47 protein-coding genes are annotated in these 48,082 nt (G+C 58.5%); 23 read left to right on the forward strand and 24 right to left on the reverse strand.

Annotation, left to right across the window (positions count from 1 at the left end):
- From RM533_RS12375 to RM533_RS12390, 4 genes are all read left to right on the forward strand, one after another.
- Positions 1–375 (forward strand): hypothetical protein (locus tag RM533_RS12375; RefSeq protein ID WP_311341538.1); only part of this gene is annotated, 375 nt, incomplete at its 5' end.
- Between the two features lie 24 nt (positions 376–399).
- Positions 400–2,001, forward strand: a complete 1,602-nt coding sequence (locus tag RM533_RS12380) for a hypothetical protein (protein ID WP_311341539.1) — start codon at positions 400–402, stop codon at positions 1,999–2,001.
- Positions 2,002–2,181: 180 nt separating this feature from the next.
- Positions 2,182–3,258, forward strand: coding sequence for a cell wall hydrolase (locus tag RM533_RS12385; protein WP_311341540.1), 1,077 nt, complete (start codon positions 2,182–2,184; stop codon positions 3,256–3,258).
- Positions 3,255–3,836 (forward strand): hypothetical protein, encoded by a 582-nt coding sequence (locus RM533_RS12390; protein ID WP_311341541.1) that lies wholly within the window; start codon positions 3,255–3,257, stop codon positions 3,834–3,836. The genes RM533_RS12385 and RM533_RS12390 overlap by 4 nt, the downstream gene beginning before the upstream one ends.
- 61 nt (positions 3,837–3,897) lie before the next feature.
- Here RM533_RS12390 and RM533_RS12395 read toward each other — a convergent pair whose 3' ends face one another.
- The 14 genes from RM533_RS12395 to RM533_RS12460 all read right to left on the reverse strand — a co-directional run bounded on the left by RM533_RS12395 (position 3,898) and on the right by RM533_RS12460 (position 18,408).
- Entirely contained in the window at positions 3,898–5,319 is a 1,422-nt protein-coding gene (locus RM533_RS12395; RefSeq protein ID WP_311341542.1) for a class I adenylate-forming enzyme family protein, read from the reverse strand.
- Complete coding sequence (locus RM533_RS12400) at positions 5,316–5,876, reverse strand: acyltransferase (protein WP_311341543.1); 561 nt, start codon at positions 5,874–5,876, stop codon at positions 5,316–5,318. Before RM533_RS12400 ends, RM533_RS12395 begins: the two co-directional genes overlap by 4 nt.
- Positions 5,876–6,124 carry a phosphopantetheine-binding protein gene (locus RM533_RS12405; RefSeq protein ID WP_311341544.1) on the reverse strand — a complete coding sequence of 83 codons (249 nt, stop codon included), beginning with the start codon at positions 6,122–6,124 and terminating at the stop codon, positions 5,876–5,878. The genes RM533_RS12400 and RM533_RS12405 overlap by 1 nt, the downstream gene beginning before the upstream one ends.
- 98 nt (positions 6,125–6,222) lie before the next feature.
- On the reverse strand, positions 6,223–7,452 hold the full coding sequence (locus RM533_RS12410) for a polysaccharide biosynthesis protein (protein ID WP_311341545.1): 1,230 nt from the start codon (positions 7,450–7,452) through the stop codon (positions 6,223–6,225).
- Entirely contained in the window at positions 7,449–8,261 is an 813-nt protein-coding gene (locus tag RM533_RS12415) for a class I SAM-dependent methyltransferase (RefSeq protein ID WP_311341546.1), read from the reverse strand. Before RM533_RS12415 ends, RM533_RS12410 begins: the two co-directional genes overlap by 4 nt.
- Positions 8,261–9,256: an NAD-dependent epimerase/dehydratase family protein gene (locus tag RM533_RS12420; protein ID WP_311341547.1), complete on the reverse strand. Its 996-nt coding sequence runs from the start codon at positions 9,254–9,256 to the stop codon at positions 8,261–8,263. The genes RM533_RS12415 and RM533_RS12420 overlap by 1 nt, the downstream gene beginning before the upstream one ends.
- Positions 9,253–10,404 carry an NAD(P)/FAD-dependent oxidoreductase gene (locus RM533_RS12425; protein ID WP_311341548.1) on the reverse strand — a complete coding sequence of 384 codons (1,152 nt, stop codon included), beginning with the start codon at positions 10,402–10,404 and terminating at the stop codon, positions 9,253–9,255. Before RM533_RS12425 ends, RM533_RS12420 begins: the two co-directional genes overlap by 4 nt.
- A complete protein-coding gene (locus tag RM533_RS12430) occupies positions 10,401–11,399 on the reverse strand; it encodes a glycosyltransferase family 2 protein (RefSeq protein WP_311341549.1) in 999 nt (332 codons plus the stop codon). The genes RM533_RS12425 and RM533_RS12430 overlap by 4 nt, the downstream gene beginning before the upstream one ends.
- On the reverse strand, positions 11,396–12,319 hold the full coding sequence (locus RM533_RS12435; protein ID WP_432265076.1) for a glycosyltransferase family 2 protein: 924 nt from the start codon (positions 12,317–12,319) through the stop codon (positions 11,396–11,398). The genes RM533_RS12430 and RM533_RS12435 overlap by 4 nt, the downstream gene beginning before the upstream one ends.
- Positions 12,320–12,437: 118 nt before the next feature.
- Positions 12,438–13,604 carry a glycosyltransferase family 4 protein gene (locus RM533_RS12440; protein WP_311341551.1) on the reverse strand — a complete coding sequence of 389 codons (1,167 nt, stop codon included), beginning with the start codon at positions 13,602–13,604 and terminating at the stop codon, positions 12,438–12,440.
- On the reverse strand, positions 13,601–14,386 hold the full coding sequence (locus RM533_RS12445; RefSeq protein ID WP_311341552.1) for a hypothetical protein: 786 nt from the start codon (positions 14,384–14,386) through the stop codon (positions 13,601–13,603). Before RM533_RS12445 ends, RM533_RS12440 begins: the two co-directional genes overlap by 4 nt.
- Complete coding sequence (locus RM533_RS12450; protein WP_311341553.1) at positions 14,383–15,975, reverse strand: glycosyltransferase family 39 protein; 1,593 nt, start codon at positions 15,973–15,975, stop codon at positions 14,383–14,385. Before RM533_RS12450 ends, RM533_RS12445 begins: the two co-directional genes overlap by 4 nt.
- 166 nt (positions 15,976–16,141) lie before the next feature.
- Positions 16,142–17,356 (reverse strand): polysaccharide pyruvyl transferase family protein, encoded by a 1,215-nt coding sequence (locus RM533_RS12455; RefSeq protein WP_311341554.1) that lies wholly within the window; start codon positions 17,354–17,356, stop codon positions 16,142–16,144.
- On the reverse strand, positions 17,353–18,408 hold the full coding sequence (locus RM533_RS12460; RefSeq protein ID WP_311341555.1) for a glycosyltransferase family protein: 1,056 nt from the start codon (positions 18,406–18,408) through the stop codon (positions 17,353–17,355). Before RM533_RS12460 ends, RM533_RS12455 begins: the two co-directional genes overlap by 4 nt.
- Positions 18,409–18,620: 212 nt before the next feature.
- On the opposite strand from RM533_RS12460, the gene RM533_RS12465 reads away from it, so the two are divergent.
- Positions 18,621–19,397 carry a CsgG/HfaB family protein gene (locus RM533_RS12465; RefSeq protein WP_311341556.1) on the forward strand — a complete coding sequence of 259 codons (777 nt, stop codon included), beginning with the start codon at positions 18,621–18,623 and terminating at the stop codon, positions 19,395–19,397.
- Between the two features lie 51 nt (positions 19,398–19,448).
- Here the strand turns inward: RM533_RS12465 and RM533_RS12470 are convergent, their stop codons facing one another.
- Complete coding sequence (locus RM533_RS12470; RefSeq protein ID WP_311341557.1) at positions 19,449–20,498, reverse strand: M48 family metalloprotease; 1,050 nt, start codon at positions 20,496–20,498, stop codon at positions 19,449–19,451.
- A 158-nt stretch (positions 20,499–20,656) separates the two neighbouring features.
- Between RM533_RS12470 and RM533_RS12475 the strand changes: the two genes are divergently transcribed.
- Complete coding sequence (locus RM533_RS12475) at positions 20,657–21,196, forward strand: hypothetical protein (protein ID WP_311341558.1); 540 nt, start codon at positions 20,657–20,659, stop codon at positions 21,194–21,196.
- A 612-nt stretch (positions 21,197–21,808) separates the two neighbouring features.
- Here the strand turns inward: RM533_RS12475 and RM533_RS12480 are convergent.
- Complete coding sequence (locus RM533_RS12480) at positions 21,809–22,861, reverse strand: acyltransferase family protein (RefSeq protein WP_311341559.1); 1,053 nt, start codon at positions 22,859–22,861, stop codon at positions 21,809–21,811.
- A 609-nt stretch (positions 22,862–23,470) separates the two neighbouring features.
- On the opposite strand from RM533_RS12480, the gene RM533_RS12485 reads away from it, so the two are divergent.
- From RM533_RS12485 to RM533_RS12510, 6 genes are all read left to right on the forward strand, one after another.
- Complete coding sequence (locus RM533_RS12485; RefSeq protein ID WP_311341560.1) at positions 23,471–24,100, forward strand: recombinase family protein; 630 nt, start codon at positions 23,471–23,473, stop codon at positions 24,098–24,100.
- Positions 24,101–24,209: 109 nt separating this feature from the next.
- The gene (locus RM533_RS12490; protein WP_311341561.1) at positions 24,210–24,623 is read left to right on the forward strand and encodes an MbcA/ParS/Xre antitoxin family protein; all 414 of its coding nucleotides are present in this window, start codon (positions 24,210–24,212) and stop codon (positions 24,621–24,623) included.
- Positions 24,620–25,363: an RES family NAD+ phosphorylase gene (locus RM533_RS12495; protein ID WP_311341562.1), complete on the forward strand. Its 744-nt coding sequence runs from the start codon at positions 24,620–24,622 to the stop codon at positions 25,361–25,363. Before RM533_RS12490 ends, RM533_RS12495 begins: the two co-directional genes overlap by 4 nt.
- 510 nt (positions 25,364–25,873) lie before the next feature.
- Positions 25,874–26,746 carry an OmpA family protein gene (locus RM533_RS12500; RefSeq protein WP_311341563.1) on the forward strand — a complete coding sequence of 291 codons (873 nt, stop codon included), beginning with the start codon at positions 25,874–25,876 and terminating at the stop codon, positions 26,744–26,746.
- 283 nt (positions 26,747–27,029) lie between these two features.
- On the forward strand, positions 27,030–27,629 hold the full coding sequence (locus RM533_RS12505; protein ID WP_311341564.1) for an opacity protein: 600 nt from the start codon (positions 27,030–27,032) through the stop codon (positions 27,627–27,629).
- Between the two features lie 169 nt (positions 27,630–27,798).
- A complete protein-coding gene (locus RM533_RS12510; RefSeq protein ID WP_311341565.1) occupies positions 27,799–28,080 on the forward strand; it encodes a WGR domain-containing protein in 282 nt (93 codons plus the stop codon).
- A 41-nt stretch (positions 28,081–28,121) separates the two neighbouring features.
- Here RM533_RS12510 and RM533_RS12515 read toward each other — a convergent pair whose 3' ends face one another.
- Both RM533_RS12515 and RM533_RS12520 read right to left on the reverse strand, forming a co-directional pair.
- The gene (locus RM533_RS12515; RefSeq protein WP_311341566.1) at positions 28,122–29,018 is read right to left on the reverse strand and encodes an MOSC domain-containing protein; all 897 of its coding nucleotides are present in this window, start codon (positions 29,016–29,018) and stop codon (positions 28,122–28,124) included.
- 83 nt (positions 29,019–29,101) lie between these two features.
- Positions 29,102–29,854 (reverse strand): DUF8692 domain-containing protein, encoded by a 753-nt coding sequence (locus RM533_RS12520; protein WP_311341567.1) that lies wholly within the window; start codon positions 29,852–29,854, stop codon positions 29,102–29,104.
- Positions 29,855–30,136: 282 nt separating this feature from the next.
- Between RM533_RS12520 and RM533_RS12525 the strand changes: the two genes are divergently transcribed.
- Positions 30,137–30,295: a hypothetical protein gene (locus tag RM533_RS12525; RefSeq protein WP_311341568.1), complete on the forward strand. Its 159-nt coding sequence runs from the start codon at positions 30,137–30,139 to the stop codon at positions 30,293–30,295.
- A 6-nt stretch (positions 30,296–30,301) separates the two neighbouring features.
- Here the strand turns inward: RM533_RS12525 and RM533_RS12530 are convergent, their stop codons facing one another.
- The 3 genes from RM533_RS12530 to RM533_RS12540 all read right to left on the reverse strand — a co-directional run bounded on the left by RM533_RS12530 (position 30,302) and on the right by RM533_RS12540 (position 34,153).
- Positions 30,302–31,342 (reverse strand): polysaccharide pyruvyl transferase family protein, encoded by a 1,041-nt coding sequence (locus RM533_RS12530; RefSeq protein ID WP_311341569.1) that lies wholly within the window; start codon positions 31,340–31,342, stop codon positions 30,302–30,304.
- 4 nt (positions 31,343–31,346) lie between these two features.
- Positions 31,347–32,855: a lipopolysaccharide biosynthesis protein gene (locus tag RM533_RS12535; RefSeq protein ID WP_311341570.1), complete on the reverse strand. Its 1,509-nt coding sequence runs from the start codon at positions 32,853–32,855 to the stop codon at positions 31,347–31,349.
- 617 nt (positions 32,856–33,472) lie between these two features.
- A complete protein-coding gene (locus RM533_RS12540; protein ID WP_311341571.1) occupies positions 33,473–34,153 on the reverse strand; it encodes a hypothetical protein in 681 nt (226 codons plus the stop codon).
- 401 nt (positions 34,154–34,554) lie between these two features.
- Between RM533_RS12540 and RM533_RS12545 the strand changes: the two genes are divergently transcribed.
- Together RM533_RS12545 and RM533_RS12550 are read left to right on the forward strand one after the other, a co-directional pair.
- Positions 34,555–35,529, forward strand: coding sequence for a glycosyltransferase family 2 protein (locus tag RM533_RS12545; protein WP_311341572.1), 975 nt, complete (start codon positions 34,555–34,557; stop codon positions 35,527–35,529).
- Between the two features lie 565 nt (positions 35,530–36,094).
- Positions 36,095–36,826 carry a Crp/Fnr family transcriptional regulator gene (locus RM533_RS12550; RefSeq protein ID WP_311341573.1) on the forward strand — a complete coding sequence of 244 codons (732 nt, stop codon included), beginning with the start codon at positions 36,095–36,097 and terminating at the stop codon, positions 36,824–36,826.
- 74 nt (positions 36,827–36,900) lie between these two features.
- On the opposite strand, the gene RM533_RS12555 is transcribed toward RM533_RS12550, so the two are convergent.
- The gene (locus RM533_RS12555) at positions 36,901–37,821 is read right to left on the reverse strand and encodes a copper resistance protein B (protein ID WP_311341574.1); all 921 of its coding nucleotides are present in this window, start codon (positions 37,819–37,821) and stop codon (positions 36,901–36,903) included.
- Entirely contained in the window at positions 37,818–39,701 is a 1,884-nt protein-coding gene (locus RM533_RS12560) for a copper resistance system multicopper oxidase (protein WP_311341575.1), read from the reverse strand. Before RM533_RS12560 ends, RM533_RS12555 begins: the two co-directional genes overlap by 4 nt.
- A gap of 71 nt (positions 39,702–39,772) precedes the next feature.
- Here RM533_RS12560 and RM533_RS12565 point away from each other — a divergent pair, with 71 nt between their 5' ends.
- The 8 genes from RM533_RS12565 (at position 39,773) to RM533_RS12600 (ending at position 47,667) form a co-directional block, all read left to right on the forward strand.
- Entirely contained in the window at positions 39,773–40,045 is a 273-nt protein-coding gene (locus tag RM533_RS12565; protein WP_311341576.1) for a metal-sensitive transcriptional regulator, read from the forward strand.
- Positions 40,042–40,812, forward strand: coding sequence for a glutaredoxin (locus RM533_RS12570; protein ID WP_311341577.1), 771 nt, complete (start codon positions 40,042–40,044; stop codon positions 40,810–40,812). Before RM533_RS12565 ends, RM533_RS12570 begins: the two co-directional genes overlap by 4 nt.
- A 67-nt stretch (positions 40,813–40,879) precedes the next feature.
- Complete coding sequence (locus RM533_RS12575) at positions 40,880–41,407, forward strand: DUF305 domain-containing protein (RefSeq protein ID WP_311341583.1); 528 nt, start codon at positions 40,880–40,882, stop codon at positions 41,405–41,407.
- Positions 41,404–41,895: a DUF6692 family protein gene (locus RM533_RS12580; RefSeq protein WP_311341578.1), complete on the forward strand. Its 492-nt coding sequence runs from the start codon at positions 41,404–41,406 to the stop codon at positions 41,893–41,895. Before RM533_RS12575 ends, RM533_RS12580 begins: the two co-directional genes overlap by 4 nt.
- Positions 41,896–42,228: 333 nt before the next feature.
- The gene (locus RM533_RS13725; protein ID WP_432265077.1) at positions 42,229–42,615 is read left to right on the forward strand and encodes a TFIIB-type zinc ribbon-containing protein; all 387 of its coding nucleotides are present in this window, start codon (positions 42,229–42,231) and stop codon (positions 42,613–42,615) included.
- Positions 42,616–42,711: 96 nt separating this feature from the next.
- Complete coding sequence (locus tag RM533_RS12590; RefSeq protein ID WP_311341579.1) at positions 42,712–43,659, forward strand: calcium/sodium antiporter; 948 nt, start codon at positions 42,712–42,714, stop codon at positions 43,657–43,659.
- A gap of 134 nt (positions 43,660–43,793) precedes the next feature.
- Complete coding sequence (locus RM533_RS12595) at positions 43,794–45,272, forward strand: ATPase domain-containing protein (protein ID WP_311341580.1); 1,479 nt, start codon at positions 43,794–43,796, stop codon at positions 45,270–45,272.
- A gap of 7 nt (positions 45,273–45,279) precedes the next feature.
- On the forward strand, positions 45,280–47,667 hold the full coding sequence (locus RM533_RS12600; RefSeq protein WP_311341581.1) for a PAS domain-containing protein: 2,388 nt from the start codon (positions 45,280–45,282) through the stop codon (positions 47,665–47,667).
- A 231-nt stretch (positions 47,668–47,898) separates the two neighbouring features.
- Here the strand turns inward: RM533_RS12600 and RM533_RS12605 are convergent.
- Positions 47,899–48,082: hypothetical protein (locus tag RM533_RS12605; RefSeq protein WP_311341582.1), on the reverse strand; the 184-nt coding region annotated here is incomplete at its 5' end.

Below are 48,082 nucleotides of genomic sequence, written 5' to 3' on the forward strand. Positions count from 1 at the left end.
CGCACCACTGTCGACCTTGACGGTTCGGATGATGACAACAATGCCAACACCCCCGTCACCATCGACGCGGATGATGGCGATTTCCTCTTCACCGATGATGCGGGCACTGCCAGCTATACGATCATCCAGAATTTCGAGGAAGGCGATGCCATTCAGGTTTCGGACGACTTCGAAGCAACCTTCACCACGGCCGCTGGCGATCCCAACAGCTTGGAAATCACGTTCAACAACGATGGTGTGGTCAGTCAGATCATTCTTGAAGATGTGGTCGGTGATGATGCAGGCTTCATATTTGACGAAGCAACCGCGGAAGCAGCGGTTGGCTTTGACTTCTTCTCCAACGCAATGGCTGCAGCTGATCAGTCCGTCGCGTAACCAGTTTCAAGAGGGGTATTTTAAATGGCACGAGTAATTCTCGAAGAAGAGGGTGAAGACATCACCGTCGGCGGCAATGACATCAATGTCATTGGCACCAATGGCGATGATGAGGTGATCACGGTCCTTAGCGGCAATGTCACACTTGATTCGTCTTTTGCAGCCGGTGGCGACACCGTTGAACTGGCCGGCGAAGCCGAAACCTATTCGGCCCGCATTTCCGGCTCGCGCGTCATCCTGACGAGCAGCACTGGCACCACGATCAGCATTCCCGTCAGCCCGAACGGCATCACTGTCGATTTCGGCGGTGACGATTCCCGGGTGCTGAAGGTGGATACGGACACCAACACTGTTGTGTTTGGTGACCAGACGCTCACCAGCGGTCAGGACAATGATCTTGACGCCGGCAATGATGATGCCGGCACGCTGATCACGGCACTGAACGCTCTTGCCGGGGCAGAAGACGCGCGTCAGGAGTTCCTTGACGAGAACGAGTTTGCCGATGGCGCTGCTGTTACAACAAACCTGGAGGATGCGCAGACTGCTCTCCAGAATGATGTTGTTGCCGACGGCGGCAAGTCGCTGGAACGTCTCCAGGCCGATGTGCAGGCTGAACAGGCCGACGTCGATGCGCTGAACACCCAGATCAATGGTGTTGATGGCCTTCGTGGCGCGATCAACGATCTGGAACGTGCCGAGGCCAGTGTCGAGGCAGCAGAAGCTGTGCAGACACAGGCAGCAGCCGAACTGGCTGCGGCCGTTGCGCGTTATGAAACGCTCAACAAGAAGGACATCGCTGTCAACAATGATGGCACCGTTGATCTTCTCGACACGGATGGCAACGTCCAGAGCAATCTGATCATTCGTACTCCTGAGGATCAGCTGGTTTACGCTCCCGGCGTCAATCCTGCCGACGCGGGTAATCAGGGTCTTGCCACGCTTCTCAACGAGACGCGGGACAACCAAGTCGCTGACAATAATCTCAATGACGCCAATAGCGATGTTAATGACGCCAATAACGCCATCAACGCCATTGCTGGCGGACGGGTTCTCTACGAAGATCTGCAGGATGCGCAGGACGAGGTCGATGCCGCGCAGGCACAGGTCGACAATCGCCTTGAGCTGCAGCAGAATGTCGAAGACGCTCGGGATCTTGTCGATGAGTACAACGATCTCGACACCGATGTGACGGATGCGCAGGCCACGTTGACCGGACTTGGCTACCAGCAGCCCGTACGGCTTGACGACGGCGATGATGAGACGGCCACGAATGGCAATGACGTTTACATCTTCAATCCCGAAGACGGCACCGATGTCACCATCGACGATTTCGGCAATGAGGGCGACGATGTGATCTTCGTCAACGGCGAAAGCTACACCGTCGTGCAGCTTGCTGCTGATGCCGATCTGAACAACACCAGCCAGGGCGATCGCAACACGCTCGAAGTGTTCGTGCAGCAGGACGGCGACAACACCGTTCTCTACTTCGAAGACGAGACATTTGCCGGCAACACCACCAACAACAGCTTCCAGGGCTCATCCCTGACGCTGGAAGATGTTGATGCAGGCAGTGTGAGCCTCGACACGAACGGTCTGATCACCGTTGACGATGTCAACATGGCATAATGCAAACAGGAGCAAGGGTGCCATGCGCCTCTGCTGCTTGAAATTGCCCCCGGTCCTTTACAGGATCGGGGGTTTTTCATTGCCCGTCATCCATCGCCTGCCGTAATCGCGAGGGCGTGGTTTCAATTGACTTGAACCGGCCACAGCAGGCATAGCGCAGGCGTGCCAGGCACCCGATCCATGACCCATCCTGCAATGCAGCGGGCGCTCGCATGGGTGCTGCGGCCCCATGTCGCACTTGCCTTCATCCTTGCGCTTTGCTGCCTCACCGGCGCGGCCGGGCTGCTGCTGCAACAATCGATTGCTTACCCGGCCACGCCGGATATCCTGCCGGGATCTGCCAACCCTTCCGGCACGCTGGCGACCGGCGTGCCTTCGGTCGATGAACTTGCACCCGACCATGTGCGCACGCTGTCGCCACAGACCGCGCGGACGATCAATCTGCAACAGCCAGTCACCGCAATCGACAATCCGCCAGCAGCCTCCTTTCGCCTCGCCTTTGCCGCACCTGCTGAACGCAGCCGCTCGCTCGACTGCCTGTCGTCTGCAGTCTATTACGAAGCAGGCATGGAAAGCGATGCAGGGCAGCGCGCCGTGGCGCAGGTCGTGCTCAATCGCGTGCGTCACCCGGCTTACCCCAACAGCGTGTGTGCAGTCGTCTATCAAGGGGCCGAGCGCGCCACCGGCTGCCAGTTTACCTTCACCTGCGACGGATCGCTGGCACGGGCACCATCGCCTGCGGGGTGGAGCCGTGCCCGCCAAATTGCGGAACAGGTGCTGGCGGGTGCGGTCTATGCACCCGTTGGCTATTCAACGAACTATCATGCCGATTACGTGGTGCCATACTGGAGCGGGAGCCTGCTCAAGACTGCCACGATTGGCGCGCATATCTTTTACCGTGCGCCCGGCCGCTCCGGCCGACCCGGCGCTTTTGCCGCGCAATATGCCGGAATTGAGCCTGCCATCGGGGCTGTTATCGCACCCGTCAGCGAACAGGAAGGACCGCACACGATGCTGACTGCCGTCGCCCCGCCCGATACGCTGGCGCTGCCACCTGCGCCGCGGGACGTTGCAGAGGACCAGGCACGCGCGCTGGATCGCTTTGCGGTGCTGGATTACAAGGCCCGGCACGATGCGGCTCTTCCGGCGGCCCGGACGCGGCATGATGTGCAGGTAGACGCGGCAGTAGGGCTGGCGCTGCAGCAGGGCCGCAGACAGGCGCGATCTGCCGCCAGCACCGAAATTGGCTTGCCATGAAACTGCGCCTTGTCTTTGCCGCAGGTTTCGCGCTCGCGCTGGGTGCCTGCAAGACACCGCAGATGCCTGCTTATTACGTCTCGCGGGATTCCTTGTATTATCTGCAGCAAATGCCGCCGGCAGCTGTGTCGCTGGCTCCGTTCAGCGGCGGTGCGGCCACGCTGGGCGCATCGACCGGCACCGACATCCTCTCCGCCTGCTCCCTGGCGGCAAGGGATCAGTCAAACATGCCGCTTGCCCCTGCCTCTTACATACAGACTGCTCTGGCCGAAGAGCTTATTGCAGCAGGGCGTTATGCACCGGATGCAGGCGATGTGCGCCTTGCAGGACAGGTGCAGACCCTGTCGTTAAGCAGGGGTGTGTCTTTTGGAGGCGAATGGACAATCGGTTTGCGGCTGACATCCTCCAACGGAGCGCAGATGCAGGTGGAGGAAGAATATCGCTTTGACATCGGCGCATTTGCCGGCCCCACGGTATGCAATCGCGCCATCCGTCATTTTGAGCCAGCAGTGCGCAGCATGCTGGAAAAAGCGATCCGTTCACCTGAATTCACGCAGCTGCTGGCAGCGCGTGAATAACTGAAGGCCACATGCAGGATCGTGTCAGTTCCTGCTGCACCTGAAAGACAAACAAAGATAATCAGCGCAGCTTGTTGCGCTGAAGCTTGCCCGAAGCGGTGCGGGGCAGGGCAACAAGCGCGGTCACATCGTGTGGCACGGCGTAGGCAGGCACCTGCCCGGCGATGTGGCTTAAAATATCGTCCGGCATGGTATCACCGGTCAGCACGACGAACAGGCGCGGCACTTCGCCAAGCACCGGATCGTACATGCCGATACAGGCAGCCTCCGTCACCTGTGCATGCGTTTGAGCTGCTGTTTCGACCATGACGGGAGAAAGTTTTTCGCCGCCGACATTGATTTGATCGTCAGCCCGTCCGGTCAGGTAAAGGTAGCTATCGGCATCAACCCAGCCTTCATCGCGGGTATCGAGCCAGCCTTGCGCATCAATGCGATTGGCGGTGAGTGCGCCATCGTTCCAATAGCCGGAAGCGACATGCGGGCCGCGCAGATGGACGATGCCGCCTGCACCTGTGCGGGCAGGGGTGCCATCCTCCTGCCGCACGACCAGTTCGACCCCTGGGCTGATGCGCCCGACGCTCTCCAGCGGATCGCTGCTGTCCAACCGCAGGAAAGTGCTGCGCGATGCTTCTGTCAGGCCGTAATGCATCCACAGGCGCACGCCGGGCAAGGCATCGCACAAGGCTCGCTTTGCTGCTGCGGACATGGGCGCGCTGCCCAGTTCCAGATAGCGGAGCGCTGGTGCATAGGCCGCCAGATCTCCTTGTGCCGCAGTCTGCAGCAGGGCAAGTCCGACCGGCACGCAGGACAGTCCTGTTGCGCCCGCCTGCAGCGCCGCCAGCGCTGCGCCGGGAAAATGCAACCCCGGCATAAGCTGCAGCGCGCCACCTGCAATCAGCACGGATCGTATGCGCCCAAGCCCGAAGGAATGGGTTAGCGGCACCGTTACCACTTCGCGGTCATTCGGTCCGTTGCCGATTACGCCAGCGATCATTGCGGCAGATGCGGCGATATTGGCATGGGTCAGCATGACCCCCTTGGGCTCGCCGGTGGTGCCGCTTGAGAACACCAGTTCGGCAAGCGCATCAGCCTTGGCCAGCGGGGCGGCCGGACCAGGCGGCAAATCCATGAAAAGCACAGCGTCGATGTCGGGCACCTGCCTGCCACCGGTGCGCAGCGTCAGTTGTGTCAATGCCGCTGCCGATTGAGCAGGATCATAGGGTACAGCAACGCCGCCTGCCCAAAGCGTGCCCAGATATGCAATGACAGCGGCATGGTCGCCGGCAGCCATGGGCAGCATTATCCGGTCTGCGCCCGCAATGCCCTGTTCCAGCAGATGGCCTGCAAACCCGCGTATCAGCTTCAGGAGCGCACCATAAGACACGCTGTTTGCGCCCATTTTGTCAGCAATCAGGAGCGCTGGTGCGGCGGGGTTTTGCTCGGCCTGTCTGCGGATTGCCTCAAGGATGGTTGTGCCGCTCATCGGCGGGCAAAGATCTGCTTTGCAGGAGCGCCGAAAATGATTGCATAGGGCTCGACCTTGCCGGTCACCACGCTGCCGACGCCGATTACCGCGCCCTTGCCGATCACGCACCCGTCCACCAGCACCGAATGCGCGCCGATCAGGACATCGCTGCCGATGGTAATGCCCTTGTCCTTGTAGCCCTGCTTGTGGATCAGTCGATCACGCTGGCCATATTCACGTGTGGTGCCAATGATCGCGACATGCGATCCGGTGCGGACATCATTGCCGACAATGACATCGGCATTGCCTGCCGCAATGTGGTTGAAGCTGCTGATCCGGCAGTTGTGGCCGAACATCACTTTGCCGCCACTGGTCTGGATGATGGTGTAGGGCTTGACCACTGCTCCTTTGCCAAAAGTGATATCGCCGCCCAGCTGCACTCTGGAAGATCGGCTGACCAGCGCGCCATGACGCATATACCACCACACAGAGGCGAAGATGCGTGGCACCATGTAACGCGCGGCAGTCCGCCGCCAGGCGGGCAGGCGAGCGTCAGGGCCACCAGCTGCTGCCATCAGCTTTCGTTCTGCTTTTGCCCGATAAAATGCGCCATTGCGTCAAGTGTATCGAAGTTTTCCGGGCTGAGCTCCATGGGTTTCACTGCGATATGGAACTTTTCCTCGATGGCCGGGACCAGCTCCATCATTGCCATGGAATCGAGCACGCCTGCATCAAACAGGGATGCATCCTTGGCAACGTCCTCCTGCTTTTCAGCGGGGCGAAGATCTGCAAGAATATCTCGCAAGTCGGTAAGCGTGCTCATCTTCCTGTCTCCTTAAGCTGCGTTACCCCCATTGATTGTCCTCAATTTATCAGCCCCAAGCCACAAAGCTCAAGTCACAAAGCTCGGGCCACAAAAGCTCAGGCCAGCAACGTCTTTCGCGCCAGCACCCACAACGGCAGCACGGTCAAAAGCCCCCCTGCCGCCACTCCAAGCAGCAGCCCTGTCAGACCGAATGTCGCACCTGTCGCCCCGCCAAGAGTAGCCAACAGGATCCACAACAGCCCCAGACCGTTCAACCGCCCGATCTGTGCCCGCGTTCCACATGCCGTCACGACCGAGCGGGTGACGGCGTAAAGCAGTTTCACCATGCCATTGGCGCAGCCGGCCAGCACCAGCGGGCCAGTGATGCGATAGGCATCCGAAGTGATCCACCCCACGATCGGCGGTGCAAGCGCCACCGCACATCCCGCTGCCACGGCTGCCAGTGCAGTCACGATCAGGGCTTCTTTGTGCACCAGTGCGCGCCGGCGTTGCGGGTCGGGTTCGTTCGCCAGCAATGGGGTGAGCGCAAAACCCGCCGCCTGATTCAGCAAGCGGAAGGGAAACATCACGGTGGACGACAGCACTGCAAACAAAGCCAGATCGGTCAGATCGAGCACGATGGGAATCAGCAGTCGCTCCATCTGCAGCATTGCTGTGCCCACTGTGGCAATGCCGACCAGGGCTGCAGCCTGCGGCCAGTCGACAGGTGCTCCTGTATGCTCCGGCTGCCGTTCGCGCAGCAGCATCCGCCAACCGATCAGTGCCCGCAGCAGATTGCCGGCGGCAAACAGCGCCAATGGCGCCAGAGCGGATGAGAAAGGAACGACCAGCCCCACAAGACCGATGGCAAGGATGATCCAGTTGGCACCGGTGGTGTAAGGCACCGCGCTTGCCGTTCGTCCGCTTGCGCGCAGCACGCCGGCCACCATCACGCTCATCCCGCCGGCAGCGATCGCGGCCATGGTCATTGCAGCTTCTGCGGCCAGCAGCCCCCCGCTCCAGAAGGTTACAACCGCCACGAGCGAACCAAGCGCCACCCCGGATGCAGCGATCAACCCCGCTAACCGCCAGCCAACCGCCAGACGCATCCGCAGCACCAGCTGGTCCAGCCCGGCAGGGGCGACCAGCGAGAACAGGTTGAACAGCGCCACTCCCAACGCAAAGCGGCCAAATGCCTCGATCGGCATGGTGCGGGCAAGCAGCAGCGTGCCGATCGCGAATAGCGCGCCCGACGCTGCAAACATGCCGGCGGACAGTACCATCGGGGCACGGGCAGCCTGCCTGATCCGGACAAGCCGGTTGGGAAAGAAGGAAAAATCGCTCAAGCTGCATGATCTGCCGAGCAGGAGGCAACGCCCCGCGTCGTTGCCGCCGTTTTGGCCGGCCGGCGGTCCGCGCGCATGATGACAGGATTGCCGAAGCGGCGGGTCAGCCCAATGTTTTTGCCGACAGCCTCCACCCATCGCAAGGGCCATGCGCCATGGCCAATACGGTGCAGCGCCATGGGCAGGAGCCATTCGCCGCAATATGCGGTCTGATCAAATGCGCAGCGGCCAAAGGCGCCGGCGATCTCGCGTTTGCGAAAGCGGCGAAACGGGCGGGCATCCCGTTCTACCATCTGTTTCAGCGGCAGCAGGGCAGATACAGCAACGGTGCTTTCCAAGGCAGGGAAATCGACAATGACGGAATTTGCCGCCACCCGGCACAGTTCGCTGATGAACTTTTGCCAGTCATGGACATGGGCAAGCATCCGCACCGCAATGACAGTATCAAACGCTTTATCGGGAAACGGCAGGTTCACAAGCGAGCCCTGAACAAAATGCGCCTTGCCGATCTTGTGCGGTTCGTCGAGCGGCGCGCTGCCCAGAACCGTGACTGTGTGGCCTGCAAGCTGCAGCCAGGGCGCAAGCTGTCCATGGCCACCGCCGACATCGAGGATGGTGATTGCGCGCTTGTCCGCCAGTGCTGTACCAACCAGCGCGTTCTGCCGCGCCAGAAACCGTTCGCCGGCCTGCCCGGCAAAGCGGCGCGCATAATCCCGGCTTGAACTGACCAAATCGGGGCGGTCGTCAGGTGTTTTGCCAGATATTGGACCGGATGCAGGATCGGGCAGTGAAGTTGCGTGCTGCGTCATCACAGCAGCCCGGCAGCACGATAGCCTGCAACCATCCGGCCCAGCCCTTCCTCCAGCCCGACACGCGGTTCGTAGCCGAGCCGCTGGCGTGCATGCGCGTTTGAAAAGGCACGGTTGTGCTTGAAGAATGTGAGGCGGCGGCGATGCAGAATTGGCTCCACCCCTAACCATCCGCTGACTGTCTCGCTCACTTTGGCCAGCCATTCCACCGGTCTGTAGGGCACCTGGATCATCGGCGGCGGGACATCGATCATGGCAGCAGCCGCGGCGATATAGCGGTGCAGCGGCAGATATTCCGGTCCGGCAAGGATAAAGGTTTGGCCATCGATGTCCGGTGTTGTCAGGGCGCGGGTGAACCCATCTGTAAGATCATCGATAAACACTGGATGAAAATTGGCGTTCCCTGCACCGATCTGCACAAAGACGCGGCGCTTGAGCATCCGGAACAGCTTGAGCATGCGCAGGTCGCCCACGCCATAGATGGCTGCAGGCCGGATCACGACCACTTCCATGCCGCCCTGTCCCGCCTGCGACCGGGCCAGCTGTTCGCCCATCAGCTTGGTGCGCTGGTAATTGTCACGCGGATCGAAAGGCGCATCCTCGTCCGCAGGCGTATCGGCAACAGAACCGTGCACCCCGGTGGTGGAGCAATGGACAAAACGACCGACGTCCGCTGCACGCGAGGCATCAAGCAGCCGTTCGGTGCCACCGACATTGATATTGACGAATTCTTCCCAGGAACCCTCGTTGCGGAACATGGCCGCAATATGGACAACGCCATCAGCGCCGGTCACGAGCCGCGCCAATGCATCCCTGTCGGCAAGATCTCCATGCACCACGGTAAAATCCGGCACATTGTTCCACTGTGCCATCGGCTGACGAAGGAGGCCGCGCACGCGATAACTATTGGCAAGCAGGCTGCGGCAAAGCGCTGCTCCCAGCGCGCTGGTCACGCCGGTCACTGCAATTGTGCCACCAGGTTCAAGCGCACTCATGTCTGGTCTTTCAATGGCCTGCCCCAAAGCCAGCTGGCAGCATCGCTGGCGAGCAGCGGCGCAGTCGACAGTTTCGTCGCCGACAAGGTCAGCACACCGGGCGTGCCGCCACAGGCACCATGATCGATCAGCAGGTCGGCCTGACGCAGCGTGCCGGGCGTGCCATTGTCCGGCAATTGCCCGGCGCGGACTTCCAGAATGGCGGCATCGGCCAGCGCGGGATAAGCCTTGATGACATCGCTGCAGAACAGGTCGAGATCAGCTGCGGCAGGCTGCACCGGTCTATCGCCTGCCTCACATGCCGCATAACCGGTGCCAGCCAGGGTGCGGCCGCCTTCCTCACGCAGGAACAGGCTGCGTCCGCGCCCGGCCACCGGCGAGACGGCCAGCATTTTGTTGGCTGCCAGAGTATCTGTGGGCATGGATCGATCGAACAGCACGTTCCAGCCAAGGGTACAGGATGAAGGGACCTGCACGCCAGGATCGATCCGTCGGGCGAGTGTCTGACCGGCGCTGCCGGCGCATAACAGCATGGCAGTCGCCTCCACGACATCGCCATCGGCCAGTTGCACTGCGGCCATACGTCCGTTGTGGCGCGTGATGGCGCAGGTGTCCACGCCTTCGCGCATGCTGCCGCCTTGTGCCCGGATTGTATCAGCCAGCTCCTGCATGAGCGCGGTGGGATCGGCGATGCTCCATTCCCGCCATTCGGCCGCCCCGGTCAGCCCGGCCGCCGCGACATCCCAGCGGTCCAGCACTTCGGCCCGCGAGCGCAGGCGCCCCTCAAGCGCGATCGACCCTGGTTCAAGCTGCGTCAATGCTCTATCCAGCGCAAACGCGGCGCGCATTGCCGTGCGTGACCGCAGGCTGCGCGTGTAAAGCGGCATGGTGCATACCAAGGGCCGCACATGGCGCGGATGATGCCTTGCCCACCATCCCTGCGCCCGACGCGCACGGCGCCAGCCTTGCAGATCCAGCGATTGCAACGAACGCAGACCGCCATGCACGACATTGAGGCTGGCACAGCTTGCACCCCTGCCGATCGCTCCACGCTCCAGCACGATCGGGCGGCGGCCGTATTCAAGTGCCCGGATCGCCATCAGCAGTCCCACTATCCCGCCGCCAAGGATTGCAACATCTTCATTCACCTGACCCCCTCGGCGCTGGACAGCTTGCGCGTCTGTGGCGCCTCGTCCGCAACAGCATCGCGCCTGGTTTGCGGTTGGCTATGGATGTGTTTCACCCGGTAAGTGGAACCCTTGGGCAAGCGCGTGAACAGCACGATTTCGGCAATCAGGCCAACAGAAGCAATCTGCAGGCCCAGCACGATCAGCAGCACGGCCAGCAGCAGCGCGGGGCGATCAGCGAGTCCGACACCGGCAAACCGCTGGACCACCAGCACCACGGCCATCAACAGTCCGGCCAGTATCAGCGCCGCGCCGACTGCACCAAACAGCCGGAATGGCTTGGTCAGGAACCGCACGAGAAAGCTGACCGACAGCGCGTCGAGCACGCCTTCGAAATAGCGGCGCGGGCCATGCGCGGGCCGGTCGTGATCTGCCCGCGTGCGTGGCAGTTCGACTTGGAGCACGGTAAAGCCGGCAAACTCTGCCAGCGTGCCAAGATAATTGACCTGGTTGTCCTGCAGCGTCACGGTTTCGAGCACTTCGCGTCGTCCGGCCCTTACCAGGCAGCCAAAATCATCGAATTGGGAGCCTGCCAGACGGCCCAACCCCCGAAATCCGGCTGAGCGCAAGCGGTTAATCCAGCGATCCCCCGCCTTGGTGCGTGCGCACACGGCAAGATCAGCAGTATCAAGAGCGGCCACGACATCAGGCAGACTGGCCGGCTCGATCTGGTGGTAGCTTGGCAGCAACAGCAAAAGATCGTGCTGCGCCATCCGCACGCCTTCGCGCAGCCGCGCTGCATCGCCGAACCGCGCCGGCAGATCGAGGACGCGCACATCCATTTGCTCCAGCAGATCAAGCTCATCAGAGGTATCACGGTTGTCTGAGGAAATGACGATGATGATCTCATGTCTGCGATCGGCAAATCCGCGCCGTATATCGCGCACCAGCTGCGGCAGCGGATCACACCGGCTTCCCACGGTCACGACCACGCTCAGCGGCGGCGCAGTGTTCATGCCGCACCTGCCTGCTTACGGCGCGCATTGCTGTGCGGGCGTGCACCAATGGCGGAAAAGCTGGTCACACGCGGCTCACCGGCGGCAAACAGGAAGCCTGCCAGTGACCATATGGTAAGGAACCCCGCCATGGAAAACAGCAGCACGGCAATCGACCATGGCACTGTCGGCTCTGCCTCGCCAAAGCCCACGGCGATCGCCACGGACCCCAGCAACAGGCAAAGCCCGATAGATGGCAGAAGCCAGGTCAACGGCCGCCGGGCGTAACGCAGCAGGAAATGGATGGAAAGGATGTCGAAAGCCACCTTGTGGATGCGCCCAAAACCATATTTGGATTGGCCAAATCGGCGCGGATGATGACGCACTTCTACCTGTGCGATGCGCGCACCTGCCAGCTGCGACAGCGCAGGAATGAAACGGTGCATTTCGCCATGCAGCGGCAGTGACTGGATAAGATCGCGGCGATAGGCTTTCAGCGAGCAACCTGAATCGCGGACCTGCACGCCAAGGACCAGATTGATGATGCGATTGGCAATCCGGCTGACCCAGACCCGCTTGCCTTCATCCTGCCGCTGCCGCCGCCATCCTGCGACAATGTCATGATCATCTTCAAGCACCGTCAGCAGCTGCGGAATATCGCGCGGATCGTTTTGCAAATCGCCGTCCATGGTGACGATCTTGTGCCCCCGTGCGTGATCAATACCCGCTGCCATGGCTGCTGTCTGGCCAAAATTGCGGGATAATTCCACGATCCGGACACGGGCGTCACGAGTGGTGAGCTGCACAAGCCGGGCAAGCGTATCATCGGCGCTGCCATCGTCCACGAATATGAATTCGAAGGTGCAGGGATCGTCATCAAGTGCTTCACAAAGCGCCTGGTACAAAGGCACGACGTTATCGGCTTCGTTGTAAAGGGGCACAACTACCGAAATTTCGGATTGATCCGGTATCCGCCTTGCTGTTGCCTGCGCCCGATGCCCCATACTCGACTCCAATAGGCTCAGCATACCACCATTGCTTGATTTCAATAAGTATCGATTAATATCTGTTTGGTTCCAGTAATTTATAGGCATCCAGCAATCTTCGGGCAAAAGCTGCGGCACTGAACTGCGTTTCCGCTTTTGTTCGCGCCGCCCTGCCAAGCAGAGCGGCTTGGGCAGGATCGTGCTGGAGCCTGACCAGCGCCGATGCCAGGTCAGAGGCACCGGGTGGAACAAGTACTGCCATGCTGTTGTCGAGCACCTGATCGTGAGAGCGGATCGCCGTTGCAACAATGGGTCGCCCGGATGCCATGTAAGCATAGATCTTCATGGGTGTGTTCACTCCACTGCGGCGTGGTGACAGCAGGATGTCTGCCTGTGCCAGAAGATGAGGAAGATGTTCTAATGGCATCGGCCCTGCCAGCGTCACCCGGTCAGCGATGCCGGCAGCTGTGGCGCGGCTCTGCGCCTGTGTTCGATGCACATCGGTTCCCCCGACCACCACCAGCTGCACGCGGCTGTCGTCTGGTAGCAGCGCCATGGCAGCGATGGCATCGTCCACGCCTTGATAGGGTTCCAGATTGCCGACATAGAGGGCAAGCACTGCCCGGTCCGGCAATGCTGCCCGCAAATTGGCCACATGCGTCGGGCGCGGGCCCGATGGCGCCGGCACGGCAATGTCAGGCAGGACGTGGATCGGCTTGCCCGGCGCCATTCTGGCAGCAGCCTCTGCAATCGCCGGACAGACAGGCAGCAGCAAGTCTGCGCCGCGCGCCGCCATCTGTTCCAGAGGGCGGAGCCAGGCTGCGGCGTTGCCTTTCCATCCGCCTGCCTCCATCATCTGGTCGACCAGCAAGGAATCCATGTCCCAGACAAGCCGGAACCGGGAAAACCGCCGTGCGGCAAGTGCCGGGAAAACCGCTTCTTCCACTGCATGCACCACATCATACCGCTTGCGGTTAATCAGCCGCCAGGCAGCCCAGCTCAGCTGAACGTCGCAGGCCAGCTTGGCGAGGGAAAAGCCGACCGGTACCGGTCCGATCCCCGGCGGTCGCGCACTGCGGATGATGTGAACACCGGGAATTGCAATGTCAGCCCCTTCGTGCAGCACCAGCAGATCCACATCGTGCCCCGCTGCGCCCAGCACGGTTGCTGCGGCCCGCACGGCGATGGGTGTGCCGCGTTCGGTAAAGAAGGGCTGTGGCGCGATCATCAGGATTTTCACAGAACCGCGTTTCCTGAGCGGGAGTGCCATTGAAAGCGCCCCTGAACATGCAGGGATTTCAGCGTATTCATCCGGCGACCGTATGGCCGGCTGTTGTCCGGCTGTTGCAGCGCGCGCAGGACAGCAGTGGCCGTTCCGTGAACAGATGGCTCCACCTCCACGATCTGACCAAAGCTGCCGATGCGGGTTGCATCGCCGGGCAGCGGCAGCGCATCGGTGCCGCGCAGCACGCAGCGGCCGGCAGCGGCAGCGGCGCGCAGCAACGGCTCTGGCCACAGGCGGGGCCGGGTGGGCACGTCGCCTACGGGCAGGTGGGGGTGGTCATCCAGCAGACGTGCAATCTGGCGGCGGCGTATGCCTGTCCATTTGCCAAAGCCCCAGGGTAGCACGGCCAGCACTCCCTGGTCCTGTGCCCAGCGCAGCACCTCTGCAACATCGGTGCCGTCGGCCGGCGCATCAAGCGTGCCGTGCAGCAGCACTTCCAGGCGCTGCGATGTCACCACCTGCCGCCCGGCAATCACGATGAGGTCAAGGCAGGAGGTGGTAATGCACAAGGCGTGTGCGCCGTCCAGCTGACGTACCTGCGACCCATCCGACATCAACGCCTGCGTCGCGCAGAACCCGTGCGGGCTGCCGATTTCCGTCAGCAGCAGCGCGCCTGCATCGACCGGCTCGCCTGCCGTCGTCAGCATCTGGCGGGCAATGGCTTCCCAATCCGGCATGGCGTTTCCATGCAGATGGACATGAGCATCCACAGCCAGGGTTTGCTTGCGCTGCATCATTTGCCAAGCGCCTGCGTCACTGTTGCACAGCCCGGCATGCGGGCAGGCGCATGGCTCCAGCGGTAAAGGCGAAATCCGGGCGGGGCGGGCAGGCGCATGGTCAACCGCTCCACCGTCTGTGCAGCAGCGTCGCTAACGGCAAAAGTGCGCCATTTGCTTTGCGGCACCAATATTGCGCCATGACGGGTGCAGCGGATCAGCAGCTCCAGACTGTCGGGCCGGCCGACGCGCGGCAAGCCTGTGCGCTGATCCACGGGGAAGAAGCTGCCGGGTGGGTCGCCGTCACTTCTGAAGGACAGCTGCGGTGCGCGCAGATGCCGGGCCGTTCGCATGACATCTGCCGACACCAGCAGGGCATCGTGTGGCACGGTCGCGCGCAGGGCATCGCTGCCTGTTGACCAAGGTGGATCATCGGGTTCGGCAAGCAGGATGGCAGGATTGTGAAGGACAGGGCCAACGCTGCGCAATGTTGCAGCAAGTGTGGTGGCAAGCGCCGGATTGGGCAGGAGAATGGCCATCGCGGATATGGCGAGACCGGATATGAAGAGACCGGATATGACAAAACCGGCCATGGTGAAGGGCGCTGTTGCCACATCTTGTGTGCCGCGTTCGGCGTGGATCCGTTCTGCCATTATGCGCAAGGCGGCAGCCAGCGCTCTTAATGCCACAACGCTGCCCATGGCCCACAAGGCAAACAGGAATGGCAGGACATGCAACAGATAGCGCGCGGTTTTCATGCTGCCCAGCGACTGCACCACAAAGGTGGTGGCAAACAGCAGCACGCATAAAATGGTCACGCGGGGCCAGCACCACAACGCTGCCAGCGTCAGGAACCCGGTCAATGGCCACAGCACTGGCCAGCTGGCCAGCAGTGCATCGAAATAGAAGCGCAGATTGGACCGGTTTGCCTCGGCCCAGCCATCGCTTGTCTGCAGCATCGGCCACAGTGCAACAACACTCGCCAGCCCCACAACCAGCATGAGTATCAGCGCTGTTACGACCCACCAGCGGCGTTGTTTCTGCCAGAGCCATGCCCGCACAGAGGGTCTGAGCAGCACCTCGCCCATGACAAAGCCAGCGAACGCCGCCACGACAACGACTGATGTAACCTGAAAATGAATGGCCAGGATCGCCAGCACCAATGCGCCCAACCCTCTTGGCACAGCCTGCCGCAAAGGGCGGTGCAGTGCGTCATGCCCCACCAGCACCATGCCCAGCACGCACAGCTGTTGCGCTGTATAGAAGCGGGCAAACTGGCTGTATTCCACTGACAATGCATCGAGAGTGAGCAGCGCTGCGGCGATAATGGCAGCGGCCCTGCCGGCAGTGCGGTCGACCAGCAGGAACAGCAGTGCCGGGCAGACAGCACCAGCCAGCAGCGCCGGCAAACGGGCCAACGCCACGCTGCCCATGCCATTCATGCCATCCATGCGGTACAATCCGGCAACTGCGGCGGTGTAAAGCCAGCCCCGGTCATAATGGCCATCGATCAGCGCCGTCCCGCGGCCTTGCGCCATCGCCTGGCCGGCCAGAACGTGAAACAGCTCATCGGTAAAAACAGGCGCGAGATGGCTGGTAAAAACACGCACGCAAAGCGCCACGCCGGCAAGGATCAAGACCCAGTGCCAACGTGACAAACGATGGTTGTGACCAGAAATGTGCATCGACATATTCCCCCCACCCACAATGCTCATTAGCATTTGTCAGGTATCATGCCCGTGCGCGGCTTCCCTGCTGCCAAGGCAGGCAGCGCCGTCATGAGGCAAAATTATCATCGGCAAGTGCCCGCGCCTTGGCAACGCCCGCAGCAATTATCCTGTCGGACTGATGGGCATCGGCAATGAGCGCGCAGATGCGGTCAGTGGTGGCAACAGAATCATGCACAAGTTCGGCAGGATCAAGCAGCCATCCGGTGTTTTCCAGGCCCAGCAGGCGATACAATCCTTCGAATTTGCCCTGATAGACAAAGCTGATGGCTGCGGTTCCTGTACTCAGCGCCAGGATCGCTGCGTGCATCCGGCTTGTGACAATGGCATCCAGCCTGCCCAGCACGGCCTTGGTCGCGCAAGGCGGCGAAGGCGGCAGCATGGCCACATGCTCGCGTTGGGCAGGGGTCAGATGGGCAATCGCCATGTCGAGCAATGATGCATCGGTTGTCTTGCCCCGGTTGTCGTGCGGCACCAGCAGCAGCGCATGCTCGCTCGCCAGCAGGCGGTCGACAAGGCGGCGATGCGCCGCGGCAAAGCCGGGATGTGCCGCCTCGATCAGAAAATTGATATTGAGGCCGATGGTTCGGCGCCCGGTTTTTGCCTGCCGTTCGATAAACGCCAGCGCCACACGCGCGGCATCATGGCCAAGGTCGGACTTGATCAGAAAGGCAAGATCGGCCGTCTGGCGGATCGGCCGTCCGGTGGCTGTGGCAAGCCTGTTGTATGACACAGGGTCGCGCGCGCAGATGACGATATCGCGGTGCAAGGACCGCAGCCGTTCAACCGCGACAGGGTCGGGGTGCAGGCCGAAGCTTGACCCCAGCACAGTCGTTTCGCCGCCGATGCCGGCATGTTCGTGCAGCAAGGTGAGGCGGCGCGTGATTGATCCAGGATTGTACACACCATCGATGCAATCGGCCCCGATCAGCACGCTTCTGGAAAATGCCCCCAACCGGCGCACGCCGCGTGCCAATACCCGCCGGCTCTGACCAAAGAACCAGGCGTTGAGGTCCAGCCATTCGTCAATGTCCGACAGCGCCTCCCAGCCACCGGGCGAGGCAAGCGCTATATGCGCAAATCCGCGCTCGCGCAGCGCTGCGCATGTGGCGTTGATCATGGCTGCATCCCCGACACTGCCGGCAGCGGCAGGCGGGATGATCAGCGCAGCTTTTGCCCCCTTGCCGTTGCGCAGGTCACGGGCAGCGTGCAGCCGCGCCCATACCAGGGCACCGCCAATCAGACGTTCACGCATATCGGTCATGACACATGCTCTGTCCTGGCCCGTTGTTTTTCCGGTCTGGTCACAATGCCCAGATCCGCAAAACAGCGGGCCAGATCGTCTGTTACGCGTGTCCAGGAAAACGCAGCCATGTCGACACGCGCGCATGGGGCTGCCTGCCGCAGGCGGTCTGCAAACCGGTCAATGTCCGCAGTTTCAATCGCGTTGCTGAACAAATGCACCCATGGCGACCCCAGCGCGGTTCTGAGTTCCGGCATGGCTCCCTGGTCCGGCACCAGCACGGGTCGGTTGCGCGACAAGGCATGAATGGCCGCGCCGCTGTTCAGGATCTTGCGATAGGGAAGGACAATGCCATGCGCGCGGTCAATGGCGGCTTCCAGTTCCTTGTCATCGATCGCCTCTTCCCGAAGGTCGAGTGTAATGCAGGCAGACTCTGATGCAGCCCGGGCAAGCGCTTGCGCATAGGAAAGATCGCGAATTTTCCCCAGCACTGTCAGATGGAGTTTGCCGGAGGCAGCTTTTGCCGCCTCAATCAGCAGGTCCAGCCCCTTGTAGGGCCTCACAAGCCCGAATGTCAGCAGGCGGCACGGCTCTTCGGGAGCAAGAGGCGGGATGGCCGATACAGCTACGAAACCCTGGTAGGAGCCATGCACCGTCACCATTTCGTGGGTCCGGCCAGCAACCGGGTTTTCCTGCCGGACCATGCTTCTTGATGTTTGCGACAGATAGACAATGCCATCAAGCAAACGAAAGAACATCCATCGGAGCAACCGGTTGCCGCGCCCTTCATGCGGCACGGCATTATGCGCCACCCAGATGATCTTGAGGCCGTAAAGTCGCTTGGCAAGCGCAAGGTGGAGCAATGCCTTGAACGCATGACCCTTGTTGCAATGCGCGTTGAGAAAATATGGCCAGTGAAAGATCACTCCATCAAAATCCCTCAACTCTGTGAAGTGGTGGGGAATAATTGCCGTTGTTGCGCCGGTGGCCCGGACTGCTGCGGCAAAGGAGTTGATGAAAGCATTGAACTGGCTTGAACAGACATCAAGACCAATTCTGGGCTGGAGTGACATAGTCGTGCTCAGATCCAACTTCGTTCGGCGCGGAAGCATGCGCTGCCATAGCTGCCGCCGAATGGCTGGTCGAGACACGTATTGTAGGCAGGTTAAACAAGTGTAACGCAAGGCCGCTGATGCTGGCAATATTATATCACGGATGCTGGACAATGCTGACAATAAGGTGCAGCAATTCTGCCAATTGCAGTGCACGATTTGGGGGTAATGAAATGCGCAGAACGATCGCCATGGCTCTTGCTTCCACGCTGGCGCTGGTCAGCCTTCCGCAGCTTGCCGCTGCACAGGGCCGGTCTTCGGCAAGACAGCAGCAGGATCGCGGCCAGGCTGAAATCCCGCGATGCCAGCGCAATCTGGGCACTGTCGCCATCATCGAGCCTGACAACAAATGGTGGCGCGAGTTCCAGTTGGGCAGTCCCGAAGCGATCCTGAAGATCTTTGTGCAGAAATCAGGCTGTTTCTCGTTGGTCAATCGTGGCCGTTCGCTCGACAACCGGGCGCTGGAACGCGCGCTGGCCGAAAATGGCGAATTGCAGGCCGGGTCCAATGTGGGCGGCGGCCAGGTGCGCACCGCAGATTACTTCCTGCAGCCTGATATTGTGTCGTCGAACAACAATTCAGGCGGCGGCGGGATTGGCGGAATGCTTGGCGGACTGGTCGGCGGTACGGTCGGCAGGCTGGCCAGCGGCCTCAATGTCCGGAAGAAGGAAGCCAACGTCACGCTGTCGGCAGTGAATGCCCGCACCACCGTGGAAGAAGCGCTGACCGAAGGCTATGCCCGCAAACAGGATCTGTCGTTCGGCGGCAGCGGTTTTGCCGGAGGGTTGTTCAGCGGTTATGGCGGGGCGGAGGTGTCCGGATACCAGAACACCGACATTGGACAGGTGATCGTGCTGGCCTATCTTGATGCATACATAAGGCTGGTCAATGATCTTGGCGGCTTGCCGACCAATGCTTCTGCCGCCGCGCTGCAGGCCACCACGCCCTGATGGCCTGACCATCCGATAGCCTGACCACCTGCCGGTTAGGTCTGCCAGTAATCAGGGCACAGCGCCGCCTGGTTGCTGGGCAAGTCGGGCAATTTCATCAGTGATGATGGCAATTCTGCGCCGCCAGTCGGGATGGTCGTGGCTTGGGAACAGCTTGCGGTTTCTGGGGCCGACATGGCTCCACAGGCGAACCGCCGCTGCAGGATCGAAGCCGGCACGATAAAGCAGATGCACGCTTAACCGATCCGCCTCGATTTCAGTCTGCCGGACCTGCTTGCCGGACCGGCCGATGGCATCAAGGCGGGCAGGGTGGCCAAGGATATTATGGGCAAGCTCATGGGCGAGCACGGCGGCAAGTTCACTGTCATCCCTGACAATTGTGGAAATGGCTGTAGTGACAATGATGTTGCTGCCATCAGCGTAGGCGTTGAGCTTGGCTGAAGGATTCAGATATACACGACTGGAACACCCTGCCTGCGCCATGACAGGAATGGTCAGGACTGCATCGCCTCGTGCAATGGTCATGCTGACCTCGCCATCTGCAAAAGCGGTGTCGAGGCGGCCTTCCATCTCCTCGACCAACTCTGCCGAACCGATGGCTTCAGACTGACTGTCGGATGCGAAAGGCAGGAGGGATTGTCCGTCCACAGCCAGCACACGGTCGCCCGAACGCAAGCCGGCCCGCTGCGCCGAACTGTCCGCTGCCACGCTGAGCACGACGGGATCTGCGGCAAGGCCGAATAACTGCTGGGCAGCAGCGCGATATTTGCCGCGGTATTGCGAAAGATGATGGATGGCAAAGCCGGGCAGAAAAGTCCGGGTGCTGCAAGAGGCCGAGCTGCCCGTTGCCAGACGGTAGGCCAAGGTGGCGATCCGCTGGTCCAGCATGGCAATCCCCTGCAACGCCTGCTGCTCGCGATTTGTTGCAATATCGGGCGTGGTCAAGATGGGACTGGCAGATGCGGGAGCAACAAGCAGTGGCACCATCAGCAGCATGGGTGCCAGAATAGCCAGCGCCAGCCCAAGCTTGCGCCAATAATCACGATGGTGCTGACGATATTGTTTTGAGAGATATTGTTTCGGACGAAGAGCCGGTGTCATTCTTGGCCTGCTGCTGCTGCCGCAACACCATAGCAGCAGCAGACCGCTTGCCTACACCCGGATGCTGTTCCTTTTCGCCGCCACTCGCGCCGCGTCTACCGCACAATGCATGCCCAGCCACACAGATCATTTGCAATTGCGATTGGTTATCATTAGCGGTGGGTGAGGAGATCAACATGCATCAGGCAATTTCCGCATCAACAGTTTTCATCAAGATGTTTCGCCGGTGGTCGGCCGCAGACGACTTGGAAACGTGCCGGACCACGGCGATGAGAGCGGTTTGCCAGGATCTGGGTTGCACAGGCATCGGGTGTGCCGATATTGCGGCAGTCGCTTGTGCCAGCCTGTTTGAACTGGTCGAGGCGCATATCGGCAGAAGATTGACGCCGGAGTGTTGTTGTAGCCTGGCATGTTCTACTGATGAAGCAGCTTTGCTGATGCTCCTGCATTATGCGCAGAACCCGCATGATCGATCGGCGGGACAAGCCAAATCGCATGATTTGTCCGCTGCCATAGGCTGGGCGGCTTGGGCCGTCCGCCGGGAGTTGGGCATCGGCATGGATAGAAGCAGGGACATCTGGCCGGCCGCCGAATTGAACTACGCGGAACGGAGCAAGCAACTCATGGTCGGCCCATTTCGTGCAAACCGCGGGCACTACCCTGCACAACACATGAGCGCAGTGGCCAATGCAAAATGAGCGTTTTGATATCTCTGAAGCAGGAAGCCTGCAAAAACATGGTTTTTCGGCGGCAGAAGATATGTTTCTTCGGGATGCGCAGCAGCGGAATGGTGTGCTTTGAAGAACTGCCTCCGATCGAGACAATGAAACGGCATTCTGGCCGCCCGCCTGAAGCAAGCGACCTGTCATCAACATAGCCGCTTAAACTATGAGCTATCGGCGGGTTCCGGCGCTGGAGCTATGCCAAAAATCTGGGACGCAGTGTCGGTCACACTATCCGCCAGGCTTCCGGCGGACAGCGGCCACTTCGGCATCGCCAACGTTCGTTCCGCAGCGGGCGGAAAAAGAAGCCTTGTTGAAAGGCTCCTGTCCGATGGCTTTCTAAACCCGGCCCATACTGCCGCCGCCAGATATCCAGCTCAAATTTACCCACGCCGGTTAGCTTTCTTGTGACGAAAAGTTACCAATCCAAGCGCTCGATCACGCCTGGACCAACCTGCCGATAAAGAAATGCCACTCCGGCACGATAGCCTTCGGATTAAAAGCGACATGGCGAAAAGACCCGGTTTGCTGCCTTTAACGTGCTGCACGGCACCACCATCATCGGAAATTCATCCGCTTGCCCAAACGCTAGTTTGGCGCAATTTTCTCCGCTTTGGCGAGTGAGGATAGCCAATGAGGTAGTGCATAAAGCCAGTAAACACCCAAATGATCAGAGATCCTTTTTATGGCTAAGGCACCCATGATCGCGATGATACAAACAAGGGGCAGTATCCAAAGGTCTGCCATTTTCAAGTTGCTGATAACAGCCCAATCAAGAACTGAAGACAAAGATAGAATAATGATGGAATGAATAAGGTAAATCTCTAGCGTTCTCTTTCCTAGGGATTTTAGTAATTCAGAAGCAGGTTTTATATAAACTATTTGATGTGAGATAGCAGCTCCAACGAACAATCCAAGAATATTCAAAATTGGTTGAGTAACAGGACCAATTATATTGGAATACATTCCATAGAAAAGGGTAGAATACATAGCTAATAATATAACTAATCTTTTCCAGCCTACTATCATCAGTTTATAGATAAATTCTGAAAACCAGATGCAACTGAGAAAATATGGTAAATAAACTACTGATTTGAAAAAGGGCGGATAATTTACTAGCAGCATTTCGGCGTGAACTAATGTCGCTATTCCTAATGAGGCTATAATAACAGGAAATCTTAAATGAACGCTTACAAGCTTGGCAATGAGAAAATATATTCCCAGCGCCCATATAAACCAAAGTACCTGATGCGGAAATAACAAACTTGATAATAGATCAGTAAGAGATAATTCTTTATTTTGTGACAGACCAAATATCCAGTGAACGGCAGTCCACAATGTATAAAGATACCATAGCATTGCCGTCTTACGCAAGAGTACTGCTTTGAGATCTAACTGCAATAATCTTACGCCTAAAAGGCCTGAAATTCCAAAAAAAAGTGGCATTCTTATAGCTGCAAATAGATTATTTATCTTCCAATATATGGGGTTGATAACTCCATGACTATCTAGATAAATAGATGCGTGAAAAACTACCACAAGCAGGATTGAAGCACCACGTGCTATGTCAAGCCACGCAATCCGCTCTTTACCTGCTGATGAATTATCACTTGGGATTTTATGAAGCGAACTTACGGACATAGATATCTACTTGCTATTAAAAGTGTCTGTCATTAACAAATCTGCATTTATATTATTTTGCTTATTTAAGGCTTTTCATCCATCGAAGGTTCAAGCAGCCTTCCTGACGCGGCGCAGAGCCGCGATGAGGCGGAACAGTGCCATGAGCGTCAGGCGGAGGATGCCCGAACTCCGGCAGGCGATAAGGTTCTCTCGTTGGTTCTGCTGCCAACAATCTTCTGAAAATTGTTAAATGTTCGACGGTAATCAGATCTCGATTATAAAAACATGTCAGCTTCTTGCAGATTGCAAACTGTCTCGAACAGCGCATCTGACTGCGTTTACGCGCATATCTGACTCTCCTTGAGATCCCCTTGCTCATTTCACAACATGTGAGGCTGATTTGTGCGCAGACGTCATGTCCAATTGTCAGACGAGCTGAAACATATCCATTATTAATGTTAAATCACTCGAGGCAAATTTTTCCAACAAACCCCGGTTTGCTGGAAAGGTCGTGTAGTGTGGCTAAACACTGCCAGAACCTGCTCTATCCCTACATCAAGCCGTTCATGAACCTATGGCCGGTAAACCTCCCTTTTGCTAGTTTCTGCATAAAAGGAGCGCGCAGGGATGCAGATTGGATATATGCGGGTATCGACAGCTGAGCAGAGCCTGAATCTGCAGCGCGATGCTTTGGAGCAGGCGGGGTGCGATCGCATTCTCGAAGATGTGTGTTCGGGTCGGTTGTCAGAGCGTCCCGGGCTTGAGCGCGTGCTCGACATCATCCGCGCTGGTGACACGCTGATCGTCTGGAAGCTTGACCGCATCGGCCGTTCACTGCCGCATATCGTCGGGCTGGTCGGTGATCTGCAGAACCGCGGTGTCGGGCTGAAAGTGCTGTCCGGCGATATCGATACCACGACCGCCGCGGGCCGTCTGGTGTTTGGCATCTTTGCCACATTGGCCGAGTTCGAACGCGACCTGATTCACGAACGCACCATGGCAGGATTGGCCGCGGCCCGTGCCCGGGGGCGGGCCGGCGGGCGTCCACGTGTCATGACCCGCCAAAAGCTGAAAGCTGCGATGGCGCTGATGGCGGACCGGGACAATGCCGCGCGCGAGGTGGCGCAGCAGCTCGGCGTGTCGGTTTCCACGCTCTATGCCTATGTTGATGCCAAGGGGCAGCCACGCAAAGCGGCAATGGAACTGCTCGGCAAGCCACGATCCACAATCGCCCCGGGATCAGAAGCAACAAGCTGAGGCAGATCAGCGCACGACCATCTGCATCGCAGCATCACCTGTATCAGTTCCTATGCATGACATTGCCAAATGGCATCATAATTGCTAATAATGCCAAAAGGAGATCAGGATGCTGTCACTACAGGCTGTTGAAACTGCTCCTAGCCCATTAAGCCATCGCCCCCTTTCTCAGGAAGAGGGCGCGGCCATGTTCCGGGCGGCGAGGATATTGTTCGGCAAATGGAAGCTGACCGATGAACAAGCAGCAATGCTGCTGGATGTGCCGGTGCGGTCCTACAGGCGCTGGAAAGCCGAAGGGGTTGGACGGCTGTCGCGCGATGGTCGTGCCCGGCTGTCCAATCTGATGGGTATTCACAAGGCGCTGCGGATCATCTTTAGCGAACCGCAGCGCGCCTATGCCTGGATCAGGGCGCAAAATGCCGCTTTTGGCGGGGCAAGCGCGCTCGATATCATGCTGGGCGGCGAATTGACTGACCTCATGCGCGTACGCCGCTATCTTGATGCAGAGCGTGGTGGCTGGTGACAAGCGGCAGGGACGTTACTGCCAGTGATATTCCGGTCAGCACCGTGCGCTGGACCGGCGCTGTCAGGATCATCAGAAGCAGCTTCCCGCCTATCGATATTTTCGAAGACATTGCCGATCCTGCTGATTGGCCGTTGCTGATTTCGGCTGAGCAGAAGACCAATCCCAGAATCATGTCCATGATCGGCAATCTTGATGCAATACCGCCTGACCGCCGCGCCGGCGGCAATGGCGCTTCTTATCTGATGGCGCCGTTCACCCACGCTAGCATGGACCGGCCAAGCCGGTTTTCCGATGGCTCCTATGGCGTGCTTTACGTGGCAGGATCGTTCCGGACTGCCCTGTTTGAAACGATCCATCACCATGCCCGCTTCATGGCAGAAACGGCCGAGGAGCCGGGGTGGACCTCGCAATTTCGCGAGATAATCCTTAACGTAGATGCCGATCTGCACGATCTGAGGGCAGGCGCCAGCGCCAGCGATCCGTTCCTGGATCCGGATATTTACCTGCCGGCCCAGCAGCTTGGCGCCCGGCTGAAAGCACAAGCTTCAGATGGCCTGGCATATTGCAGCGTACGTCATGCCGGAGGTGAATGCGTCGGCCTGTTCTATCCTGACTGTGCTTCAAAACCGGTGCAGGGCAGGCATCTCGATTATCACTGGAACGGCAAACGGGTGGACCTGGTGCGCGATGCAGGTGCCGGCAATGTGTTCCGGGTAATCGATGTGCCGGCGCTGTAATGGATAGGGTTGCGGGTCGGCAGCTTCTTCTCACAAGGCAAAGCTACAAGGCGAGCAACGCAACCCACATGTCAAGCTGATGGTGGCAGGCAAGCCCTGCGCTCATTGCTGTTGTCCGTGCTGCTTGCGTCGATATGTCTGCCTGCAAGCGCAAGAGCCGAAACTTCAGGCGTCGAGCGACCTTGTGCCCCTGCATCACCACAGGTTTTCAGATTCCAGGTATTCACACTTTGCGCATGCTTGCCTGCAGAAGTTTCGCCTTAACGGTTTGCCTCACATTCTGCTCTGCTCGCCGAACCCTTCAGAGCAGGATTCTGCTTATTCAGGCGCTGGCAATGTCTGCATGACACGGGTGAAATCCTGAATGTTCGGATGCAGCTACATGCCGTGCATTTCAACACACAGTGGGTGCGGGTTCAAGCAGCGGATGCACCAGCAGCGATTGGCTGTTGGGCTATCATGACTGCAGTCACGCGCCACATGGCCGGGCAAGTTTCAAGGAGTAGCGCAATGCGTGTTGTTTATAAGGGCTCAAAAGCCCTGTTGCTGATGTCGATCCTGGCCGCGCCAGCCTGGGGCAGCGTGTCTGCACAGCAGGTCATGCCTGAGACCGGGCTGACCGGGGCGGTGACTGATACGTCCTCACCTGAACCTGCGACAAAAGGCCCCGAAATCGAAGGTGTCATTTCAGCGCGCAGCGGCGATCGGATGCAGATTACCGCAGCCGACGGCACCAAATCAGTCATTACGATCAATGATGCCACGCGTATCAGTGTTCGCGGTGGTTTTCTGAGCCTCAACCGTACCCGGCTTGCAGCGTCTTCATTACTCAACGGCCTGCCGGTCAGCGTCAAGACGATGCAGACAGGCGGTGAACTGGTGGCCAGTCAGATTGATCTGAAGAACAAGGATCTCAAGACTGCCACGATGATCTACAACGGCACTGATCAGCGCTTTGCTGAACAGAGTGCTGCCACAGAAGCGTTGCGCGGCCGCATGGCGGATCTGGACAAGTACAATATCAAAAGTACGACCACGGTGAACTTCGACACGGGTAAGGCGGTTCTGTCCGAACAGGCAAAAGCCGAGCTTTGCGGCACGGCAGCCACGGCCGACGCGACCAACAATGCTCTTCTGCTTGTGGTTGGCTATACAGATTCGACAGGCAGCGAGGAACTCAACCAGGACCTTAGCGAAAAGCGCGCCAGTCGCGTCGTCAATTATCTGCAACAGGCCTGCCGGTGGAAGCCTTATCGCATGCTTACTCCCACCGGAATGGCCGAAGCCGACCCGGCAGCAAGCAATGATACCGACGAAGGAAAGGCCCAGAACCGCCGTGTTACGGTGAATGTGCTGGTCAGCAAAGGTCTCGACGGCCTGTAAAACGCGTTGCAGAACTCACGGGGTGGGCAATGCCCACTTCGTGACTGCTCTTCATCAAGAACCGGAAACGGGTGCTTTGCCAGCTTTGAGGCACTGTGCAGCCATATCGGCAGTGGTCGGTGTCTGATTATGGCTCTGCAAGCTCGATTGCGCTCCACAGGCGTGTAGCAAATTTGTCACACTGAATTATCGTTGCCTCAAACTGCCGGAACTGCACGGGTTTTGCATGGTTCGGGAGGCGCATGATTTATCAAACTCAATACATGGATTGCTCAATATGCATATGAAGACTGCTCTTTTCCTGGCCGGTAGCGTGGCATTGCTGCCTGCACAGGCTTTTGCTCAGGATGTCACTGCTCCGGACGGAACCAATGCATTCGGCTTTGAGCCCTATGTTGCCATTGGCGGTGGCTATGATGTGTATGACCGCCGCGACGAAATTAACTCTATCGGCATCAGTGACCCGACTGAAGGCGCATTGATCATCGGCACTGTTGGCGCGAACGTTCCACTCGGTGCGTTTTTTGTCGGTGCCGAAGGCTTTGGCGCTTATGGTTTTTCCGACATTGACTGGGAATATGGTGCCGCCGGCCGGTTCGGCGTGCGCGTGGGCGAAAGCGGCATGTTCTTCGGCCGCGTCGGATATATGTGGGTCGAAGGTGAAAACAATTTTGATGACGACGATCTCGTCGATACCGACGATGGTCCGAGCAGCCGCGATCGCGACGGCGTGATTTACGGTATCGGTGCCGAAGTCGGAACCAAGGACATTGGGCTGGGCGGCTTGACCGGCAACAGCGGCGTGCGCCTCAGGTTGGGTGTCGATACTTTCAAGAACTTTGAATCCTTCCGTCCGAGCGCAGCGGTGGTCTTCCAGTTCTGATCGTCTTTTAACCATTATCTAGGCGGCGGCCTGTCTTTTGTAATGAAAGACAGGCCGTTTGCTTGTTCAGCCCCAGCCACGCGAATGATCAATCCTGTGAATCAATTTGGCGGCCACTGATTCAGATTATGCATTTTGCCATTGCCGGCCGCTCTGCTCAAATCACGGTATGGAGCTGCATCATCTGATACATTTGCGCGAAATCACACTTGTTGCGATTGACCACACGCGCAATTGCCGCCGCCATTATCGGATCAGCCGCAGCCGCGATCTGTTTGGCCAGGAAATCATTGAACTTGCCTGGGGCCGCATCGGCGCGCGTGGCCAATCAAGAACCGTTTCGGCGCCACCGGGCAATCAGGCAGACAGGATCGTCGCCAAGATCCTCAACCGCCGCGCCACTGCATGCAAACGGATCGGGGTAGCATACAGGATCAACAACAGCGGTTAGCAGCCGGCCGAATTTGCGCCGACCTGCCAGTCACGGGGGTTTTACGCACCGGCCGCATCATCGTTTAAGACCGTTACCGCATCTCCTGTTCGAATAATGCCATCTTGATGCACATTACAGTAGATGCCCATGACCTGCTTCATTTCCCGAACCACAGTGCGGGTAATGGTTAAATCTCGCGCAATCCCGCCTTGTTGCGCTGCTGCAATGATCGTGCAGCGCGCGCAGCCAGCCACCACATCAAAGATAGCGGGGCCTGCCGCGATCCGCTTGCCGATCCATTCAAGTTCACGCTCGAAATCACATTCGCCCCCGTCATCGACAATGATATTTGACCGGAAACGCTGAACATCAAGGTTGGCCGACGGCACATGGTTTTGCAGATGGCGAATGGACGATGTCGTCAAAACATTGATCGAGAAGGAATCGTGAAAGGTCTGCATGAAGACATCCGACCTGCTCACGTCCTTCATCATCGCCTGCATGTCCGGAAGCGGCTCATCATCCTTCAGCCCGAAGATCATCCGCATTTCCGTTTCGAAATCGCCTGTTTCATAAGGCGCTTGCCGGGACATAGCCTCACCGGATAACGATCCGGTCGATACCAGGGTAACTTCACGGCCGATCGCTGTTGATAAGCGTTGGTGAACACCTGGATCATCCGAACCAACCAAGCTGCCATCAGGCAGCGTGATCTCGACGTGAGGAACTGTTCCCGCGCTTGTTCCCGGCAGATAGCGTGCTGAACACAGCAAGAGGCGCGGAATGTAGCGGGCGCTGCGCGTAACCCCGATCTTTTCGTCGCGAACAGCCCATCCCCGATCCCACACAAGCCCGCGGCGGCCGACCTCGGCCTGCTCCAGTCGCTCACCGCCCATCGATTTGACCGGATAGCGCCATATTTGCGCAACGCTGAGTTCCGGCAGCTCGGTGTTCATCTGTTACACTTTCATGCAGGTGGCGGGGTATATAAATTACGCATGACAATACATGACAACTAGGCAAGATCCATACATAAATACTAATTAGGGTTAGCAGTGTTACTACTTCCAAAGCCCATTGAAAATCCGGAACGGATCAGTTGGGCAACAAGTGCATGCAGAATGACAATGACACCCATAAACTCCAGGAGCTCTTCGAAAGCGGTGAAAATTGCATAGCTTATCCTGCTATCCGGGGAACTTGCTTCATAAGCTGCGTTGAACATTTCCATGCCGACAGCCCCCGAAAAGAAAATGATGACCCCCAGAATGAACAGCGATTTAAACCGTTTGGTCTGGGCTGAAGCCCATTTTCTAAAAACAAGAAAGACAAGGAGCAGGGCAGGTATGGCCACCAAAACCCATGAGTAGAAAAATATCCCTCCAAGATTTCGAACTTCAGGAATGATCGCTTCCAACAGAATGCCACTAAGCTCATGAAACATTGCTATTTCATCTACTGATAGCAAAAGCAGGAACAGAGACAGCATCAGCCAACCCACACGATCTGCAGACCTGTTGAGCCAGGCGCTTATTGTAATAAGGGCTGAAACCGCTGCGCATAGCAACAGAAGCGAAGAGGCAAGCCAGGTTGGCAGGTTGGACTCTCCCATCAGGGAAAAACGGGATACCGCCTGTTTGGTAACAGGCCCTGGAAATGTTGCCAGCCACACATCGGCTATGGCCCCGCCCAACACAATAACAATGACTATCGGCAGCAAAAGCAGCGCAATACATCCTTTGTAAAAATTCTTTATATGAAAGCTCATTGCCGATACCTCGCGCGAAACCATGATCACCATAAAATCGATTTAAACGCCATTTACGGCCATGTTTGTTAATAACATTATTATGTTACTGGTGTTGCGCCGCGCGCAGCAATCCGTGCGCAGGAGCAGCGCCGACATCCTTATGATCCGGCGCTGGGCGTTGCACATTGGCGGCGAGGAAGTGGCCGATAGAAGCGGTGCTGAACAAAGGCGGACGCGGTCTTTGGGTGTGGCATGCAACCATTTACCGCATCATTTCAGCAGAGCGTCAGATAGAAGCCTACATCTGCGAATTTTACTTTGCGCATGGCTACCAACATCATCGCCCGTCATCGCCACGAACGGTTTCACGCCGCCTGCGAAATTGCCCGCACCGATCGCACAGCGGCAGTGCCGTCGCTTATCCGCATCCTCTGTTCAAAACCAAGCATCGCCGTTATTTGCGCCTCCCGCCAAACTGACTGATACGGCTTAATCTGCATTCAGCATATCGACCGCTTCTGCCAGTGATCGGGCGCGCATAAAGGCGCTGTCTTGCGTCCATTCGTCGCTGAACTTTTTGATCTTGCCGTAGCTGTTGTCGAGAACGACATGCCCGATGCCCAGCAGCACGCACAGGATATGCGCGTGCAGCCTGTCGGTCAGCACTGTCTGCCCCCGGGCAAGGATCGTAAGCCCTGTTTGAAGCCGTTTGTTTGCCAACCATTCAAAAGCGGCGGGGCTTGCCGGCTTCCAGCCCTGAACCTGCGGTGGCAGCCATCGACGCAGGAAATCCGGCAGCACATCGGGCTTGCGCGGATATTTCCACTCATCGGGCCAATCCACAATCTGGGCTGGCTGCGGCAGCCGCGCCAAATCGCCATTGTCGCTGATTGCGGCTTCCTTGTCCTTGCGCATCAGACCAAGCACGCGCAGATCGGCGCGGATCGGCGGCGCGATTGCCCCCAGCATAAAGGCCATGTCAGGCACCAGCAGCACGCGACAGGCAAAATGCTGTTCGGCAAACTGCAGGCTGGAGCGGTCGCGCACCATCATGGTGAAATCGGGATGCGCCGCAATTGCCGCTGCACTGGGCGCGACATTCGCCACATTTTCAAAATGGATCGATTGCGGCATCATCACGATGCGCCGATCAACAAAACGGCGCAGAACGGCGTCACGAAACTGCTGATGCCGGGGGTAAAGATCGCCAAAATTGCCACCGCCGTGCAACAGTAGCGTGGCATCAGGGTTCAACCGGGCGATACGGGCAAGATCATCGTCATTGGCTTCTGTCACCAATGCTGGCGACCTGCCAAAATGCTGCCGGCAAAGCGCCAGCTCACCCAGATAAATGGCGCTGTCGCCGATGTTGCCATGATTTGGAAAGTCGAGGATCGCGTAATCGCCTCCGGTGGGAGCGACATCGTTCATTGCTGCGCGCAAGGCTTCCTGCAGCCGTGCAATGACCGGAGCATTGCATGCCCGGATGTCCGGTGCGGATTGACCGGGAAAAAGGTGCTTCATCGTCATCTGCTCAAGCCTTTTGGCCAATTTCGGGATCGCCGCGGCGACCGCGGATCATGGCCGGGATTTTTAACGCTTCGCTTTCCGGTCCTGCCGGGCGGCCGCGCATGAACCACAGTCCGAAGGCAACACCAGGATAAACCACCGCGCCTGTCGCGACACTGGCGGCAATGGCCAGGATCTGGTCCCATCCAACCGATGCCGCGGGCGTGTCAAGCGCGTGTTGCAGCCACAGCACCGCTGCTGCCATTGCTGCACCGGCAATAAGGCTGCGGCCATTGGCCAGCACCTGGTCTGTAATGGAAAGCCGGATCAGCTGGCGCACCAGCCACATGTTGACAGCGGCAGCCAGCAATCCGGTAATGACCCGGCTGTAAATGAGGCCCGGCAGACCAAAAAGGACTGTGCCGCCAATAATGATCGGCAAGCGGATGCAGAACATTTGCAAATCGCGGCGAAACAATTGCTTTGTGTGCCCCTTCGCCATTGCCAGCGGCTGCACCATGGACCCCAGTGTGATGAGCGCGAACACCGCCGAAAGCGCCTGGATGACAGGCACCGCCGGCAGCCATTTCTCGCCCATCGCCACCAGCACGAGCGGCTTTGCCACCAGCGCAAACCCGATGCCGACCGGCAGCGCGACAAAGGTGATAAGCGCCTGCGCCCGGTGATAGGCATGGCGCAATCGGTCAGGGTCATGCGCGATACGCGCCAGCGCCGGGAACAGCGTGCCTGTCAGGGGTGCTGTTGCCTCTCTGGTCGGCATCTGCGCCAGATTGTCGCCAACCGAATAGAAGCCGAGCGCGGCCTTGCCCAGAATGTTGCCGACGAGGAGCTGGTCAAAGCGCCAGTTGATGGTGTTGATTGCCTGACCCAATGTCAGCCAGACAGAAAACGACCACAGTTCGCCTGCATGTTTGAGGCCAAGCCGGGGGCGGAAAGGCAGCACGAAATAGGTGAGCACGGTGGTGATGACCTGCCCCGCGATGACCCCGGCGATCAGCGCCCAGTAGCTTTGCCACACGATCGCCACCATGATCGAGGTGAACACCGTTGCCAGTCGGCCCACGACATTGAGCATGAACTGCTGCCAGAAGATCAGCTCCTTGGTCAGCATGATCTGGCGCGGATTGCCCAATCCGCCGATCAGCACGCTTGCCGCAAAGGCATAGATGACCAGCTCCAGTCTCGGCTCGTCGTAAATCCACACCAGCGGCCGGGCGGCAACGCACATCAGCAACGCCAGCAGCAGCCCACGGGCCGCGCTCAACGTCCAGGCGGTGTGGAAATGATCCTCGCGCGGGTCGGGGTGATGAACGAGCGCCTGCGACAGCGACATTTCGGTAACTGCCGTGATGATGGCAAGCACGGTGGCACCGAGCGCAACCAGCCCGAAATCCGCCGGCAGCAGCAGCCGCGCCAGCACGATGGTGCTGACAAAGCCAAGCGCATTGGTGATCGCCCGCGCGCCTGACAGCCACAGGCTGCCTGAGACCATCCGCCCCAATATGCTCGACAAGGCTGGTCTCCCGGGCAGGTGATGCGTTTCAGGCGCAAGGCAAAGCTGATGGCAGGACTGGTGGCCAGCCTTTCGCTGTTTGGCGCAATCGACACAAGGCGAAGTTTGCGCCTGTCCCGTCGTGAAGCTCGCATGGTGCAATCGAGCACCATGCCGCCATGGCTGGGGCGGAGGCACGCGCCGGTGCAGCGCTCCGACGCAACCCATCCCGCTCTTGACCGAAAGCCCGCTATCGACGGCATTGATGATGTATTGGTCTCGCCGTGCCCAGCGGTGGCGGGCACGACTTTGCCGGCGTTCTTAAAGAGTCGTGGGACAAGAACTGCGCTGTCGCAGCACCTGCTGCGGCAACCTCACCTGTGAACATATGGCACGCGATCAGGCTATCTCTCGTCAACTCTGCCTCATCCACGAAACGGGGCGGCACGCCTGAGGCGTGATCAGCCCTGCGGCAGGCGCAGATAATGCCAGATACTGGCCTTCGAGCGGGACAGGCGGATCAATGCGGGCACCGCGGTTGCCCGATCGGTGCGCCTTTTCCAGTGATATTCGGCAAACCCGCGACATAGGTGCCGCAAGGTTCGCAGCAACCCTTTGGCGGTGTGAATATCAGTTGCCTACTTAGCGTGCGCGTTCTCGGGCGGTCCTTGATTTGATGGGGCAGTGGCTCTGGCGGGTGGCATGTTAATGACGTCCACGGAAACCTGGTTTCCGCATTCTGGATCGTGCATTTTGCAAAGAACCGCGACAGATTTGTCGTCTCTTACTGAAATTCTGTGATAGGGACTGAGGGTTTCCTTCACCTTGTGGCAGAAAGCAACTGCATCCCGGAAATCGACCTCCGGATGCCAATTTTCGCCTCCCAGCAGGCGTTTAAGGCTTCCGCGATGCAAGTAATTGCCAGAGCGGCCATGAACCTTTACAAGCTCAACTTTACTCAAATAGGAGTTCTTAAGTTCAAAAATGGTCGTTTGCGACGGCCTAGTTTGTTGTATATTGACTGCCTCAGGGAAATAATTAGAATTCACCTTTTTTAATTTTTTAAAGATATCTGGTGCTGTCCAAATAGCTAGATCATCTGCTGTGATATTAGAAAATTCATCGTGAACCGATAAACAACCTATAGCAATAATTTCACATACTTTTCTTACTTGAACTTGGCACAGCTCAAATCGGAATAAATCCGGATACGATATATCCTGTGGTAAGCATATAACAAAATTAACACGAAGCTTTAACTCTTCCATAAGGTCTCTGTATATTCTGAGCCTATCGTTTGATGGTCCTGGCAGATTCATAATTTTTTCCTCTACGCAAAGCTATGACTACGATAATAAGAACGTGATGTTGAACTAAGGCGTTAACAGATTTGCAGGATCACTCGGATGTGAATTGTATGGCTGATAAGCAAATGTGCTGTTCTGAACCATAAATTCGGCGTGTGGATGGAAAGAGCACCTTGAACAAGTTCTAGCACGCGGGGGACCGTGTCGGCTCCGGACAGCTGCGGGCAAGGCAGCGGCAGGCAGGCAGGCGACACGGCTCATGCTGCATCAGCCCGGCTTATGAAATGACGCGCGAGCAGCCCTGAAATGATACACAGGAAGGGCGGTGGTTCCCGTGCTTCCGAAACCGGTCAAAGCCTTGGCATGATCGAGGCACCGACATTACAATTGGCGAAACGGGGCAAGAAAAGGCAATGAGCACGGTAGAGGTTTCCGTAGTGGTCTGCACCCGCAACCGGGCAGAATCGCTGGCAAGGATGCTGCGATCGCTGGCGGCAATGGACGTGCCTGCGGATCTTGCCTGGGAAGTGGTGATCGTTGACAACGGCAGCACCGACGACACGCCTGCCGTGATCGAAGGCTTTGCCGACCGCCTGCCGATCCGCCGCGTCATGGAGGCAGAGCCGGGGCTTTCTGTTGCGCGCAATACCGGAGCAGCCAACGCCAGGGGGCACTACATCTGCTGGACGGATGACGACGTCGAGGTGGGGCAGGAGTGGCTGGTCGCTTACCTTGATGCCTTTGCCGCCTTTCCCGATGCCGCCTACTTTGCCGGGCGTGTGGTTCCGGTCTATGAGGGGGAGCGGCCCAGCTGGATCACGCGGAACATGGATGTGCTGGCCACCCTGTTTGCCGAACGCGATCTTGGCGGCACGCGACGCGCATTGCGTGCCGAAACCAACGAAGGACCGTTCGGAGCCAATTGCGCGGTTGTGCGCAAATGGCAGCGGGATCATCCCTACAATGTCGAGCTTGGCGTGTCGCCGCGCTTTCGCCGGTTGGGAGAGGAAACGGCTGTGTTTCGCGCGATCCGTGCTGCCGGCGGGCAAGGCTGTTGGGTGCCGGCGGCAAGCGTGCGCCATCATATTCCGCAATCGCGCCAGACCAAGGACTACGTGCTTACCTACCAGAAATCGGTGGGTGAGACCTGGGCCGCGCTCACCGATCTTGGCATTCCCAATTTCATGGGTCCGGAACTCTATCGCACCGGCCGGCTGATCCGCGGGTCGCCAGCCTGGCTATGGCGCAAGACCGCGCAATCGTTCGGTGCTTTCCAGCTTGCCCGTCTGGCAGGTAACGAACGGTCGGCGCTCAAGGCGATGATGAAATACGCCTATTATCGCGGTGCCAATGATTATCTAATCCGAACCCGCCGAAACCACAGGTAAACTTCCGGCCAATCCCGGTCGGCCGGCAAAATCATCACCTGGGTAGCGCGGTAAACTGGGTATGATGGCCCTGCTGTTTGCCCAAAAAAACGCACTGCTCAAGGGGTCGTGACTGTCCTGGCCAATCTTTTTCCGGATCTGCCTTCTGGCGATAAAGCGCACGTGAACAGGTTGCAACATTGCCGCTCGGCAGGGCAGCGCAGGCTTTGTGATTGCTCTCCCGCGTTGCACGATAATCAGCGACATAGGTCAGGTTGACTGCGGCAACCAAACTGTGTTCAACGGTTTAATCTTTTCTGCTGTAGTTCTGGCAAATTACTGATTAATCAACAGTTTTTTATCTTTGCTTCCATACGCTGCGCTTCATGATAATATTGCAGTGAGCAGGGCATGATTGGTGCAACATGTTTCTTGGGAATGGTTTATGCACTCATCACACCTGTATTCTGATTTATGTACTCTCCATTATGCTGCACATATGTTATAGTGGCAGTATCGCTTGATCACTAAGCTGGGCTCTGGCGACTGAGAGATAGAGTGCTCCCGCCCTTATGGGAGACACATCTTGGAAACCTTGCCGCACCCCCTTTCACTGTTCGTCAAAGATCTTGCACTGCGCGCGCCATTGTCACCGGCAGACCGCGACGCCATTTACAAACTGCCGCATACCCTGCGCATTCTTGAAACATCCGCCTATGCTCTGCGCGAGGCAGATATGCCCACGCACTGCGGTGTGCTGGTATCGGGATTTGCGTTTCGCCAGAAAATTGCCAGCGATGGCGGCCGGCAAATCATGGCCATTCTCCTGCCCGGCGATGCCATCGATCTTCAAAATCTCTTTCTCGATGTTTCCGATCACAGCATCCAGATGATGACTCGCGGCCAGCTTGCCATGCTGCGTCGCGAGGACATTCAGGAAATCGTGCGCACCCGACCGGGCGTGCGCCAGGCCATCTTCATCAAGATCCTCGCAGAAGCGTCCATCTTTCGCGAATGGCTGGTGAACCTTGGCCAGCGGCAGGCCCCTGAACGGGTGGCGCATCTGCTTTGCGAACTGGGGTTCCGTTTCGAAGTGCTCGGGTTGGCGGAAAAATACGGCTATGAACTGCCCATCACGCAGGAAGAGCTGGGCGATGCGACGGGCATCACCTCGGTTCACGTGAACCGCATCCTGAAAAAGCTCGATGCATCGGGATTTGTGACCCGCAACCGGCGCCAGATCAGTTTTTCCAACTGGAGCGACATGCGCACCATTGCCGGTTTCAACGCAAGATATCTGCACATGCAGGGCAAATAACCCGGCCTGAGCAGAATTAGGCCTGAGCAGTATCTGGCCTGAGTATGCTCCAACCTGCATGGGACGGCAGCGGTTCAAAACCAGAAGCGCACTCCTGCGACAAAGCTGGTGACCGATGGATCCTCCCCATCATCGCGCGCGTAATCAGCGCCCTGTCCGATTTTCCATTCCTGCGCCACGCCGATATAAGGTGCGAATTCACGGGCGAGTTCGTAACGCAGCCGGACGCCCAATTCGACAGTATCAAGCCCTGCGCCGATGCCCAGTTCAGGCACATTCTGTGCAGCCAGCACAATTTCGGCACGCGGTTGCAGCACGAGCCGTTGCGTGATGCGCTGGTCGACCTCCCCTTCGATCCTGGCGGTCAGATCGCCTTTGGTCGATAGAAAGGCACTGGCGTCCAGTTCGAACAGATAAGGTGCCAGCCCCTGAACGCCGACTGCAAGCGCGGTGCGATCCCGCGGCGCAAATTCCTGGCGTACGCCGGCTTGCAGGTCGAACCACGGGCCGATGGCGCGGCTGTAGAGCAGCTGCACTTCGGCACTGTCGATTGCTTCACCGAACGCGCCTTCGCCCTCGCTCTTGATCCATACCTTGTCGCGATCGCCGCCATACCAGCCATCAACATCCCAAAGATAGCCATTGGCGCCGTCCCGGGCCCGATACTCGAGGCGATCGGCGCGCAAGCTTGCAAATGTCTGACCGCCCTGCTCGTGGCGCAGCAATTCGCGCGAGGCACGCATCGCTTCTGCACCCCAGATCGCATCGGCAGCGCGCGGCGGGCCGGTGCCGACATCGGCAGGGACCGGCGGCGGCACAGAGCCATGTGGCATCTGATGGCCGGCGTGAGGATCGGGCGGCAAATCGGGTGGTGGCATGACATGGCCAGCATGTGGATCATGGCCGGTGTGCGGATCATGGGCGGAATGTTGCGCCAGTGCCGGAGTTGCCGCACCAGCCACTGCCAGAATCGTTACGCAAAACAGCCGCTTCATGCCGCGCTCGCCGTCGGCACAGCCATGTGGCCGGATGAGGCCGCGGCCACGCTGACGATCTGAAACATGCCGGCATGCATGTGATAAAGAAGGTGACAGTGAAAGGCCCAGTCGCCCGGTTCATTGGCGGTCAGGTCGAATTGCGCGCTGCCGCCCGGTTGCACGATGACCGTGTGTTTCAGCGGCTGACGATCCGCCTCGGCACCGTTCACCAGTTCAAAGAAATGCCCGTGCAGGTGGATCGGGTGCGCCATCATGGTGTCATTGACCAGCTTTATCCGCACCCGCTCATCATAGGCAAAGCGGATCGGCTGATCGCTGACCGCGTTGAATTTCTGCCCATCGAACGACCACATGTAACGTTCCATGTTGCCGGTCAGGTGGATTTCCATTTGGCGCGATGGCGTGCGCAGATCCCTGTTCGGCGTCAGTGCGATCAGATCCTTGTAAGTCAGCACCCGGTGGTCGACATCGTCGAGCCCGATCCCCGGATCGCCCATGCGGTCCGCTGGATGCATGGACACCATGTCGACGCCCGGACCTGCCTTTACGTCCGGCGGCAGCAGCGAAGTGTCGCGCATCTTCATGTCGTGTGCTGCCCCGGATGCTCCCATGGCGCCCTGTTTTGCTGCACCCGATGCTGCAGCATGAGAAGCCGTGCCATGGCCCATTGCCGCATGGTCCATCTGACCATGGTTCATTTGGCCGTGATCCATTTGGCCACCGCCCATCTGGCCATGGTTCATGCCGCCATGATCCATCTGGCCGTCCATGCCGCCCATGCCCATATCCTTCATGGTCAGCAGCGGCGGATCGCGCAGCGGCGGCACCGGGGCACGGGCACCGGGACGCGCGGCCAATGTCGCGACCGCCATGCCGGACCGGTCCATTGCCTCTGCCACCACTGTATAGGCCGCGTCGCTGCCGGGCTCGACAATGATGTCATAGGTTTCGGCGACACCGATCTGCAATTCGTCCACCTTGATCGGCCGCACATTCTGTCCGTCGGCAGCAACGACCGTGATCGGCAGGCCGGGAATGCGCAGGTTGAAGAAGGTCATGGCGCTGCCGTTGATGACGCGCAGCCGCAACCGTTCACCGGCGCGGAACGGATATTCCAGCCCCTCTGTCGGACCATGCCCGTTGGCAAGAAAGCTGTAGGTCGCGCCCGATACATCGGAAATATCGGTCGGCATCATCCGCATTTCGGCCCACATGCGGCGTTCCTGAGCCGTCAGCGGGTAATCGTCGGTCCAGTTGCGCTGCTGGTGATTGAAATAGGCTTCCCCTTTTTTCAGCTTGCCCATGATCGTGTGGGGGTGAAGCGGCGTGAACTCGCTCAATAGCAGGACATGATCGCTGTCCGCCGCCACCGGATCAGGTTCGGCAGGGTCGACCACGATCGGCCCGTAATGCCCTGTCTGTTCCTGCAGGCCGGAATGGCTGTGCCACCAATAGGTGCCGGCCTGACGGACCGGGAATTCATAGGTGAAGGTCTGCCCCGGCAGGATACCGGGAAAGCTGATGCCCGGCACGCCATCCATATGAAACGGCACCAGCAGACCGTGCCAGTGGATCGAGGTATCCTCGTCCAGCGTATTGGTCACATTGATGCGGACCGTCTGCCCTTCCTTCAACCGGACGAGCGGCCCCGGCACGCTGCCGTTGACGGCAACACCATGACCGCGACGCCCCTCGACCATGCGCATTCCGCGGCCCACGGCAAGGTCGATGACCGCGCCCGATACCTCGTCCAACCCTTGGCGAAGCAGGGCGGCGTTCATGTCACGCCCCCGCGCCCAGGCAGGCAAGGCACACAGCCCGCCTCCCACAGCGGCAGTGCCCAGCAGCGATCGTCGGGTCAGGGCCAGATCATTCATCGAACTTGCATCTCCTTTGATGCGGCACATATATACCCCTGTAGGGTATATCAACCGCAGGATCGCAATTAATGCCGAAAGAAAGTTCCGCAATTCTCAACCGGTTGCGCCGGATCGAGGGACAGGTCCGCGGCGTCGCGCAGATGGTGGAAGACGACCGTTATTGCATCGACATCCTGCACCAGATGCAGGCGGTGAAGGCCGCGCTCGTCAAAGCCGAAAGCGAAATCCTGAAAAATCATGCCGCCTGCTGCGTCACGGAAGCCATCGCCTCAGGTGACATCGGTGAGCAGCAGGCCAAGTTTTCCGAGCTGATCGACCTGTTCGACAAGGTGAAACGATGAAGGATACGGCAAACAAGACCGCCAGCGTCTATCGCATGGTGATGAAGGATCATGTCTGCCCCTATGGGCTCAAGACGGTGGATCTTTTGAAGCGCGAAGGCTTTGCCATCGACGATCACCATCTTGAAACACGCGAGCAGACCGACGCCTTCAAGGCAAAGCACGATGTGAAGACCACGCCGCAAACCTTTATCAATGGTCGGCGCATTGGCGGCTATGACGATGTGCGCGAATATTTCGGCAAGAAACCGATCGAGAAGGACGAGGATGCGACCAGCTATCAGCCGGTGATCGCGATCTTTGCCGTGACCGCTTTGCTGGGTCTGGGGCTGAGCTGGTTCAGCTATGGCGAATTGCTGACCGTGGCCGCGGCCGAATGGTTCGTCAGCCTGTCGATGTGTGTCCTTGCCATCCAGAAGCTGCAGGATATTCGCAGCTTTTCCACCATGTTCCTCAATTACGACCTGCTGGCGCGGCGCTGGGTTCCCTATGGCTTTGTCTATCCGTTCGGCGAGGCGCTGGCCGGGATCCTGATGACGGCCCATGTTCTGCCGATCATTTCTGTGCCGGTATCGCTGTTCATCGGCGGGATCGGCGCCTTCAGCGTGTTTAAGGCCGTCTATATCGACAAGCGCGAACTGAAATGCGCCTGCGTCGGCGGGAACAGCAATGTGCCGCTGGGCTTTGTGTCCCTGACTGAAAACATTTTCATGATCGGGATGGGCCTGTGGATGGGCGCACGGGCGCTGGGCTGGATCGTGATCTGACATGAACGGAACAACCATGCAGCACGACAGCACGAACAAGGGCGGCAATTACGTCCGCTTCATGGCGATGATCGGCACGTCGACGGTCGTCATGTTCGTGCTGATGTATCTCAACACCTACAGCATCGACCATGTATTCTGGAGCGAAACACGCTTCTGGATGGCGTTTGTCATGGGCGCGGCGATGATGGTCGTCATGCTGCTGTTCATGTGGTCGATGTACAGGAACACGGCAAAGAACTGGATCATCCTGGGAGTGGCGGCCCTCGTGTTCGCTCTCGGCCTGTGGCTGGTGCGCAGTCAGAACACCATTGATGACACCGAATATATGAAAGCCATGATCCCGCACCATTCGATCGCCATCATGACCAGCGAACGGGCCCATCTGCGCGATCCGCGCGTGCGCGAACTGGCCAAGGGGATCATTATCGCCCAGCGCCGGGAAATTTCGGAGATGCAATATCTGATCGCGGATATCGAGCGCAACGGCATCCGCACGACAGAGCGCGAACCGCTTGCCTCCGAAATGCCGCCGCTGGCCACAATGCCTGATCCTGTCAGGCCCGAACGCAACATGGCGGAGTCTGCCCGATGAAGCGCGTTTCTGCAGCTGTTGCAGGCGCTGCCATGCTGCTGTCCGCTTGCAACCAGAACACTGCGCCAGGCAATGACCGGGAAGCGCAGCTCGACCCGGTTCTTACCCCCGCCCCTGCCGCCAGCGCGGCGGATGCACTTGCCGGCATCGCCACCTCCGCTATCCAGCCTGTCCCACTGACGAGTGCCGATCTTGCCGGGCTGGGCGGGTTGGGTGGCAAATGCGCGTTCCGCTTCACCGCTGTCTCGTTTCCCGCTTTTGTGTACGATGCGGCACGCGGCACCATCAAGCTCAACGGCACGTTGATCACGCTGCCTGCGACAAGTGAAGGCAGGTTTGCAGAAGCGGGGTTGCAGGTTCTGGTTCGCCCGATCGAGACAGATTTCGACAGCGGCGGCAGACGCAAGGCAGAGATGATCGTTCAATTGCCCGATGCCCCGGATGAACTGGGCTTTCGTGGTTATGAGGTCTGCGCACAGCAGCTTTGATCCTGCACGACATGTGCAAACGCCTGAGATGGTTCTGGCCGCATGATTTTGGTGGCAACCGCTGCCGGATCGGTTATTGTGACATGGCGAGCCGGGCCCCTCTGGCAGGCAGCGTCCCTTTAGGTGATGCTCCTGTGATGTCGGATCGCTCCCTGTAGGGGGAGTGCGCCCGGACATTATTCCTTTGTGTCCCGGCATGCTCCCTTTCGGATCTGATCGAAGGAGGAGTGCCAATGCAGATCTTGCCTGCCCTTACCTGTTCCGACCAACGCAATTTCCCGGTTTCAGACATCGTGCCGCATGATTGTGACATGCAGCAGAAAGGCATTGCCCATGCGTACTCCTGAAACCGTTGCCATGATGCTGTGCCCGGTGTGCCGCACCGGTCTTTCCATGTCGGACCGCAGCGGCGTCGAGATTGATTTCTGCCCGTCATGCCGCGGTGTCTGGCTGGATCGCGGCGAACTCGACAAGATCATCGAGCGGACGAATGCCTCGTTCGTGCAGTCCTCCCCTTCCCTTCAGGAGCAGGGTCGGGACCAGAGGCACACGCGCAATGATGATCGTCCTGGCGGGGATGATCGTCCTGGCGGGTTGCTCGGCAAGGCAGCTGCGATGCTGCGTGATGACGATGATCGTTATGACGATCGCCGCTATCATGATGATCGTGGCCGCCGCCCACGCAAGAAAAAATCGCTGCTGTCGGAATTCTTCGACTGATCCGACAGGCTGCGGCGCTGCTGATCACACAAGGCCACACTATCGTTACCCGATCTGCCACGTGAGGGGCGCAAGAACAGTTTTCATGGTGCACGAATGACCATTTTTATGATTGTGGCAGGCCTGGTTCTGCTTGCGATTGGCGGCGATGTATTGGTGCGCGGGGCAGTCGGCGTCGCCACCAGGCTGGGCGTGTCCCCGCTGCTCGCGGGGCTTACGATCGTGGGCTTTGGCACTTCAATGCCGGAACTTGTCACCAGCCTGTTTGCCGCTTTTGACAATGCGCCGGGTATTTCGGTTGGCAATGTCGTGGGTTCCAACACTGCCAACATATTGCTGATCCTTGGCGTGTCGGCACTGATCATGCCGCTGGTCATTGACCGCAATGCCTTTCGCCGTGATGGACTGGCGTTGGTCCTTGCCACGCTGGCAGGGCTGGCTGCTGTTCTGGCAGGGTTCCTGTCCCGTCCAGTCGGCATCGCGCTTGTGGCCTTGTTGATAGGCTATATCGTGTGGGCCTACCGCAGCGAGCGGGCAGCGCCCGACGCCGAAGCCGCGATGCACGAACATGTCACAGAAGATACAGGCGGGTCGGGCCTTGGCCTGTGGTCTGCGGTCGGTCTTTCGCTGGCCGGGATTGCCGGCACTGTCATCGGCGCGCGCCTGCTGGTGGATGGCGCCATCGTGATCGCGCGTGACATGGGCGTGACCGAGAGCGTCATCGGGCTGACCGTGGTGGCGATCGGAACCTCGCTGCCTGAACTGGTCGCCTGTGTCGCTGCAGCACTGCGCCGGCATACCGATGTGGTGCTGGGCAATGTGATCGGCTCCAACATCTACAATGTGCTGGGCATTCTGGGTATCACCGCCATCGTGCACCCGATCGCGGTTCCTGCAGAAATTGCAGCGTTCGATATCTGGGTGTTTGTCGCGGCCGCGGCAGTGCTCATGCTGTTTGCCCGCACGGGCTGGACCATCAAGCGATGGGAAGGTGCAGCATTCCTTGCCCTTTATGCAGGTTATATGGCTTACCTCGCCTTATAAGCCGTGATCACCCTGGTTGGAACGCGGGCTGGCAAGCTCGGAAAGCGATTGTCGAAGCAGGACAGATTGCGACGCTCGTCCGCAGGCGGAAATTTCACAAGCATCATTGGCAAAACGGCTTTATGGAACGTTCAATGAACGACGACGACAAGCGCATCCTGACCGGAACAGACGGTATCGATCACATTTTATGCGGCGGCCTGACAGCCAATCGCCTGTATCTTGTGGAAGGCAGCCCGGGCGCTGGCAAAACCACACTGGGGCTTAAATTCCTGCTGGAAGGTGCGCGGCACAAGGAACCGGTCCTTTATATCACCCTGTCGGAAACCAGGCAGGAATTGCAGGCGTCGGCCCGTTCGCATGGCTGGTCGCTGGATGGCATCACCCTGTTCGAAATCGTGCCCGAAGATGGTTTTGGTCAGCATAATGAGCAGACGCTGCTGCACCCAAGCGATGTCGAGCTTGGTGAAACCGTGCGTGGCATCATCAAGATCGTGGAACAACAATCCCCACGCCGCGTCGTTCTGGACAGCCTGTCGGAATTGCGCTTGCTGGCGCAGAACCCCTTGCGTTATCGCCGGCAGATCCTGGCGCTGAAGCATTTCTTCGCCAAGCAGGATTGTACCGTTCTCGTGCTTGACGACCGCAGCGCACAGCCGGGCGATCTGCAACTGCATTCCATTGCCCATGGTGTCATGACGCTGGAACAGAATGTCAGCGATTTTGGTGCGGAACGGCGCCGGTTGCGCATCGTGAAGATGCGCGGCTTGCAATATCGCGGCGGCTATCATGATTTCACGATTCAAAAAGGTGGCTTGTGTGTTTATCCCCGGCTGATCGCGGCCGAACACCACACTGTCTTTGCCGCAGATGCGGTTGCCACCGGTATTGATGAACTGGATGATCTGCTGGGTGGCGGTCTCTTTCCGGGCACCACCACCCTGCTTGCCGGGCCTGCTGGTGTGGGCAAGACCACAACCACCATCCAGTGCATGATTACTGCATTGAGGCGGGGTGCGCGCGCAGCCTATTATCTGTTCGATGAACGTCTTGCGACGCTGCTCACGCGGTCCAAGGCGTTGGGCATGGACCTCCAGCCCTTCATCGACAACAAGCAGCTTGCCATCCGGCAGATCGATCCGGCAGAACTGAGCCCGGGGGAATTTGCAGGCGCTGTGCAAACCGCCGTTGAGGAAGATGGCGCAAGCTATGTCGTCGTCGACAGTCTCAATGCTTATCTGCACGCCATGCCGAGCGACAATTTCCTTCTTCTCCAGATGCATGAGCTGCTCAGCTATTTGAGCCAGCAGGGCGTCGTGTCGCTGATGATCCTTGGTCAGCATGGCGTCACTGGCCAGCTGCGCTCCGATGTCGACATCAGCTATCTGGCCGACACGGTGATGCTGCTCCGCTTCTTCGAGGCCGAAGGCGAGGTGCGCAAATCCATGGCCGTCATCAAGACCCGTACTGCCGATCATGAACGAAGCATCCGCGAGTTCAGCATCGGCAACCACGGCATTGCCATCGGCACGCCAATGACCAGCCTTACCGGGATCCTGAGCGGGAACCCGCAATATAGTTCCAATGGAGCAAACTTGCTCTCCGGCAGTTAGCATTGCCATGAACGCCGAACCCCTCATGCGCCGGATCGCCGTGTACACCCCTCATGGCAGAGATGGCGCAATTGCGTCCCAGCTGCTTGCCAAAATGGGCCATGAAAGCGTTGTCGCCACTTCGCTGGCGCAATTGTGCGAGATCGTCGAGGAAGACACAGGCGTGGTGCTCGCCACCGAAGAGGCGTTGGCAGGGCCATGCCTGGACAGGCTGGCAGAGATCATTGCCCGGCAACCCGCCTGGTCCGACCTTCCCTTTATCATTCTCACCAATGGTGATGCACAAACGCGCTCGGCCCAGGCCGTCAAGACCCTGGACCGGCTTGGCAATGTCGTCCTGCTGTCACGGCCTCTGCATGCAGAAGACCTGCTGCGCGCAGTTGCCTCAGCGCTGAAGGCCCGGCAGCGCCAGATCGATGCACGCCGTCACATGGAAAAGCTGCAGCGGCGCGATGAGCAGCTTGCCGACAGCGAAAAGAAGTTTCACGCGATTGTCGATTCTGTCGACCAGATGATCTGGGCGACCCGCGCCGATGGTTATCATGACTTCTACAATGATCGCTGGTACGAATTCACCGGCGTTCCCTATGACAGCACCGATGGCGATGCGTGGACCAACATTTTTCATCCCGAAGACCAGGAGCGTACCTGGTCTATGTGGCGCAAAAGCTTGGCGACAGGCAATCCGTATCAGATCGAATACAGATTGCGCCATCACAGCGGCGATTACCGCTGGGTTCTTGGCCGCGCGCAGCCGGTGCGGGATGATGCAGGCAATATCGTGCGCTGGTATGGCAGCTGCACCGATATTGATGCACAGGTCCGCGCACGACAGCTGCTGGCCCAGTCCCATGGCAAGCTTGCCTCTGCGGTAGAAGAACGCAGCGCACAATTGGCCGAGATGATGCAGGAGCGGGATCGTGCCTGGGACCTGTCGCTTGACCTGCTTGGCGTGGTGGATACCGATACCTTGATGATCGAGGTCAACGCTGCCTGGCAAACCGCCCTGGGCTGGTCGCCCGAGGACATTATCGGACACAGTTTCCTGGAGTTTACCCATCCCGACGATGTCGAACCCACCAAGAAGGTCTTCGAAGGCATTTTCGATGACCCGCTTACCACACCATATGAATTTCGCATGCGTCATGCCGACGGCAGCTACCGCCGGATCGACTGGACTGCGATGTTCAGCAATGGCCGGGTTTATGCCTCTGGCCGGGATGTAACCGAACAGCGCGCGCAGGCACAGGCTTTGGAAGCTGCCGAACAATCTCTTCGGCAAAGCCAGAAACTTGACACGATCGGCAAGCTGACCGGCGGCGTTGCCCATGATTTCAACAATTTGCTAATGGCGATCAGATCAAGCTTGGAGCTGTTGCAGCGCAGAATGCTACAGGATGATGAGCGCTCCATCCGCTTTATCAGGAACGCCATTCATGCCACCGAACGCGGAGCAAGCCTGACGCAACGCATGCTTGCCTTTGCCCGCAAGCAGGAGCTTCAGGCGTCTAGTGTCGATATCCGGCAACTGATGCTTGGCATGACCGATTTGCTGGCACGCTCGATCGGTCCTGAAATCGATCTGCATGTCGATGCCCCAAAAGACCTTCCGGACGTCTGGATCGATGCCAACCAGCTTGAAATGGCCGTTCTCAACCTTGCGATCAATGCGCGCGATGCGATGGATGGCAAAGGACGTCTGACACTCCGGCTCGATCAAACCAAGCTGGGAGCCGATGACCAGGTGCAGCCTGGACCTTACGTCCGCATCGCCGTTGAAGATACTGGCGCAGGAATGGATGCTGAAACCCTTGCCTGCGCCATGGAGCCATTTTTCACCACCAAGGGAGTTGGCAAGGGTACGGGTCTGGGTTTGCCCATGGTGCATGGGTTGACCAACCAGTCCGGCGGAACCTTCCGGCTCCAAAGCACGCCGGGACGAGGCACAACCGCTGAGATCTATCTTCCATTATGCAAAGCGAGTGAGCAGGCACGAATGATCCAGGAAAGTAAGGACGACCTCGACGAGCATGGTGCCAACCCGTCTCGCAAGACCGTGCTTGTCGTCGACGATGACATGCTGGTGCTGATGGGAACGGCCGGCCTGCTCGAAGACTTGGGACATGAAGTAATTGAAGCCAGCTCAGGCTCCCAGGCACTCGAAATAATTGAGCAGAGGCCGGAAATCGAGCTGCTGATCACTGACCACGCGATGCCAAAGATGACCGGAGTGGAGCTTGCGCAAAAGGCAAGGCAATTGCGTGCTGCGTTGCCGGTAATTCTTGCCAGCGGCTATGCCGAAATGCCGGAAGGAGGCGAAAAATGGATCTCCACCCGTCTGGAAAAACCATTCAGCGATGTCATGCTCAGGAAGGCCATAGAAGCCGTTCTGTAGAGGCTATGTAACAGGTCTCCACCATTGGCTTACGCGCAAATTGCACCGGTGCAATTTTTTGCAATGTGGTGCAATTGCACTGCTCCTGACATGCAGAGCGCATATACAAACCTCATGGCAACTCCGCTCATGACGGCACTGATCTGCAAGTCATTTCAAGCAACAGTATCAAGCATTAGCCTTGCCCGCTCCTGAAAATTGCACCGGTGCAATTTTCTGCTTTCCTGTCTTTCAGAATGATAAGCATACCAGCGCTGGTGCCGGCTTTGAGAAAGATAACGGTGCACTCATCTGCTTTGGTTTCGCAAAGCCAGATCGCACAAGGGAGCAGAGTGCACCCTCTTTGCCATTATCTTCAGACATCATGAAAGCGTGTCGTTCTGCCTGAGCAAACCATGATTGCTGCACCGGGTTT

Origin of the sequence: Croceicoccus esteveae, from assembly GCF_031846435.1 — a bacterium.
Classification (GTDB): Bacteria; Pseudomonadota; Alphaproteobacteria; order Sphingomonadales; family Sphingomonadaceae; genus Croceicoccus; species Croceicoccus esteveae.

What these genes read in the sequence shown, in the direction of transcription:
- RM533_RS12380 (WP_311341539.1), top strand. Translation starts at nt 400, where the DNA reads ATGGCACGAGTAATTCTCGAAGAAGAGGGTGAAGACATCACCGTCGGC.
- RM533_RS12385 (WP_311341540.1), top strand. Translation starts at nt 2,182, where the DNA reads ATGACCCATCCTGCAATGCAGCGGGCGCTCGCATGGGTGCTGCGGCCC.
- RM533_RS12390 (WP_311341541.1), top strand. Translation starts at nt 3,255, where the DNA reads ATGAAACTGCGCCTTGTCTTTGCCGCAGGTTTCGCGCTCGCGCTGGGT.
- RM533_RS12395 (WP_311341542.1), bottom strand. Translation starts at nt 5,319, where the DNA reads ATGAGCGGCACAACCATCCTTGAGGCAATCCGCAGACAGGCCGAGCAA.
- RM533_RS12400 (WP_311341543.1), bottom strand. Translation starts at nt 5,876, where the DNA reads ATGGCAGCAGCTGGTGGCCCTGACGCTCGCCTGCCCGCCTGGCGGCGG.
- RM533_RS12405 (WP_311341544.1), bottom strand. Translation starts at nt 6,124, where the DNA reads ATGAGCACGCTTACCGACTTGCGAGATATTCTTGCAGATCTTCGCCCC.
- RM533_RS12415 (WP_311341546.1), bottom strand. Translation starts at nt 8,261, where the DNA reads ATGACGCAGCACGCAACTTCACTGCCCGATCCTGCATCCGGTCCAATA.
- RM533_RS12420 (WP_311341547.1), bottom strand. Translation starts at nt 9,256, where the DNA reads ATGAGTGCGCTTGAACCTGGTGGCACAATTGCAGTGACCGGCGTGACC.
- RM533_RS12430 (WP_311341549.1), bottom strand. Translation starts at nt 11,399, where the DNA reads ATGAACACTGCGCCGCCGCTGAGCGTGGTCGTGACCGTGGGAAGCCGG.
- RM533_RS12445 (WP_311341552.1), bottom strand. Translation starts at nt 14,386, where the DNA reads ATGATGCAGCGCAAGCAAACCCTGGCTGTGGATGCTCATGTCCATCTG.
- RM533_RS12455 (WP_311341554.1), bottom strand. Translation starts at nt 17,356, where the DNA reads ATGACCGATATGCGTGAACGTCTGATTGGCGGTGCCCTGGTATGGGCG.
- RM533_RS12460 (WP_311341555.1), bottom strand. Translation starts at nt 18,408, where the DNA reads ATGTCACTCCAGCCCAGAATTGGTCTTGATGTCTGTTCAAGCCAGTTC.
- RM533_RS12465 (WP_311341556.1), top strand. Translation starts at nt 18,621, where the DNA reads ATGCGCAGAACGATCGCCATGGCTCTTGCTTCCACGCTGGCGCTGGTC.
- RM533_RS12470 (WP_311341557.1), bottom strand. Translation starts at nt 20,498, where the DNA reads ATGACACCGGCTCTTCGTCCGAAACAATATCTCTCAAAACAATATCGT.
- RM533_RS12480 (WP_311341559.1), bottom strand. Translation starts at nt 22,861, where the DNA reads ATGTCCGTAAGTTCGCTTCATAAAATCCCAAGTGATAATTCATCAGCA.
- RM533_RS12485 (WP_311341560.1), top strand. Translation starts at nt 23,471, where the DNA reads ATGCAGATTGGATATATGCGGGTATCGACAGCTGAGCAGAGCCTGAAT.
- RM533_RS12490 (WP_311341561.1), top strand. Translation starts at nt 24,210, where the DNA reads ATGCTGTCACTACAGGCTGTTGAAACTGCTCCTAGCCCATTAAGCCAT.
- RM533_RS12500 (WP_311341563.1), top strand. Translation starts at nt 25,874, where the DNA reads ATGCGTGTTGTTTATAAGGGCTCAAAAGCCCTGTTGCTGATGTCGATC.
- RM533_RS12505 (WP_311341564.1), top strand. Translation starts at nt 27,030, where the DNA reads ATGAAGACTGCTCTTTTCCTGGCCGGTAGCGTGGCATTGCTGCCTGCA.
- RM533_RS12510 (WP_311341565.1), top strand. Translation starts at nt 27,799, where the DNA reads ATGGAGCTGCATCATCTGATACATTTGCGCGAAATCACACTTGTTGCG.
- RM533_RS12515 (WP_311341566.1), bottom strand. Translation starts at nt 29,018, where the DNA reads ATGAACACCGAGCTGCCGGAACTCAGCGTTGCGCAAATATGGCGCTAT.
- RM533_RS12520 (WP_311341567.1), bottom strand. Translation starts at nt 29,854, where the DNA reads ATGGTTTCGCGCGAGGTATCGGCAATGAGCTTTCATATAAAGAATTTT.
- RM533_RS12525 (WP_311341568.1), top strand. Translation starts at nt 30,137, where the DNA reads ATGGCTACCAACATCATCGCCCGTCATCGCCACGAACGGTTTCACGCC.
- RM533_RS12530 (WP_311341569.1), bottom strand. Translation starts at nt 31,342, where the DNA reads ATGACGATGAAGCACCTTTTTCCCGGTCAATCCGCACCGGACATCCGG.
- RM533_RS12540 (WP_311341571.1), bottom strand. Translation starts at nt 34,153, where the DNA reads ATGAATCTGCCAGGACCATCAAACGATAGGCTCAGAATATACAGAGAC.
- RM533_RS12545 (WP_311341572.1), top strand. Translation starts at nt 34,555, where the DNA reads ATGAGCACGGTAGAGGTTTCCGTAGTGGTCTGCACCCGCAACCGGGCA.
- RM533_RS12555 (WP_311341574.1), bottom strand. Translation starts at nt 37,821, where the DNA reads ATGAAGCGGCTGTTTTGCGTAACGATTCTGGCAGTGGCTGGTGCGGCA.
- RM533_RS12560 (WP_311341575.1), bottom strand. Translation starts at nt 39,701, where the DNA reads ATGAATGATCTGGCCCTGACCCGACGATCGCTGCTGGGCACTGCCGCT.
- RM533_RS12565 (WP_311341576.1), top strand. Translation starts at nt 39,773, where the DNA reads ATGCCGAAAGAAAGTTCCGCAATTCTCAACCGGTTGCGCCGGATCGAG.
- RM533_RS12570 (WP_311341577.1), top strand. Translation starts at nt 40,042, where the DNA reads ATGAAGGATACGGCAAACAAGACCGCCAGCGTCTATCGCATGGTGATG.
- RM533_RS12575 (WP_311341583.1), top strand. Translation starts at nt 40,880, where the DNA reads ATGATCGGCACGTCGACGGTCGTCATGTTCGTGCTGATGTATCTCAAC.
- RM533_RS12580 (WP_311341578.1), top strand. Translation starts at nt 41,404, where the DNA reads ATGAAGCGCGTTTCTGCAGCTGTTGCAGGCGCTGCCATGCTGCTGTCC.
- RM533_RS13725 (WP_432265077.1), top strand. Translation starts at nt 42,229, where the DNA reads ATGCGTACTCCTGAAACCGTTGCCATGATGCTGTGCCCGGTGTGCCGC.
- RM533_RS12590 (WP_311341579.1), top strand. Translation starts at nt 42,712, where the DNA reads ATGACCATTTTTATGATTGTGGCAGGCCTGGTTCTGCTTGCGATTGGC.
- RM533_RS12595 (WP_311341580.1), top strand. Translation starts at nt 43,794, where the DNA reads ATGAACGACGACGACAAGCGCATCCTGACCGGAACAGACGGTATCGAT.
- RM533_RS12600 (WP_311341581.1), top strand. Translation starts at nt 45,280, where the DNA reads ATGAACGCCGAACCCCTCATGCGCCGGATCGCCGTGTACACCCCTCAT.